Genomic DNA, 55,968 nt, shown 5'->3' on the forward strand with positions numbered 1-55,968 from the left:
CCGCGGCAGTGTCACCGTCTTCGGCTACGAGCCCAACTTCCGCGCGGTCGCCGACGGCTCGGCGTGGCTGCTCCGCAAGGCGATCCTGGGTACGCCGACCGGCTCGCTCCGGACCTCGTCCACGGTCTCGGCCCGGGTGTCGGCACGCGTCGTGAATCCGGAGGACGTGCTGAGCCTCGGCCGCACGCGGGCCTGGCGCTTGGGCCACGAGCTCTAGGCGGACCTCGCCCGAGACACTCGGGTGCCCGGCGGCCGCCGCACACCGACTGGCATCGCTGGCCGGGCGCCGGTCAGTGAGGCAACGCGTCGCCACCTCGTTCGGTGCGTCGGGGCCGTCGCGCGACCGCGTCGGGACGCCCGGAGCGGCGCCGCGACGTCGGCATACTCGGAGATCGTCGGGAACCTGGACCGCCAGCAGTGCGTGTGATTGGTGAGAGGAGGTCTCGATGGTCGACGACGTCAGCTTCGACGAGTTCTATCTCGCGAGTCGAAGGGACCTGCTGCGTCAGCTCACCGCCATGACGGGCGAACCGGAGATGGCGCAGGAGCCGACCTCGTTCACGGTCGGCCAGGTAAGTGACGACGCCGCTGACAGCATGAACGCTTCGCATGACCGTGGGCCGGAAGACGCATGGCACGACCTCTCACACCTCATCGGCGTTCTCCGCGCCTCGAGTTTGCACGCGTCGTCCTGACGTCGCCCCATCGGCCACCTGTGCGGACGCTCGGGTCGCGGCCTGCCCGGAGCGCCGCAGCGCAAGCTTTCCGCGGGTTGCGGACGGCAACGGTGAATCAGTGGGTTTGTTCGGTCCACGTGTCGTCGTCGCGAATCCACGTTCGCTCGGGTGCGGAAGCCAGCACGACGTCGGTCAGCCAGTACGTCTGGTCGGGGTCCCAGCCGGCAAGGACGGAGGCCGTGTCCTCGGTGACGGCAACGGCTCTACCAGCGGTTGCCAGGTAGCCGGCGACGGTGAGGTGGATGGCGTCGAACTCCTCGGCGGCCTGGGACCAGTCGGGTATGACCCACCTTCCGGCCGCACCGGTGGTGCGGAACCAGTCGTGACGACGGGACGCGGTGACCTCCAGCGGAAAGCGGCCGCATAGCCGCGCCCACGCCTGCGGTCCGTCGACCTCGTACACGTTCAGGGTGTCTGGGACATCGACCGGATGGACGAAGGCACGGTCCCAGCCGTGGGCATCCTCGACCAAGCGCAAGCCGAGCGCGCCTTCTGTGCCACGACTCCGCGTGGTTCGGGTCAGGTGACGCGGCGGTGTCGACCACCACTCACCGCTCCAGTTGGCGTGCGGGTCAGGAGGCCGGTCCCGACGGGCGCGCGTCTCGCTGGTCACTGTCTCCGAGCGCCACCGTTCGAGGTGCTCGGTGGCCGTGCCTGGCAGCGTGGAGGCGGGTGAATCCCCGTCCTGGAACGCCACGCTGTACTGCGCTGTCCGGCTCAGCGGCTCCACCCACCACGCCGCAGCGTCGGATGATGCGATGGACGCCGCGATGCGCGTGAGCGAAGCCTGAACGCTGGGTTCGGCGGCGACTACGTCCTCGCCGTCGGGTTCCTGCCAGTACTGGGCGCTGTCCACGGCGGCGGTCAGCGCGTCCATCAGCAGACAATCGTCGATGTCCGTAAGCGGGAGGACGCCCACCAGCTCCGCCACATCCTCCGGCGTGAAGCTCGGCATTGCGGGGCTGGGTTCCTCACCCGACGCCGAGAGCATCACCCGGGAGACACCACAGCCAGGGTCAAGCTGATGCGCTGCGAAGAACACCGCCCGCAGCAGTTCCTCGGCCAGGGGCGTGGCAGCCTCACGCGCCAACGCCAAGACGAACTCCAAGCACAGGCGTCTCCCGCGGGGCCCGGCCAAGAGGTGGTCAGGATCGAGCATGGCCCAACCGTAGGGGCCTGTGGCTGAGGCGGGCACTCTAAACCTGGAGGGGACTCGGTAGTGCAGCCAACGCGGTCGTTGCCCGGCTGACTCGGCCCAAGCGCTGTGGTCGCGTGGGTCGGCGCTCATGGCCAGAGCGTCGAGCTGCGTTGACCAGATGAGCTTGCATTCGACGTCCTTCGCATGAAGTGGTGGCGTCGCGGTTCGTCGGCTGACACTGGACGCACCGGTAGAGGCGGGCCAGCGGTGCTTGGTGTGTCAACGGACGACGCGCTCATCGGCATGTGCGGCGCTCGGGTCGCGGGCTTGCGAGCGTGTCGCGTTGGTCGCGCCGGGACTGAGCACTGTCGAGTACCGTCCCCGCCCATGAGCACACCCCCGTTGCGGCAAGGTGCCGCCCGGATGCGGGGAATCTACGGCGAGAACTGGCGTTGCCGTCTGGTGGTCATCTGCGTTGTCGGTGTGCTGGTCGCGGGCATCTTCCTTGATCTCCTGCCCCTTGTCCTGATCGGCACGGTCCTCCTTGTGCCGATCGTTGTCGTGGCATTCCGCAACCGGTAGAGCACAAGCTCATCGGCAGATGCGGGCACTCAGCTACGCCGGCGGGCGGCGGATGCCCTAGGCGCATTGCGAGTGCGGCCAGGCAGATACGGCAAGCGAACTCTGGTCGAGATCGCATCCGTCAGCAAGCGAACCCGCCCGTCCCTAAGCGAGCGTCAACACCACGTCGCCGAGGACGGGGGCGCCGTCGCGGTCGCCGCCGGCGACGGTGGCGGAGGCGACGATGCGGTAGTCCTCGCGCCAGCCCTGCACGCGGATGGTCTCGCCGGGGAAGACGACGCCGGCGAACTTCACGCCGAAGCCGGCGACCTGGGAGGCGTCGGCGTCGAGGAGCTGCTCGGTGAGGGTGCGCAGGACGATGCCGTAGGAGCAGAGGCCGTGCAGGATCGGGGCGGGGAAGCCGGCGGCCTTGGCGAAGTCCGGGTCGGCGTGCAGGGGGTTGCGGTCACCGCAGAGGCGGTAGAGCAGGGCCTGCTGCGGCCAGACGTCGTACGTCGTGTCGGTGTCGGGTGCACGCTCGGGGAGCTCGACGGGGGAGGAGGTGCCGCGGTCGCCGCCCCAGCCGCCCTCGCCCTTGACGAAGATCGACGAGCGGGTGGTCCACAGCTCCTCGCCGGAGGCGGAGCGGGCGACGCCCTCCTGCCAGATCACGGCGGCCTTGCCCTTGTCCCAGATCTCGCTGATCCGGGTGGTGACCGTGGCCGAGCCGCACGGGGGTACGGGCCCGGCCACGGAGATCGACTGCGACCCGTGCACGACCTGGGCTAGGTTGATGTCGCACCCCGGCAGGTCGAGCGGCGGCGGGTCGCTCGCGTGGAACGTCGGCGCGACGACGCCGAACGACGGGAGCACCTGGAGGCCGGCCGTCTCCAGCGTGTAGGAGAGGTCGGTCGCGCCGAGCGCCAGGTGGTAGAGCAGGACGTCGCTCTCGGTCCACGAGAAGTCGACCGAGCCGAGCTCGGCGCCGATCGCGACGTCGGGATCGATGGGCATTCAGGTGGCTCCTTGGCTTTCAGGGGTTTCGAGGCTCAGGCGCTAGCGCGCCTTCGCACCTCAACCAGCGGTGGGCTCGGCGGCGATGGTCTCGGCGGCGAGGTAGCCGAAGGTCATGGCGGGGCCGATGGTGGCGCCGGGGCCGGCGTACGTGTGGCCCATGACGGCGGACGACGCGTTGCCGGCGGCGTACAGGCCGGGGATGACGGAGCCGTCGGGGCGGACCACGCGGGCCTTCTCGTCGGTGACCAGGCCACCCTTGGTGCCGAGGTCGCCGGGCACGATCTTGACGGCGTAGAACGGGCCGTCGTCGATGGTGTGCAGGGACGGGTTCGGCTTCACGGTCGGGTCGGAGTAGTACTTGTCGTACGCCGACTCGCCGCGGTGGAAGTCCTCGTCGACGCCGGTCCTCGCGAAGCCGTTGAAGCGGTCGACGGTCGCGCGCAGGGCGTCGGCCGGCACCTCGATCTCGGCGGCCAGCGCCTCGATCGAGTCGGCCTTCTTGATGGTGCCGTGCTTGTACCAACGGCCCGGGAAGGGCTGACGCGGGAAGAGCCCGGCGAAGATGTAGCGGTTGCGGTAGCGCTGGTCGATGATCATCCAGCTCGGCACGTGGCCGACGCCGGTCGCCTCGCCGTCGTACATCGCATGCACGGCCTCGACGTAGGGGAGCGCCTCGTTCATGTAGCGCTGCCCGGCCTGGTTGACGATCATCGAGCCCGGCAGGTTGCGCTCGGCCAGGCAGAACCACGGGCCGGACGGGAGCGGGATGGTCGGGCCCCACCAGGAGTCGTCCATCAGGTCGGTCTGGGCGCCCGCGGCGATGCCCGCGAGGATGCCACCGCCGGTGTTGAACTGCGAGCCGGTCGTCCAGTCGACCGAGGTCGGCTGCGGCTGGTACTTCTCGCGCATCTCGAGGTTGCGCTCGAAGCCGCCGCTGCCGAGGATCACGCCGCGGCGCGCGCGGATGACGTGCTCGGCGCCGTCGTGCTGGACGCGGACCCCGACGACGCGACCGTCCTCGAGCACGAGGTCGTGGAGCTCGGTGTCGTAGTGGACGGGTACGCCGGCGTCGATGAGCCCCTTGCGCAGGCCGATGACGATCGCGTTGCCCATCGCGAAGAGCTTCTGGCCGCGGACCAGCGAGACCATCCGGCGCAGGAAGACCTTCATCATCGTGATCGGGCCGCGGATGGTGCGCAGCCCGAGGCTGATCTTCCGGAAGTCGGCCTGGGTGACGATCATGTTGGCTGGCGCCTTGGTGTACTGCGGGTGCAGCCGGTCGAGCTCGTCGCCGAGGAAGCGGGCGTCCATCGGGATCGGCTCGCAGGAGCGGCCCGCGGGTCGGCCGCCCGGTGCCTCGGGGTGGTAGTCGGCGTACTGCGGCACCCACGTGAAGCGCAGCGGGGTCTTCTCCCGGACGAAGTCGAGCACCTCGGCGCCGCGCTCGAGGTAGGTGTCGCGGCGGATCTTCGGCACCACGTCGCCGACGATCGAGTCGAGGTAGAGCTTGGAGTTCTCCAGCGGGTCGTCCTGGCCGGCCTTCTTGAGCGCGTAGTTGCCGGGGATCCAGACCCCGCCGCCGCTGCGCGCGGTCGACCCGCCGAAGTAGGAGCTCTTCTCGATGAGCACCGTGTCGAGGCCGCGGGACCTCGCCGCGAGCGCGGCCGTCATGCCGGCTCCGCCGGCTCCGACCACGACGACGTCGACGGTCTCCGGAAGGGGGGTCGTCATGGCGAGAAACTGTAACAGGTTCTACTATCGTCTCGTGACGTCTCAGGAGTCGATCTCTGCCGCTGTGACGCGTCTCTCCGAGGCGCAGGCGACCCGGGTCCCGTGTGCTCCGGTCCGCGACCTGATCGGCACCGACGACCTCGACGCGGCGTACGCCGTGCAGCAGGGTCTCGTGAAGGCGCGGCTCGCCGGGGGAGCGACCGTGGTCGGCCGCAAGATCGGCGCGACCTCGGAGGCGGTGCAGAACCAGCTCGGCGTCGACCGGCCCGACTTCGGCTACCTGCTCGACGACATGGACGTCAGCAGCGGCGTCGACGGCGACCCGATCTCGATGCGCACGCTGCTGCAGCCGCGGGTCGAGGGCGAGGTCGCCTTCGTCCTCGCGAAGGACATCGACCCCGCGACCGAGGACGAGATCACCCTCGAGCTGGTCCGCGACGCGGTCGAGGTCGCGCTGCCGGCGCTGGAGATCGTCGACTCCCGGATCGCCGACTGGGCGATCACGTTCACCGACACCGTCGCGGACAACGCCTCCAGCGGCCTCTTCGTGGTCGGCCGCGAGGGCCGCTCGCTCGACGACCTCGAGCCCCGCGACGTGACGATGTCGCTGACCATCAACGGCGAGGAGCGCTCCTCCGGCAACGGCGCCGCCTGCCTGGGCGACCCGCTCGAGGCGCTGCGCTGGCTCGCCGTCCAGGCCCACCGGTACGGCGACCCGCTGCGCGCCGGCCACCTGATCCTGTCCGGGGCCCTGGGCCCGTTCGTGCCGTTCGTCCCGGGGGACCGGGTCGTCGCGACCATCAGCGGGTTCGAGCCGCTGAGCGTCACCTTCACCGAATGACCTGCGAGGAGTGAGATGGCCAAGCTGACTGCCGCGATCGTCGGGCCCGGCAACATCGGGACCGACCTCATGTACAAGCTGCTGCGCTCGGAGGTGATCGAGCCACGCTGGATGATCGGCGTCGACCCCTCCTCCGAGGGCCTCAAGCTCGCGGCCGCGAAGGGGCTCGAGTCGACCCACGAGGGCGTCGACTGGCTGCTCAAGCAGGACGAGCTGCCGGACCTGATCTTCGAGGCGACCTCGGCGTACGTGCACCGCGAGTACGCCCCGCGATACGAGGAGGCCGGCATCCGGGCGATCGACCTCACGCCCGCCGCGGTCGGCCCGGCCGTGATCCCGCCGGTCAACGGCCAGGAGCACGTGGCCAAGATGAACGTCAACATGATCACCTGCGGCGGCCAGGCCACGATCCCGATGGTCGCGGCGGTCTCGCGGGCCGCGACGGTGTCGTACGCCGAGATCGTCGCCTCGGTCTCGTCGGTCTCCGCCGGCCCGGGCACCCGCGCGAACATCGACGAGTTCACGCGGACGACGTCCAACGGCGTGACCGAGATCGGCGGCGCCGCCGAGGGCAAGGCGATCATCATCCTCAACCCGGCCGAGCCGCCGATGATCATGCGCGACACGATCTTCTGCGCCGTGCCGCCGGACGCCGACCGTGACGCGATCGTCCAGTCGATCGTGGCGATGGAGAAGGCCGTGCAGGAGTACGTCCCCGGCTACCGGCTGCTCCAGGAGCCGCAGATCGACGACCCGTCGCCCGCCACCCGCTGGCAGACGAAGGTGTCGATCTTCGTCGAGGTGGAGGGCGCGGGCGACTACCTGCCGCCGTACTCCGGCAACCTCGACATCATGACCGCCGCCGCCACCCAGGTGGGGGAGAACATCGCCCGCTCGATCCTCTCTGAGAGCTCGGAGGCCTGAGATGACCGACATCAACGCACTCGACCGCACCTGGTCCGGCACCCATGGCGACGACCCGTGGGGCACGCTGGACCTGCGCCTCACCGACACCTGCCTGCGCGACGGCTCGCACCACAAGCGGCACCAGTTCACCGCGCAGGAGTGCCACGACATCGTCGAGGCGCTGGACGGCTCCGGCGTACCGGTCATCGAGGTGACGCACGGCGACGGCCTCGGCGGCTCGTCCTTCAACTACGGCTTCTCCAAGACGTGGGAGCAGGAGCTGATCCGGATCGCGGCCGAGACCGCGAAGCGCGCCAAGATCGCCTTCCTCATGCTCCCGGGCGTCGGCACCAAAGACGACATCCGCGCGGCGCAGGACAACGGCGGCCAGATCTGCCGGATCGCCACCCACTGCACCGAGGCCGACGTCTCGATCCAGCACTTCGGCCTCGCCCGCGAGCTCGGCCTGGAGACCGTCGGCTTCCTGATGATGAGCCACACCCAGCCGCCCGAGGTGCTCGCCAAGCAGGCCCGGATCATGGTCGATGCCGGCTGCCAGTGCGTGTACGTCGTCGACTCGGCTGGCGCACTGATCATGGAGCAGACCGCCGACCGCGTCTCCGCGGTGGTCGCCGAGATCGGCGACGTCGCCGACGTGGGCTTCCACGGCCACGAGAACCTCGGCCTCGGCGTCGCCAACACCGTCATCGCGGCCCGCGCGGGCGCGACCCAGATCGACGGCTCGGTCCGCCGCTTCGGCGCCGGTGCCGGCAACACGCCGCTCGAGGCGTTCGTCGGCGTCTGCGACAAGCTCGGCTGGGTGACCGGCATCGACTTCCTGCAGATCGTCGACGCCTCCGAGGACGTCATCAAGCCGGCCATGCCCGAGGAGTGCCAGCTCGACCGGATGACCCTGATGATGGGGTACGCCGGGGTCTACTCGTCCTTCCTCAAGCACGCCGGCAACGCCGCCGACCGCTACGGCGTCTCCGGCGCGAAGATCCTGCTCGAGGCCGGTCGCCGCAAGCTGATCGGCGGCCAGGAGGACCAGCTCATCGACATCGCGCTGATGCTCAAGGCGGATCAGGAGAAGGAAGCCGCCAACTCCTGAGCGACCCCACCACTCGTGAGGGTGTAGCTGACCTCCGCGAAGTCGACCCGAAGGGTGAGATCGTCCTCGGTGGTGCGCCACCGCAGCGTGAGCACCGGACCGTCGAGCTCGGCGTCGAAGTCGCCGGCGAAGGCAGGATGCCGGGAGCGGAGCCGGATCGCGGCGAGCTGCTCCCGGACCACGTCCTGGCGCACCGCCTCCGCGATGTCGGCGCGGGTCAGCCGCGCCCGGTTGACGTCCCGACCGACGCCGGTGGCGGCGAGGAGCTCCATGTCGTTGTGGCCGGCGAGGAGCCCGACGTAGTAGACCTGCGGGATGCCGGGCAGGAAGAGCTGGACGAGGCGAGCGATCAGCAGGGCACGGTCGTCACCGGCCAGCGCGTCGTAGTAGGTGCAGTTGACCTGGTAGAGGTCGAGGTTCGACGCGGCGGCTCCGGTGGCCGACAGGCTGGTCCCGGCGCTGTTGGTGTGGATCGCGGCGACGAGCGTGTCGATCTGGGTGGCGTCGAGCAGCCCCGGGCGGCCCGGATCGGTCGCGGTCGGCTGCGACGGGCCGACGTCGATGATGCCGATGCCGTCGTGGGTGTCGAGCACGTTGATGGAGTTCGCCGGGCGCACCTCGAGCCAGCGCGCGAGCGGCGCCGGATCGCCCTGGATCAGCGCGTGCAGCAGGAGCGGCGGGAGCGCGAAGTCGTAGACGTAGTCGACCGACCGGGCGATCTCGACCTGGAGCTCGTGGTGCCCGTGGACCTCGAGCAGGACGTCGGCACCGCGCGCGTGCGCGTAGTCGCTGATGCGCTGCACCAGGGCGGACGACTCGGGCGTCATGAAGCAGTCCGTACCGGGCTGCTTGCCGGTGTAGCCCACCGCGTCGAGCCGCAGCAGGGAGACCCCGTTGCCGGTGAGCGCGTCGATGATCGACGTCAGGTAGCTCCAGAACTCCGGTGTCCGGATGTCCAGGTCGACCTGCTCCGAGGTGAAGGTCGTCCACACCAGCCGGCGTCGGCCGCCGAGGGTCATCGTCGTGAACGGCAGGCCGGGTCGGGGCCGGTAGATCCGCGCCAGGTCGTCCTCCGAGACTCCGTCGGGGAAGATCGACGAGAGCGTCAGGAAGAGCGGAGCGTGGCGCGACGCGTCGCCGTGCAGCTCGACGTCGCGGAACTGCGGCGATCTGGTCGACATGTGGTTGACGATCAGGTCGGCCATCACCCGGTGGTCGGCCGCCAGGGTCCGCAGGTCGTCCCAGGACCCCAGACGCGGATCGATCTCGGTGTGGTCCTCGGGGTCGAAGCCGGCATCCGCCCCGTCGAAGGGCCGGTAGAACGGCAGCACGTGGACGCCGTCGAAGACGCCGTCGAAGAGGTCCGTCATCACCTCGCGCAGCCCGGCGAGGTCTCCTCCCAGGCGGTCGGCGTAGGCGATGAGCTGTGGTCCACGCGACGGGATGCGGCTGCGGATGATCATGGTGCTCCTGGGGACGGCGTGGGCTGGCGAGGGAGGGAACTCAGCGCAGGCGCTCCGCGAGCCACCGGAGCTGGATCGCCTCCTGGTGGAACTGTCCACCCTCGTGGTCGTTGAACGGGTAGCTGTGGATCTCGGTCGGGCCGGCGTACGCGTTGTGGGCGGCGTAGACGGACGACGGCGGGCACACGGTGTCCATGAGCGCCACGGAGAAGAGGGCGGGGGCCGTCGCGCGCGGCGTCAGGAGGGCGCAGTCGAAGTACGCGAGGGTGCGCAGGACCTGGTCGACCTCGTCGCGGTGGCTGGCCAGGTAGCCGGCCAACTCCAGGTAGGGGCCTTCCGTGGCCAGCGTGATCGCGCGGGGGAAGTCGCAGAGGAAGGGGACGTCGGCCATGACGGCACTCGGCCGGTCGTGCAGCGATGCGACCGCGAGTGCGAGCCCACCTCCCTGGCTGACGCCGTGGACCGCGATCCGGTCGTCCGCCACGCCGGGGAGCGACGCCGCGGCGTCCACGGCGAGCACGGCGTCGGTGTAGAGGCGGCGGAAGTAGTAGTCGGCCGGGTCGAGCACGCCGCGGGTCATGAAGCCGCCGAGGAAGGACGGACCATGTCCGTGGGGGTCGGCGGTGTGGCCGACGTACCCGCCACCGGACCCCTGGCCCCGACTGTCGATCTCGAGGGTCGCGTAGCCCGCCAGCGGCAGGAAGCCGACCTGGTGGGGGAGACCGCGGCCGCCGGTGTAGCCCTGGTAGCGCACCACGACCGGGAGGTCCTCCGTGACGCCGGCGGGTCGCCGGTACCACCCCTTGATCGGCTCGCCCTGGAAGCCCGCGAAGGTGACGTCGTAGATGTCGACCAGGGTGACGTCGCTCTCGACCGGCTCGACCTTCGGCGACCACCATCCGGCGCGCGAGGAGGCCAGCGTGTCGTCCCAGAACGACGCCAGGTCCTCTGGTTCGGTCGCGCGCGTGCGATAGGTGAGCAGCTGGTCGTGGGGGAGGTCGTACTGCGGCATCGGGGTCCTGTCGACGAGGGTGGATCGCGCTCCGGAGGCGGAGCCGGGAGGAGGACGAGGCGGGCCTCAGCCCTTGACGGCGCCCTGGAGGAGCGCGCGGGAGAACTGGCGCTGGAAGATCACGAACACCACGATCGTGGGGGCCATGATCAGCAGCGCACCGGCCGAGAGCAGCACGATGTCGGTGCCGTACTGGCCCTGGAAGGCGCCGAGGGCGCCGGCCATCGTGCGCTTGAGCGGGTCGTCCACCATCACGATCGCGAGGACGAACTGGTTCCACGTCCAGAGGAAGAGCAGGATCGCGAGCGAGGAGAGCGCGGGCAGCGCCAGTGGGAGGTGGATGTGCCGGAAGGTGCGCCACGTCCCGGCCCCGTCGATGAAGGCGGCCTCGGAGAGCTCGGCCGGCACCGTGAGGAAGTGCGCCCTCATCCAGAAGACCCCGAAGGGCATGTAGAGCGCGATGAGCGGCAGCACCAGCGCCCAGCGGGTGTTGAGCAGCCCGAGGCTGTCCATCTGGTAGTAGAGCGGCGTGATGAGCGACTCGAACGGGATCGTGAGGCCTAGCAGGAACACCACGAAGATCAGGTTCGAGAACGGGATCTTGAGCGTGGCGAGGCCGTAGCCCGCGAGCGTCGCGAGCACCAGCGATGCCGGGACGACGCCGACCGCGATCAGCAGGCTGCTCTTGATCAGGGGCGCGAGGTGGGCGATCCGCCACGCCTCGGCGAAGTTGCCCCACTGGGGATCGGAGGGCCAGCTGAAACCGGTCGGGATCGACCCCGCCGGTTGCAGCGCCGTCGAGAGCAGCGTGGCGAACGGGATGAGCGTCAGCACCATGAAGAGGACGAGCAGCGCCTTGCCGGCCAGCTGGTCACGCCGGGGGGCCGTCATGCGTCGCTCCTCTGGGTGAGTCGTTGGATCGGGACGATGGTCACCAGCACGAGCACCATCAGGATCACCGCCATGGCCGAGGCCTGACCGATCTCGCGCTGGGTGAAGGCGAGCCGGTAGATCTCGACGCCGGGAACCATCGTCGAACGGCCCGGCCCGCCCTGCGTCGAGATGTAGATGATGTCGAAGCTGGCGAGCGCCGCGATCATCGTGACCGTGACGCACACGCCGATCTCGCGGCGCAGGCCGGGCAGGGTGATGTGCACGAACTCCCGGAACCGATTGGCACCGTCGATGCGCGCCGCCTCGTACAGCGAGGGGTCGATCTTGTTGATGCCCGTGAGGAGCAGGAGGGTGCAGAGTCCGAGCATCACCCACGAGCCGATCAGGCCAACGGCCGGCAGTGCGGCCGAGAAGTCGGCGAGCCAGGGGCGGGTCACGCCGCCGAGTCCGACGGCGGACAGCAGCTGGTTGGCGATGCCGTCGCTGGAGTAGACCCAATCCCAGACGATGCCGGCCGCGACCAGTGGGATCACCTGGGGGATGAAGAGCACGGTGCGGGCGACGGTCGAGAAGGAGCCCTGCGGCAGACCGTGCATCAGCGCTGCGGCGACGAGGCCGAGGAAGACCGGCACGGCGGTGAAGAAGATGATCAGCTCGAACGCATGGCCGACGATGGAGAGCTGGTCGGGGTCGGTCAGCACCCGGCGGTAGTTGTCGAGGCCCACCCAGGTGGCGGGGCCGATGCCGTTCCAGTCGTACAGCGAGTACTGCACCGACGTCACGAGCGGCTTGAGGACGAAGAAGCCGTACATGAGGAGCGCGGGCGCGACGTAGACGAGATGAGCCCAGCGACGGCGCGAGCGACGCCCTCGGCGGGCCCGGGGGGCGGAGGCGGGCCGCTCGGGGGTGCGGCCCGCCTCCTGGTGGGTGAGGGTCACGAGCCGAGTTCGGATTCGTACTCGTCCTGGATGCCCTTGACCGCGTCCTCCGGGCTGATCCGGCCGTCGAGCAGCGACTGCAGCTCGGGCCGGATGCCGTCGGCGTAGATGCCGGAGGTGGCGTTGGCGACGAAGTCGGTCAGGACGCCGGACTCGCCGATGGTGGCCGCGGCGGCGAGCGTCTGGTGGGTCAGCGAGGTCTCGGGGACCTCGGGCACCGGCAGCGAGGCAGGGCCGCCGGGTGCGGCTCCGCTGTCGTCGACGATGATCTGTCGCGCCTTCTCATCGGTGTGGAGCCAGTTGAGGAAGTACGCGATCTCGTCGGGATGGGCCGCCTTCGCGGGCACGACGTAGGTGTTCGGTGCGCCCATCGCCACGGGCTCTCCCCCCTCCTCCTCGGTGGGCATCAGGAAGAAGCCGACCTTGTCGCCCATCGACTTGTCCAGGTTGGCGGACTCCCAGTCGCCGTCGAACATGAACAGCCCTTCGCCCTTGGCGAAGCGACCCACCATGTTCGTGTAGTCGAGGCTGTTCACGTCGTCGGTGAAGTAGCCCTTGTCGGCCCAGTCGGCGAGGTGCGTGGCCGCCTCGACCGCAGCGTCGGTGTCGATGGTGGCGCCCGGCTTCTGGAAGATCCAGTCGGACACGTCCGCCGGGTCGGAGTACTGGTTGAGCAGGGCCTGGAAGGGGAACGCGGCGCCACCGATGTCGTTGAACTGCATGATCGGCTGCTCGCCGGCGGCCTTGGCCGCGGCCATGTCGTCCTCGAGCTCGTCGATGGTCGTCGGCGGCTCGTCCATGCCGATCTCGGCGGCGATCTCCTTGTTGTAGTAGACGCCGGTCACCGAGTAGCCCACGCCCAGGGCGTAGAGCGAGCCAGAGCCGCGGCTGCCCTCGTCGTCGACCCGCATCTGCTCGAGCTGGGAGGCGGGGAACTGGTCCCAGCCGTACGCCTCGTAGTAGGGGTCCAGGTTCAGCAGCAGGCCGTCGCTGGCGGAGTCGGCGATCGTCGGCAGGCGGATCAGGTCCGGCGCGTCGTCGCTGGCCATGACGCGGGGCGCGTTCTCGGTCAGGGCCGCGAACTGATCGCTGCGGATCTTGAACGTGATGTTCGGGTTCTGCCGGGTGAACTCCTTCGAGAGCTCCTCGACGATCGGGAAGCCGGTCTCGAGGTAGAGGTTGAGAGTCACGTCCTTGTCGGTCAGCTCGGTGCTGACGTCTCCGGCGGCCTGGTCCGAGGTCGTCGACTCATCGGCGCCCGGCGCGCTGCAGGCGGTCAGCGCCACGGTGGCCGTGACGGCGAGCGCAGCGAGGAACCTCCGGCTCGGGCGGGATGTCGTGATCACACAGATCTCCTTTGTCGAGGCGTACACGCCTGCGAGGTGGGTGGTGGGGACCCGAGAGGGCGCGTCAACGCGGAGCTCTGAGGTTAGTAACGGCCGTCACATCTCGTCAAGTACTTTGTGTAAAGCACTTTACAAACCGCGAAGGGCGGCCCGTCACGGGGTCCGCTCAGCCGGCGCAGCTGTCGTGGAGCGCGGGACCAGGGTGCAGTCGAGGACGGTCAGGTGACGCTCGGTCGGCCGCTCGAGGGCGTCGAGGAGCAGCCGGGCGGCGAGGGCCCCGGACTCCTCGAACGGCTGGCGGACGGTGGACAGGTCGGCCGACTCGGCCACCGGTCCGTCATCGAAGCCCAGCACCGAGAGCGACTCCGGGACCGAGATCCCCAGGTCCTTCGCCGCGTGCATGACGCCGACCGCGAGGTCGTCGAAGTGCGCCATCACGGCGGTCGGGCGGTGGTCGACGTCCAGCAGGCGCCGCCCGGCCTCCCGCGCGGCGGCGAGCGTGCCGACGGACTGGCTGACGGTGAGCTCGATCCCCGGGTGGAGCGCCAGCTCGGCCTGGAAGCCGCCCAGTCGACGCAGGGCCTGCGACTCGTAGTCGGCGACCTGTCCCTCGAGGAGGTAGCCGATGTGGCGGTGTCCGAGGTCGACGAGGTGCCGGGCCGCCAGTCGGCCGGCCCGGTAGTCGTCGATCTTGACGACGTGGAAGCTGTCGCTGTCGGCGTCGATGACCACGACCGGCATGTTGCGCGAGGCGAGGCGCTGCTCGACGGCCGTCTCGAGCGGCTCGCCCATCACGATGAGGCCGTCCACCGACCCACGGATCGGGATCGACTCGAGCACGGGCGACGCCGCCGTGGCGGCCGACTCCATGTCGAAGACCGAGATGTCGACGCCGCGACCCGCGGCCTCCGACAGCACGCCGCTGAGGCGCCGCATGAAGCTCGCGTAGGTGGTGAAGGGAGCGATGACCCCGATCCGACCGACGTGCTTGCGGGCCAGGCTCGCCGCCTTCGCCTTGGGCACGTAGCCGAAGCGGTCGGCCACCTCGAGCACGCGCTGCCGGGTCTGCTCGCCGACGCGATCGGGCTTGTTCATCACGTTGGAGACGGTGGCGATGCTCACGCCGGCCTCGCGCGCGACGTCGTAGATGGTCGCGTCCCCCGGTGCTCCCTCGTCCTTCACCTTAAGCACTTTAGTGGCCCGTGACCGCTGGTTGCGCGACCAGCGCGCCCACGGGTCAGTCCACGATCGCGCCGTCGGCGTCGAGGGTGCAGGCGACCACGCCGTCCTCGTCGACGTGCGGCGGGCGACGGACCCGCATGGTCAGGTCGACCTCGGTGTCGACGCGACCGTCGACGCCGACCTCGCGGGTCTCGGACCCGACCTGGTGCCGGGTGTTCTCGTCGGCGTACGACGCCACGGTGATCGTCACGGAGTCCTGGCCGGCGGCGTCGCCGGTGACGGACACGGTGGCGGTGACGGTCTTGCGCTTGCGCTGGTAGACGCAGGCCGGGTGGCCGTCGTCGCCGCCCCAGCTGACCGTGAGCGGGTCGCGGGTGTCGACGTCGGCCCGGTAGAGCACCACGCCCGCGATCACGCCGGCCACGAGGAGCAGGATGCCCAGGCCGATCGCGATGGCGGTGCGTGAGGGGTTCACGCGGTCAGTACTCGCCCTTGATCACGAAGAACGAGCCCCGGATCGTGCCCGCGAGCTTGGACTTCTGGCGCGCGAACTTGAAGCGGTCCGCCAGCTCCTCCGGCACCTCCATGCCGTCGGAGAGCTTGAAGCCCACCGCTCGCTTGCCGCCGTCCTCGAGCGTGTAGAGGACGTTGATCGAGAGGCCGGACTCGTAGAACACGTAGGACCAGCGGACCCCGTCGACCACGAAGTCCGTGGCCTCGAGCGGCGTCGAGGCGATGTGCAGGTCGCGCTCCTCGGCGAGGATCCGGTGCACGTGGTCGACGGTGTCGCTCGCCTCGGCGGCGGGCTCGACGGTGAAGGTGTGGTCGAACTTGTTCTTGAAGTAGCGGGCCTCGTTGGCGCGCAGGCCGGCGAGCGCCTCGGCCACCGGCGAGGACTCCAGCCCGGTCGTGGAGACGTCCACGAAGTCGACGACGTAGGACATGTCGTCACCGTAGCGTCAGCGCGCGGCGCCACCCGCGAGTCGCCGCGCGAGGTACGGCGCGGTGCGACTGTCCCTCGCCCGGGCCAGGTCGGCCGGCGTGCCGGTGGCGACCACCCGGCCGCCCGCGTCGCCGCCGCCGGGGCCGAGGTCGATCACCCAGTCGGCGCTGGCGATCGCGTCCAGGTCGTGCTCGACCAGCACGATGGTGTTGCCCGCGTCGACGAGCCGGTGCAGCTGCCGCAGGAGCAGGTCGGTGTCGGCCGGGTGCAGGCCGGACGTCGGCTCGTCGAGCAGGTAGAGGGTGTGCCCGCGGTGCGCCCGCTGGAGCTCGGTCGCGAGCTTGATCCGCTGCGCCTCACCACCGCTGAGCTCGGTCGCTGGCTGCCCGAGCCGCAGGTAGCCGAGCCCGACGTCGCGCAGCGTGCGAAGGCTGCGCGCGGCGGCCGGCACGTCGGCGAGGAAGTCCGCCGCCTGGTCGACGGACAGACCGAGGACCTCCGCCACGTTGCGGCCGCGGTAGGTGATCTCCAGCGTCTCGTCGTCGTAGCGGGCCCCGTGGCAGGTCGGGCACGGCGCGTAGCTGCCGGGCAGGAACAGGAGCTCGACGGCCACGAATCCCTCGCCCTGGCAGGTCTCGCACCGGCCCTCGGCCACGTTGAAGGAGAAGCGGCCGGCGCCGTAGCCCCGCTCCTGCGCCTCATCGGTCGCGGCGAAGACCTTGCGGACCGCGTCGAAGAGGCCCGTGTACGTCGCGAGGTTCGACCGCGGCGTCCGTCCGATCGGTCGCTGGTCGACCACGACGACCCGGTCGAAGGAGGCGGCCGCCTCCGCGTCCTCGGCCAGCACCTGGCTGACCAGCGTCGACTTCCCGGACCCGCTGACCCCGGTGACTGCGGTCAGCACGCAGAGCGGCACGTCGACCGACAGGTCGCGCAGGTTGTGCCGGGTGACGCCCTCGAGCCGCAACCAGCCCTGCGGTCGGCGCACGTCGTGCTCGACGCGCTCGGCGCGGCCGAAGAGATGGGCGCTGGTCGCCGACTCCGCGACGTCCTCGAGACCCGCGACCGGTCCGCTGTAGAGGACCCTGCCGCCCGACTCGCCGGCGCCGGGACCGATGTCGACCACCCAGTCGGAGCGGCGCACGACGTCGATGTCGTGCTCGACGACGAAGAGCGAGTTGCCGGCCTCCTTCAAGCGGTCGAGCACGTCGAGCAGCGGCTCGGCATCGGCGGGGTGCAGTCCGGCCGACGGCTCGTCGAGCACGTAGACGACCCCGAAGAGCCCGGAGCGCAGCTGGGTGGCGATCCGCAGGCGCTGCGCCTCGCCGGGGGAGAGCGTGGTCGAGCTGCGGCCGAGGCCGAGGTAGCCGAGGCCGAGGTCGAGGAGCACCTCGATGCGGGCGACCAGGTCGGCGCAGAGCCGGACCGCGACCTCGTCGGAGTCCTGCGGGCGCTCGGCGACCGGGCGCAGCACCTCGACGACGCCGGTGAGGGGGAGGTCGTTGAGCTCGGCGATCGACCGGCCCTCGAAGGTCACGGCCAGCGCCTCCGGACGCAGCCCGCTGCCGCCGCAGTCCGGGCACGGCGCGTCGACGACGAACCGGAGTGCACGCTCGCGCATCCGCTCGCTCGTCGAGTCGGCCAGCACGTGCATGACGTGCTTGCGGGCGCTCCAGAACTGGCCGTGGTAGCCGTAGTCGACGCGGTCGCGCTCCGGCTTGATCAGGACCGACGGCTGCTCGTCGGTGAAGAGCAGCCAGTCGCGGTCGCTCTTGCGCAGTCGCCGCCACGGCTTGTCGATGTCGATGCCGAGCCCGGTCACGATGCTGCGCAGGTTGGCGCCCTGCCAGGCGCCCGGCCACGCCGCGATCGCGCCGTCCCGGATGCTCAGCGACGGGTCCGGGACCAGGAGCTCCTCGGTCACGTCGTGCACCACCCCCAGCCCGCTGCACCGCGGGCACGCCCCGGCGACCGTGTTGGGGGAGAAGGCCTCGGCGGCCAGGCGGTCCGCGCCGCGCGGGTAGTCGCCGGAGCGGGAGTAGAGCATCCGCAGCAGGTTGGACAGCGTGGTGATCGTGCCGACCGACGACCGGGACGTCGGCGCCCCGCGACGTTGCTGGAGCGCGACCGCGGGCGGGAGCCCGGTCACCTCCTGCACGTGTGGCGCCCCGACCTGCTGCAGTAGCCGCCGGGCGTACGGCGCGACCGACTCGAAGTAGCGGCGCTGGGCCTCGGCGTAGAGGGTGCCGAAGGCCAGCGAGGACTTGCCCGAGCCGGACACTCCGGTGAACGCGACCATCGCGTGGCGTGGGATGTCGACGTCGACGTTCCGCAGGTTGTGCTCGGAGGCCCCGCGGACGTGGACGTAGGGGTCGAGAGGGTCGGCAGTCACCCGTCCGACGTACCCACACCCGGTGGGTTAACGCGCGGCGCGCCGGTACTGCACCGGCCAGAGGTCGGGGAGCTCGACGCCGAGCTCGTACGCCGCACGCAGCGGCCAGTGCGGGTCGCGCAGCAGCTCGCGGCCGAGCAGCACCACGTCGGCCGAGCCCTCGGCGATGATCTCCTCGGCCTGCTTGGGCTCGGTGATCAGCCCGACCGCACCCGACGGGATGCCGGCCTCGGTGCGCACCCGGCGGGCGAAGGGGACCTGGTAGCCCGGGCCGACCGGGATGTCGGCGCCCACGTTGCCGCCGGACGAGGTGTCGACGAGGTCGACGCCCTCCTCGCGGAGCAGCCCGGCGAGCCGCACGGTCTCGTCGTCGCTCCAGCCGCCCTCGACCCAGTCGGTCGCGGAGAGGCGGACGACGACCGGCACGCCGGAGTCGACGCGGCCACGGATCTCGCGGACCACCTCGAGGACGAGGCGGACCCGGTTGTCGAAGGCGCCGCCGTACTCGTCCTCGCGGTGGTTCGAGAGCGGCGAGAGGAACTCGTGCAGCAGGTAGCCGTGCGCCGCGTGCACCTCGAGCACGTCGAACCCGGCGGCCAGCGCGCGCTCCGCGGCGTCGCCGAAGGCCGTCACCACCCGGGCGATGCCCGCGGCGTCGAGCGGCTCCGGGTCCTCGCGGAGGCCGGGGAAGGGGTCGGGAGAGGGCCCGACCGGGCGCCAGCCGCCGTCGGCGTCCGGGACGCCGCCGCGCTGCCCGCTGAAGCCGGAGTACGTCGAGGCCTTGCGGCCGGCGTGCGCCAGCTGGATGCCGGCGGTCGCGCCCTGGGCGTGCACGAAGTCGACGATCCGGGCCCAGGCGGCCTGCTGCTCGTCGTTCCAGAGCCCGGTGTCCTCGGGCGAGATCCGACCCTCGGGGCTCACCGCGGTCGCCTCGGTGAAGACCAGGCCGGCGCCGCCGCGGGCGAAGGAGCCGAGGTGCACGAGGTGCCACTCGTCCGGCAGGCCGTCGACGGCGGAGTACTGGCACATCGGGGCCACCCAGGCCCGGTTGCGGATGGTCACGTCGCGGAGGGTGATGGGGGAGAAGAGGGCGGTCACGACCGTGCCAACCGGAAGCGGCGCCCGAGGATTCCGAGGATGGGGTAGCCGGTGGGGGTGATGGCGGGGCCGCGGTGAACAGGATGTTTAGATGCACGACATGAGCCTGGACAGAGTGTCGAACTCGGGACTGAGCATCGGCGAGCTGGCCGAGCGCACCCAGGTGAGCGTCGCGACCCTGCGGGCCTGGGAGCGCCGCTACGGCTTCCCCGTCCCGATGCGGCTGCCGAGCGGCCACCGGCGGTACGCCGCAGGTGACATCGCCCGGATCCGCGAGGTCGTCCGCCGCCGCGCGGAGGGGGCGCGCCTGGACGCCGCGATCGAGCGGGTCCGCGACATCGGCCGCCCGACCGACGGCTCGGTCTTCGCCTCGCTGCGTCGCGAGTACCCCTACCTCCCGGTCGAGCGCCTCCACAAGTCGACGCTCGTCGCGCTGTCGTGGGCGATCGAGGACGAGTTCTGCGCGAAGGCCGACCGGGCGCGGATCTTCGGCGGGTTCCAGCACGCCCGCCACTACCGCTCCTCGCAGCGCAGGTGGGAGGACCTCGGCCGGCTCGCGGCCTCGGCCTTCGTCTTCGCGGACTTCGACGACGACGACCTCGTCGGTGGCGCCCGTGGGGAGGTGATTCGGGTCGGGCTCGGACCCGAGTCGCCCCTGCGGCGTGAGTGGCTGGTCACCTGCGACAGCGACGACTCGCCGGTGACCCTGGTGGCGTGGGAGCTGCCCGGCCAGGAGAGCGTCCCGGACCCGCAGCGCCTTTTCGAGGCGATCTGGACGATCGAGCCCGGCCCGGTCCGGACCGCCGCCCGGATCTGTGCCGCCGTCGCCGCGGGGGCCCACCCCGACGAGGCTGCCCACGTGCTCGCGACGGTCGCGGCCGCGCCCGAGGCCGGCGAGCCCGACCTGGCCTCGCTCAACACGATGTTCACCCGTGTGCTCCGCTACGTCGACCGGCACGGCGCCCACGCCGACCGCCTGTGACCGGCTGGACGCGACGGGCGGTCCTCGGCGCCGGTGCGCTCGGTGCGCTGGCCGCCTGCTCCTCCTCCGACGGCGGCAGTCCCGCGCCCACCCCGAGCTCCGGCGGTGCGAGCAGCGCCAGCGGGCCGGTGCCGTGGGACCGGCTGCGCCGCCACGTCCAGGGCACGCTCGCCCGGCCCGGCGACCCGACGTACGACCAGGTCCGGCTGCTCGCCAACCCGCGGTACGACGGGGAGCACCCGCTCGCCGTCCTCTCGGTCGGCTCGGAGCAGGACGTCGCCACCGGCCTCACCTTCGCCCGGGACCACGACCTGCCGGTCGCGCTGCGCTCCGGCGGGCACTCCTACCCCGGCTGGTCCGGCGGCGGATCGCCGCGCGCGCTGGTGCTCGACTGCCGCCCGCTGGACGACGTCTCCGTCTCCGGCAGCACCGCCACAGTCGGCGCCGGCGCGGCGCTCGCACACGTCTACGAGGGCATCGGCGGCCAGGGCCGGGCGATCGCGGGTGGGTCCTGCCCGACCGTCGGCATCGCCGGCCTGACGCTCGGCGGGGGAGTCGGGGTGCTCACCCGCGCGCTCGGTCTCACCTGCGACGCCGTCACCTCGATGCGCGTCGTGACCGCGGACGGCCGGCTGCGCACCGCCAGCGCCGACGACGAGCCCGACCTCTACTGGGCGCTGCGCGGTGGCGGCGGCGGCCACCTCGGCATGGTGACGTCCTTCGTGATGGAGACGACGGCCGCGCCGACGATCAGCTCGACCTACCTGGAGTGGCCCTTCGACGCGGCCGAGCAGGTGATCGAGGCCTGGCAGCAGTGGGCGCCGGCCGCCGACGCGCGGCTCTGGTCGACGCTCAAGGCGCTCGGCGGCACGACCCACACCTCCGGCCCGACGCTGCTCCTCTCCGGCACCTGGACCGGCCCGTCGGCCGGCCTCGACGCCCAGCTGGCGGGGCTCCTCGACCACGTGCCCACGCCGAGCGTGCGGTCCGACCACGTCCGCGGCTACCTCGAGGCGATGCAGGCCTACGCCGGCTCCGGCGGTCGCGAGTCCTTCGCGGCCACCTCGCACGTGGCGTACGACGCCCTCGACCCCGCTGGTATCGGCGACCTCCTCGACCGGGTCCAGGCGGCGCAGGACTCCGGCTTGAAGGAGGCCGGCATCTCCATCGACGCGCTCGGTGGCACGGTCGGCGACCTCGCACCCGGCGACACGGCGTTCGTGCACCGGGACGCGCTCGCGACCGTGCAGTACACCGCGACCTTCCCGCCCGGAGACGCCCGCACCGCCGACGCCTTCGTGCACGACTTCCGGTCGGCGATGACGCCGCACTGGGGCGACCACGCCTACGTCAACTACGCCGACCCGACGATCGAGGACTACCGCTCGGCCTACTTCGGCGCCAACGCCGACCGGCTCGCCCAGGCGCGTGCGACGTACGACCCGGACGGCTTCTTCGACCAGCCCCAGGACTACTGAGCCAGCGACTCCACGTGGTCGAGCATCGTGTCGAGCGCAGCCGCGAGCGGCGCTGTCGAGCGGTGCATCTGGCAGAGCAGCAGCCCGCCCTGCAGCGCCGCCAGCGTCGCGGTGGCGAGGGTCTCGACGTCGACCTCGGCCGGCAGGGTCCCGCGGCTCTGCATCGCCTCGAAGCCGTGCCGGATCGCGGCCTGCCAGCGGTGGAAGCCGATCGCGACCCCTTCGCGGGCGTCGAGGTCCAGCTCACCCAGCTCGCTGCCGAGGGCGGCGATCGGACAGCCGCCCTGGCACTGCATCCGCTCCTGGTGGGCGACGATCTGGTCGCGCCAGGCCCGAAGCGCCGGGACCGAGTCGAGGGTCGCGAACGACCGCTCGTGCTGGCCGACGATCGCGTCGTTCTGGAACGCGACGACCGCCCTGACCAGCGCGTCCTTGTCGGAGAAGTAGTGGTAGATCTGCGAGCTGCTGACGCCGGCCTCGGCGCGGACGTGGTCGAGCGTGGTGCCGGCGACCCCGCGCACGAACATCAGGTCGGCGGCGGCCTCGACGATGCGGGCACGGGTCTGCTCGCCCTTGCGGGTCAGGCGACGGGCGGGGGTGGTGGTCATGGGCTCACTTTCTGGAGTTGCTGATCCATTTTTATCCACGCAATCTGGATCGCACAACCCACTCACCTGGAGGAATCCATGAACACCACCCGCACCGCCCTCGTCACCGGCTCCACCGCCGGGATCGGCGCGGCGACCGCCGCGCTCCTCGCCGCCGAGGGGTACGCCGTCGTCGTCACCGGCCGGGACGAGGCCCGTGGCGCCGCCGTCGTCGACGCGATCCGGGCCGACGGCGGCACGGCCCGCTTCGTCCGCTCGGACCTCGCCGACCTCGGCTCCGTGCGCGACCTGGCCGCCGCGGTCGGCCCGGTCGACGTGCTCGTCAACAACGCCGGGATCTTCCCCGGCGGCCCGCTGGTCAGCCAGGACGTCGAGAGCTTCCAGGCGACGTTCGACGTCAACGTCCGCGGCCTCTACTTCCTGACCCAGGCCGTGGTGTCCGGCATGGTCGAGCGGGGGAGCGGGAGCATCGTCAACGTCAGCACGATGGCGGCCCGCGTGGCGATGCCCGGACTGTCGGTCTACTCGGCGTCCAAGGCGGCCGTCGAGTCGCTGACCCGGACCTGGGCCGCGGAGCTCGCGGGCTCCGGGGTGCGGGTCAACGCCGTGGCGCCCGGGCCCACGCGGACCGAGACCTTCGTCGGCATGGGCGAGGAGAACACCTCCGCGATCGCGGCCTCGACCATCCTGGGCCGGGCCGCCGAGCCCGACGAGATCGCCCGCGTGATCGTCTTCGTGGCGACCGAGGCCGGCAGCTACCTGACGGGGGCGACGATCGCCGCGGACGCCGGGCGCACGGCGGCCTGACCGGCCGCGAGCGGGCACCCCGGGCCCGAAATGGAACGTTTACCGTTGGCCCGGGGTGCCCTTCTCGACCAAAACAAGAACGTGTTCTAGTATCGCTCCTGTAGTTCGACGTGACAGGAGATGCGATGTCCCAGGCTGTTCTCGACGGCGTCCGCGACCTGCTTCCCGGGATCCGGGAGCGGGCCGACGAGGCCGAGCGACTTCGCGTGGTGCCCGAGGCCTCGATCAAGGAGCTGGAGGAGGTCGGGTTCTTCCGGCTGCTCCAGCCGAAGCGCTTCGACGGCCACGAAGCTGACCCGGTGGACTTCTACACGGCGGTGCGCGACATCGCCAGCGCGTGCGGCTCGACCGGCTGGGTGTCCAGCGTGGTCGGCGTGCACCCGTGGCAGGTCGCGCTCTTCCCGGACGAGGCCCAGCAGGCCGTCTGGGGGACCGACTCGACGACCCGGTTGAGCTCGTCGTACGCCCCCACGGGCAAGGCGCAGCTGACCGAGGGCGGCTACCTCCTCTCCGGCAAGTGGAGCTTCTCCTCCGGCTGCGACCACTGCGCGTGGGTGCTGCTCGGCGGCCTCGTCTTCAACGACGAGGGCAACGTCGTCGACTTCAAGACCTTCATGGTGCCGCGCGAGAACTACACGATCCTCGACGTCTGGCACATGGTCGGTCTCTCCGGCACCGGCTCCAACGACATCGTGGTCGAGGATGTCTTCGTGCCCGACGCGTTCACCCTGTCGATGGGCGACACCGGACGCTGCTTCGGGCCGGGTCAGGAGCAGAACACCTCCGACCTCTACAAGCTGCCCTTCCACTCGATCTTCACCGGCACCATCACCACGCCGATCATCGGCATGGCGCGGGGCGCCTACGCCGAGCACGTCGACATGCAGCAGAAGCGCGTGCGGGCGGCGTACCTCGGTGAGAAGGCCTCGCTCGACCCCTTCGCGGCGGTCCGCATCGCCAAGGCGTCCTCGGAGATCGACGCCGCGTGGGCGCTGCTGGTCAACAACATCCGCGAGGAGCAGGACCACGTGGCCAAGGGGGAGAAGATCCCACTCGAGCTGCGCCTGCGCGTGCGCCGCGACCAGGTGCTCGGCAGCCAGCGCGCCATCGACGCGATCGACGCGCTCTTCGAGGCGTCCGGCGGCCGGGCGCTCGCCAACGGCACCTACCTCCAGCGCGCCTGGCGCGACGCCCACGCGGGCCGCGTCCACGCCGCCAATGACCCCGAGCGGGCGCTGCAGATGTACGGCGCGCACGAGTTCGGGCACAAGGTCGACCCGGGGATGTACTGAGTGAGTCTCGACAAGGCGAGCGTCCAGCGGTCCGCGAAAGCGGGCGACATCACGCTCAACTACTACGAGGCCGGCGAGCCCACCGACGTCGGCGGCGGGCTGCCCCTCGTCATGCTGCACGGCGGGGGCCCGGGGGCGTCGGCGTGGTCGAACTTCGGCAGCGCGCTGCCGGGCTTCGCCGCGTCGTTCCGGACCCTGCTGGTCGACCAGCCCGGCTTCGGCGGGTCCGACAAGCCGCCGGTCGTCGGCAACTACTACCGGCACGCCGCCGACCACGTCGTCAAGCTGCTCGACGAGCTCGGCATCGACCGCGTCCACCTGCTCGGCAACAGCCTCGGCGGCGGTACGGCGATGCGCCTGGCGCTCAGCTACCCCGACCGGGTCGGGCGGCTGATCCTCATGGGTCCCGGTGGCCTGTCGCTCAACCTCTTCCACGCCGACCCGACCGAGGGCGTGCAGCGGCTGATGAACTTCGGTGCCGAGCCGACGCGGGAGAACCTCCGGGCCTTCATCTCCACGATGGTGGTCAACCAGGACCTCGTCACCGACGAGCTGGTCGAGGAGCGCTTCGCCGACGCGACCGCGCCGGGCGCCCAGGACGCGATGCGGTCGATGGGGATGTCCTTCTGGAACCCCGAGACCGCCGAGGACGGCATGCTCTGGCGCGAGGCCCACCACCTCCGCAAGCACACCCTGCTCACCTGGGGCCGCGAAGACCGCGTCAACCCGCTCGACGGCGCGTTCACCGCGCTCAAGCTGATCCCCAAGGCGCAGCTGCACGTCTTCCCCAACTGCGGCCACTGGGCGCAGATCGAGGCGGCCGAGGAGTTCGCCGAGATCTCCACCTCGTTCCTGGCCCGGCACGTCGAGAGGAGCCGCTGATGACCATCGACATCAAGTCCATGGGCTACGTCCGCGTCGACAGCACCGACCTGTCGCAGTGGGAGACGTTCGCCGGCAAGGTGCTCGGCCTCGCGGCCGGCCGCGGGCCCAACCCGGACCACCAGTACTGGCGGATCGACGAGGTCTCGGCCCGGTTGGTCGTCGTACCCGCCGAGGTCAACCAGCTCTCCTGCGTCGGCTGGGAGGTCGCCGACCACCGGGCGCTGCAGGAGGCTCGTGAGCACCTGCAGAAGGCCGGCGTGGAGTTCGAGGAGGGCACCCGGGAGGAGCTCGACGAGCGCCGCGTGCAGGAGCTGATCCGCTTCTCCGACCCGTTCGACAACGTCTTCGAGCTCTTCCACGGGATCACCTACGAGTCGCGGCCGATCGTCACGCCGTACGCCGCCACCTTCGTGACCGGAGACCAGGGGATGGGCCACATCGTGCTGCCGGTGCTCGACGACGTGGAGGCGCTGCGCTTCTACGCCGACGTGCTCGGCTTCCGCCTGCGCGACTCGATGAGCATGCCGGGGGAGTTCGTCGGCAAGGAGCCGGGCTCGAAGGTGTGGCTGCGCTTCCTGGGTGTCAACCCGCGCCACCACTCGCTGGCGTTCCTGCCGATGCCCAACCCGTCGAAGTGCGTGCACATCATGCTCGAGGTCGACGAGCTCGACCACGTGGGCCGCGCGCTGGAGCGGGTGCGCAAGCACAAGGCGCCGCTGTCGGCGACGCTCGGGCGGCACATGAACGACGAGATGGTGTCGTTCTACGTGAAGTCGCCGGGTGGGTTCGACGTCGAGTTCGGCACCGACGGCCTCACCGTCGACGACCAGCGCTGGGTCGCCCGCGAGTCGACCGCGGTGTCCTACTGGGGCCATGACTTCGGTGGCGGCGCGTAGTGGTCCGACCCGGAATGGGAACATCGACCTCATGACCTCGGACCCCAGCCGCGAGATCCCCGACGGGATGAGCCTCGACGCGCGGGAGACCTGGCCCAGTCCGGAGCTGATCAGCTCGTGGCTCGGCGACCAGGACGTCGACTTCGAGTTCCGGCCCGGCGAGGACGTCGCCGTCCACGACGACCCCGAGACGGTCTACGCCGCCCGGCGCTTCCGCGACGTCCTCGGCCGCTTCGCCTCCGGCGTGACCGTGGTGACGTCGGTGAGCAACGACGAGCCGGTCGGCCTGACCTGCCAGTCCTTCTCCAGCGTCTCCCTCGACCCGCCGCTCGTGCTCTTCATCCCGGCGAAGACCTCCCGCGCCTGGCCGCTGATCCAGCGCTCCGGACGCTTCTGCGTCAACTTCCTCGCCGCCGAGCAGGCCGAGCTGTCCAACACGATGGCCAGCCGCGGCGTCGACAAGTTCGCCGAGGTGAAGTGGACGCCCTCGCCGCAGGGCGGCGTCCCCATGCTCGACGGCGCGCTCGCCCACCTCGACTGCGCGATCCACGCCGTCCACGAGGCCGGCGACCACTACGTCGTGATCGGCCGCGTCCTCGACCTGATCACCGACGACGGCGTCGAGGGCGCCGAGGACTTCGCCGGCGAGCCGCTGCTGTTCTACCGGGGGCAGTACCGCACGACCGATCCGCGCTGAGCGTGAGCTGATGCTGCTGCCGCCCGTCCGCAGGTTCACCAAGGGATGAAGGTGAAGCGACACTTCCCTGGCTGAACTCGCCATGGGAAGTGCGGGTTCGACTTCATCCCTTGGTGAACCGTCACCCCGCCGCGCCGCGGGCCCCGACGTCGGATCGGCATAGGGTCGGACACCGTGCCGACCCACCCGCTCTGGCGACCCTTCGAGATCCCGTCCGACGAGGAGATCGCGGCCGCGCGGGTGAATGCGCCGCAGCGCGGCATCCCGGTCGAGGTCGTCGAGCCGGACCCGGCCTGGCCGCAGGTGTACGGCGAGCTGGCGGCCCGGGTGAGAGCGGCGCTGGGTGACCGGGTGATCCAGATCGAGCACGTCGGGTCGACCGCCGTGCCGGGGCTGGCGGCGAAGCCGGTGATCGACATCGACCTGACCGTGGCCGACTCGGCCGACGAGGCGGCGTACGTGCCCGCGCTCGAGGCAGATGGGTGGGTGCTGCGGATCCGGGAGCCGGACTGGGAGGAGCACCGGCTGCTGCGGCTCGAGGAGCCCGAGTGCAACCTCCACGTCTGGTCGCCGGGCTCGGCGGAGCCGCGGCGGCACCGGATGTTCCGCGACTGGCTGCGCGGCCACGAGGACGACCGTGCGCGCTACGCCGCGGCCAAGCGGGCCGCAGCGGCCGAGGGGTTCACCGACGGGATGCACTACAACAACCACAAGTCGCCGGTCGTCTACGACCTCTACGAGCGCATCTTCGCCGCCGACCCCGACCACCCGCACGACCCTCGGCCGCGCGGGTGATCGGGGATCCGCTCCTGCTTGGGGTCAGGAGACGGTCAGCTCCAGGTCGCCGGTGTAGGTCTGGCCCGGCTCGATCGCGGTCTCGACACCGTCGACGGTCAGCGTGACCGTCTTGCCGGACGGCGCGACGACGCTCGCGTCGTCGCCCACCGTGAGCGAGGAGAGGTAGGACGTGCCGGCGACCGTCCAGGTCGAGTCGCCGGTCAGCGACACGATGACGCCGTTGTTGACGACGTTGCCGACCGTGTTGGAGACGACGCCGAGCTGCTGGTAGTCGGCGGCGGTGATGGTGTCCTGGGCGTGCTGCGTCGTCGACGCGGAGATGACGCCGTCGACGTCGGAGCCGTCGAAGGTCAGGACCATGTTCTTGCCGTTGCGCATGCCGTTGTAGAAGTCACCATCGAGGTCGATGTCGGAGAAGTCGGCGATCGCGTCGGCGTCCTCGTGCACGGCGGTGACGTCGAATGAGTCGTCCTTCGTCGGTGCGTCGGTCGGCTCGGTGTAGACGCCCTCGTTGACGAGGTTGCCGTCGACCATGACCGGCCCCGGGTCGTCGTTCTGCATCATCTGGAGCAGCACGCCGTTGCCCGGGTCCAGGCTCGCGCCCTGCGACCCGTCGACGTCGATGTCGACGTGCTGGCCCTTGTCGAGGAAGGTCGAGCGCGCGGTCTCGAAGCTGGTCCGGCCCGAGATGTCGGCGCTGCCCTGGCCGTGCCACATCACGCCCCACCCGTCGGACTGCACGGTCGTGCGCCGGACCGCCAGCGCGCGCTTCTCCTTCGCGGACAGCCGCAGGTCGAGGTCGGAGTCGAGCTGGGCGACGGCGGCCTTGGTGCTGTCGCCGTAGACGACCGAGCCGCCGGTCACGATCGCGGCGTACGTGCCGACGTCGATCGAGGTGCCGAGGAAGCGGTCGGTCGCGTTGCCGATGGCGTAGGCGCCATAGCCCTCGTCGCCGGTGGTGCGCACCTTGCTGTTGATCGACGTGAGCTGGCCGTCGGACCCGCTGTCGGTCGACAGCACGCCCCAGCCCTCGGAGGAGATGTCCGAGCCGATGTACGTCGCCTTCGTGTCGTCGCCGGTCAGGTTGGTGGCCCGGACGTTGCCCACGATCCCCAGCATCCACGGGGCCTGGCGCATCTGGGTGAGGTCGACGGTCGAGACGTAGTCGGAGGGGAGAGTGCCGTCCTTCGTCGCGATCTTGGAGTCCTTGACGATGAGGTTGGCGCCGTTGGCGGCGAGGATGCCGACCCGGGCTGCTCCCTTGTTGGCGATGGTGGAGTCCTCGACGACGACCCGCTGGCCGTCGGCGACCACGCCGGCGCCGTATCCGGCGAAGTCGGAGCGGCCGTTGCCGGTCTCCGTGATCCGGCTGTCGGCGATCCGGTAGGAGCGGCCCTGCACGTAGAAGCCGGTGAAGTTCTCGCCGGTCGAGGTGATCGAGACGTTGCGGGCGCCGTTGGCACCGAGCTTGCCCTTCTTGCCGGTGCGGGCGGCGGCCACGACCGACTTGTCGCCGTCCACGCCGTCGGTGCCCACGTAGACGGCCTGCCGCTCGGGGAAGGTGAGTGTCTGCCAGGCCACGGAGTTGGCCTCGACGACGTGCACGATCACGGTGCCGCGGTAGGTGCCGGGCCCGATCACGGTCTCGGTGCCGGCAGTCGAGGTGAGGGTGCCGCCGGTCTCGACGCCGTTGACGGTCAGGACGGCGACGTACCCGTCGGGGGCGGTGACCTCCGCGCCCTGCGAGACGATCAGCGAGCTCAGCCGGGTGGTCGCGGTGGCGACCCAGGTCTGGCCCTGGGCGAGGAAGACCGAGGACTGACCGCGGTGGTAGGTGTACTCCGACGCCGGACGGGCGCTGGCCGCCGTCGGTGCGGCGACGAGCACCAGCGGGACGAGTGCGGCGAGCGCTCGGGAGGTACGACGGTGGTTCATGGGGGCTCCTGCTTCGATGGACCTGCGTGGTGGACATGACCCCCCGAGAGACGTCGGGGCCCGCCGGGGCGGTGTCGCACACTGAATCCCGCGGACCCCGTGTGACGGAAGTCACCGAGCGGCATGCCTCGCATAGCCGTTCGCGATGGTTGCCGGACCACGCACAGTCAGGTCACAGGAGGCTCAAACCCGCTCAACAGAGCGGGTACAGGCTTCCCGCTCAGGAGCGCGTCAGGCGAGCATCAGGAGAGGCCGACGATCTCCAGCGACCGATCCCAGAGGCCGTCGATGATCGCCTGGTCGTGGGCCTGCTTGTTCTCGCGGCCGTCGGGAGAGAAGCGGCTGAAGTAGCGGCCGTTGAGCTCCGGGTCGGGGCCGCGCTCGGCCAGTGCGACCAGGGGGGCGGCGCCGTCCGGCACGCTGATCGTCGCGAAGCGCTTCAGCGGGGTGCGGTAGAGGAGCCCGACCAGCCAGGAGTCGCGCCCGAAGGAGCTGCCGACCGGTCCGGGGTGCACGGCGACCGAGACGATCCCGTCGTCGGACCAGCGCTGCGCGATGCCGCGGGTGAAGACGATGTTCATCAGCTTGCCGGTGCCGTACGCCGGGAACTCGATCGCTCGACGGTGGTGGTAGTCGAGGTCGTCGAGGACGATCTTGCCCATCAGGTTGCCGACGCTCGAGGTGTTGACCACCAGCGACGACCCGGCCGCGGCGAGCCGTGGGCGCAGGAGGTGGGTGAGCAGGAACGGCGCCAGGTGGTTGACCTGGAAGTTCGGCTCGTGACCGTCCACGGTCGTGTTCTTCGGGACGAAGGTGCCGCCGGCGTTGTTCATGAGCACGTCGATCCGGCCGACCCGCTGGTTGACCTCGTCGGCGAGGCGGCGTACGTCGTCGAGCCGGGAGAAGTCGGCGACGAGCGGCTCGGTGCCGACCGCCTCCGCGACCGGCCGCAGCTTGTCGGCCGAGCGTCCGGTCACGTGCACGGTCGCGCCGCGGGAGGCCAGCACCTTCGCGGCCTCGGCCCCGATCCCGTCGCTCGCGCCGGTCACCAGGATCGTCCTGCCGGCCATCGACTCCTCGCTCATGCGGTGAGCCTAGGCAGGTCAGAGGCGCCAGAGAAGCAGGGCGACCAGCGACAGCAGGGGGATCAGCCCCTGCACCACCGCGGCACGGGCCTTGGAGGAGTCGCTGGTGATCAGGACCAGGGCGGCGGCCAGCATCGAGCCGGGGCCGGCCGCGAGCAGTGCGGTGGCGGCCTCGGGCTGCGAACCTGCGAGCACGATGCCCGCGGCCGTCACGACGGCCAGGAAGAGGTTGTAGAAGCCCTGGTTGTAGGCGAGCGGCTTGGTGGCCGTCGCGAGCTCGGCGCTGAGGCCGAAGACCCGGCGGGTCGCCGGCTCCTCCCAGCGCAGCGACTCGAGCACGAAGATGTAGACGTGGAGCAGGGCGGCGAGCCCTGCGAGCACGAGGGTCACGGCCTGCATGGCCGCAACGTATCGCAGGATCAGACGAGCGACCGGAGTCGCGCCACGAGCGAGTCCCGGACGGCCTGGGTGACCGCGGCCTCGACCTGGGCGTTGAGCTCGTCGGGATCGGAGAGGTTGGCCATCAGGGCCTCCATGTCGAGGTCCTCGATCGCTCGGGTCAGCACGTCGTCGGTCTGCAGCGCGGCGTCGATCACCGAGTCGGGTACGGCGCGGATCAGCGACTCGACGATCGGGTTGAGGTCAGCCTGGTCCAGGGCGTCGTCGACCAGGTCCGAGGCCGGTGGCAGGGTCCCGTCGGCCTTCATCTCGGCGACCGCGTCGAGCAGGCCCTGACGCAGTGCCTCGACCTCCGCGTCGGTCCGGGTGCTCGGCTGGGCGAGCTCGAGCGTGAAGGCCTCGCGACTGGTGCCCAGGCTGCAGGCGGCGTCGTCGAGGGCGCGCAGGACGAGCTCCTCGGTGAGGGCGTCGATGCCGTCGGACTGCGACGTCACCGCGCGCGGTGCGCACGGATCGGCCGTCGCGAGGGGCTCGAACGTGCCGCCGCCGTACGCGACCTGGATGACGAGCACGACCCCGACGAGGGCGGCGGCGAGGGCGGGGAGGCCGAGGAGGCGGGGGTTCACGGTCGCCTCCGCCACGGCGGTGCGACCACGGTGAGCAGCGCGAGGACCGCCAGGCCGGCCCCGACGAGGAAGGAGTCGCGGAAGGCCCGGGTGGCTGCCCGTTCGAGCTGCTCACCGAGGTCGGCCTCCAGCTGGTCCGCGGCCGCCTGGTCGTCGGGCGCGAACGTCGTCGCGGCGAAGGCGTCGTGCAGGTCCGGCACCTGCCCCTGCTGGTCGACCAGCGCGTCGCCGAGGGAGCGCGCGAGCTCGACCTTGTCCTGCGCCGGCAGCGGAGCGTCGAGCACCAGCGCGGTGATCGCCTCCTGAGCCGGCACCTGGGCGTCCTGCAGGTCGGCGGTGAAGACGGGAGTCAGGATGGCCAGCCCCACGACGACGCCGAGGTGCCGGGCGCCGATGGTCCAGCCCGCGTGCTCGACCCGTGGGAGTCGCAGGTGCATGGCCTGCGAGGTGAGCTGGTCGACGGTCAGCCCGAGGCCGAGGCCCACGAGCGCCTGGGGCGCGACGGTCCAGGCCAGGTGTGCGGAGGGCAGCAGCGCCAGTCCGACGAGACCGCCGGCGACCAGGAAGCACCCGACCGCGACCTCGACGGCGTGCGGCGGCCGGAAGAGCCGGGCGATCGGCCGGGCGGCCAGCGCCGCGAGCGGCACCACCGACACCGTGATCGCCGCGGTGGCGGGCGAGCGCTGCCAGCCGTCGACGAGCAGCAGCACCAGCAGGAAGAGCGCGGCGGTCAGGGCCGCCGAGAGCAGCGCGAGCGTGAGGTTGGGCCGCAGCGCCGGACGGTGCCGGTCCGGTGGCGGCAGGGGTACGTCGGGCACGGCGAGGGCGGCCGGCACCGCCAGCACGGCGACCGGGACCTGGACGACGAAGATCGCCTGCCAGGAGATGGCCTCGGTGAGCAGGCCGCCCGCGACCGGGCCGGTGGCGGTGCCGATGACGCCGGCGGTCACCCAGGTGGCCAGTCCGCGGCGCTCGCCGTACAGCGCCACGAGCAGCTCCAGGCAGCCGACCAGGGCCAGCGCGCCGCCGACCGCCTGGACGCAGCGGGCGCCGATCAGCACCCCGATCGACGGCGCCACCGCGCAGAGCGCCGACGACGCGGCGAAGACCGCGATGCCGACCGCGCTCAGCAGCTGCGGCCGGGCCCGGGAGAAGCCCAGGGCGGTGGGGACGGCGACGAGCGCGAGCACCAGGTTGAAGGAGATGAGCACCCAGGCCACGCCGGTGACGGTGGTGTCGAGGTGCCGCAGGATGTCCGGCAGGGCGAGCGTCACGACCGCCGAGTCCGCGAGGACCATCGCGACCGTCACCGCGAGGAGGGGAGCCACGGCACGACGCACCCGCCCATCCTCGCAGTCCTGCGGTTGACTGGGGCCGTGGCGACACGGCAGCGCTGGGGCAGCGCGCACCTCGAGGACGGCACCTCCGTCGCCTACGCCCTCAGCGGCTCAGGTCCGCCGCTCGTCGTGGTGCCGGGCTGGCTGAGCCACCTCGAGCTCGGCTGGTCGATCCCGGCCGAGCGGATGTTCCACGAGGCGCTCTCCTCGGGCCGCACGCTGGTCCGCTTCGACCGGCCGGGCTGCGGCCTCTCCGGTCCGTACGACGGGCCGCGCACGATGGGCCTCGAGCTCGCCACCCTCCGCGCGGTGACCGACGACCTCGGCCTCGACTCCTTCGACCTCCTCGGCTGGTCGCTCGGGGCGGCCGTGGCCGCGCAGTGGGCCGCCGACCACCCCTCGACCGTCGAGCGGCTCGTGCTCTACGGCGGCTGGGCGACCGGATCGTCGATCGGTGACGCCGACAGCCGCCGGCACGTGCTCGGCCTGCTCGCCACCCACTGGGGCTTCGGGTCGGACCTGCTCACCGAGCTCTTCGCGCCCGACGCCGACCCGGGCACTCGGCGCGCACAGGCGGCCTACCAGCGCGCCGCCTCCTCCGCCGAGACCGCGGTCGCGCTGCTCCAGTTGGCGTACGACCTCGACGTCACCGCAGCACTCCCGCGCGTCGCGGCGCCCACGCTGGTGCTCCACCGCCGCGAGGACCGAGCGGCGCCGATCGCCCAGGGACGGGCGCTGGCCTCCGGCATCCCCGGCGCCCGCCTGGTGGAGCTCGAGGGCCGCTCCCACCTGCCGGCGCTGGGCGACGCGGACGCGGTCGTCGCGGAGGTCCGCCGCTTCCTCGGCCTGCCCCCGCTGCGCCGCGACGTCCCGACCGGGCTGACCCCGCGCCAGTCCGAGGTGGCCGCGCTGGTCGCCGAGGGATTGACCAACCGCGAGATCGCCGAGCGGCTCGGCATCACCGAGCGGTCGGCGGAGTCGCACGTGGAGCGGATCCGGCTGCGCCTCGACTTCCGGTCCCGCGCCCAGGTCGCCGCCTGGTGGACCGCGCAGGTGCGGTAGTTCCACGGCTGCGCCGGCCCCGCCGTACGCCGGAGCATCGGGGGATGACCAGATCCCTGCGTGTCCTCGGCTGGCTCGGCTTCAACGCCGTCATGGTGTGGGCGGTGCTCTTCCTCGCCGACGTCGTCGTGCCGCGCACCGTCGACGGGCCGCACCGCACGTCCACCGCCGTGGCGGTGACCACCGATCTCGCCCTGCTGCTGCTCTTCGCGCTGCAGCACTCCCTGATGGCGCGAGCGTCGGTGAAGGCGGCGCTCGGCCGTTGGATCCCGGCGTCGCTCGAACGCACCGTCTTCGTGCTGGCGACCGACGTCTGCCTCGCGCTGCTGCTCCTGCTCTGGCAGCCCTTCGGCGGCGACGTGTGGCGCGTCGGCGGGGTGGCCGCGGTCGTGCTGTGGGCGCTCTGCGGGGCCGGCTGGATCCTGGCCGTCGCGGCGACGTACGCCGTCGACCACCTCGAGCTCACCGGTCTGCGCCAGCCGGGCCCGGCGGGGGAGCTGGAGGTCGGTGGCATGTACGCCGTCGTGCGGCATCCGCTGATGACCGGGCTGCTGCTGGCCTTCTGGGCGACGCCGCACCTCGGCGCCTCGCACCTGCTCTTCGCGGCGGCGGCCACCGGCTACATCGCGATCGGGGTGCGCTTCGAGGAGCGCGACCTGCGCCGGACGTTCGGGCCGGCGTACGACGCCTACGCGGCCCGCGTGCCGGCGGTGGTGCCCTGGCCGCGCTAAGGGGTCGGGGTCCAGTCCCGCCCGAACCAGCGCCGCACCCGCTCGGCCCCGAAGGCCGTCTTGTCGCGGGACAGCTCGGTGGACGGACCCTGCAGGGTGCCGTGCGGCGCCTGCCCGCTGACGAAGGTGACGTCGACCTTGGCGACCTGGTGCTGGCCGAACTCCAGGTAGCAGATGCCGCGTCCGTCGTACGTCGACCCGCTGGCCTCGCCCCGGGCCCGCGCGACCAGCTGGTCGGCCACGACGCCGGCCTGGCCCTCGGCGAAGACACCGGCCTTGGGGGTGCCGACGCTGGTGACGTCGCCGACGGCGTAGACGTCGTCGAAGCGGGTGCGCAGGGTCTGCGGGTCGACCGGGATCCAGCCGTCCTCGGCCAGCCCGGACTCGACCACGACGGCCGGGGCACGGTGCACGGGCACCGCCAGCAGCAGGTCGAAGGGCAGCGGGTCGCCCTCGGAGAGCACGGCGCGGCCGGCCTCGACCGAGCGCACCAGGGTGCCGGGATGCCACGCGATGCCGCGGCGCTCGAACTCGGCGAGCAGCGCGGCGGACGCCTCCGGCGACGGCGGGATCGGCACGCCGAGCGGCATCACCAGGGAGACCGAGGACCGCTCCAGCAGCCCGCGCTCGCGGAGGTGGTCGTGGACCAGCAGCGCGGTCTCGCTCGGCGCGGGCGGGCACTTGAACGGCGTGGACGTCACGGCGACGACGACGCGGCCGCCGTCGAAGGAGTCGAGCACGTCGCGCAGCGCGAACGCGCCGGCGACGGTGTAGAACTCGTGCCCGTGCTCGACCAGGCCGGGCGTCGCGTCCGGGTGCAGGTCCGCACCGAGCGCGACCACGAGCACGTCGGTCTGGAAGGTGCCGGCGTCGGTCTCGACGCGGCGGGCGACCGGATCGATCGCGGTCACGGTGGCGGCGACGAAGCGCACGCCGGCCGGTGCCAGGTCGGCGTACCGGTGGAGGACGTGGTCGGCGCTGCTGCGCCCGAACATCACGTCGAGCTTGGAGAAGCCGAAGACGAAGCCCTCGGACCGGTCGACCAGGGTCACCTCGACCAGGTCGCCGGCCTCGTCGGCGAGCCGGGCGGCGAGCTCGAGCCCGCCGAAGCCGGCGCCCAGGATCAGTACGCGCACCTCCGCAACCTAGCGGTTGTGGAGGGGGCGCTGGTCAGACCGACGGCAGCCGGTCCGTGGCGTTCTTGGCGTAGCCGGTCCAGGTCGTGCGACGCGGGTTCGCGACCGAGGTGAGCGACGGCGTGGTCTCGTCGCGACGGTCGTGCTGCACGTCGGTGTCCGCGTGGTCGAGCGCGATGGTCGTCATGGTCCGAACCTAGGGGGACCCGGGTGACAACCGGTCAACGGCTCGGTGACGATCCATCCACAGAACGTCAACGTCCGTCGGGCGGGTCCACGTTGACGGTCGGCACCCCGCCGCCGACCCGCGCGATGACGGCGAGCGACGGCTCACCGCTCGGGTTGGACTCGCGGTGCACCGTCCACGACGGCACGTGCACGAAGTCGCCCGGGCCCGCGTCGATCCAGCCCTCGTGACCTTCGAACTCCAGGCGGAGCACGCCGCGCACGACGTACAGGCTCGACTCGTTGCGGTCGTGGTGGTGCCACCCGGAGACGGCGCCGGGCTCGGTGACGACCTGTCCGGCCCACAGCAGCGGCAGCTCGAAGGCGCGCTCGCGAAGCATCCCGGACGTCGGGTCGGCGGCGGCGAGGTCGGCCGGCGTGAAGACCCGGACGGGCCGGGGCAGCTCGGTGCTCATGCCTCGTCGTCCCAGGCCACGGCGCTGATCCGCCAGCCGGCGCCGGTGCGCACGAGCTGCAGCGACTTCTGGCCCCGGCCGGTGACCGGGGCGCCGGCCTCGACCCACTCCTTGGCGTAGGAGCACCAGCGCTGGGCGATGTCGCCCCACACCTGGGTCGTCCCCTCGACCTCCCACTCCCGGAAGTCGGTCAGGCGCCCGCTCGTGAGGAGCTTCCGGCGGGGCTCGATGAAGCCGTCCACGTCGTACGCCACGGGACCGCCCCGCGCCGAGACGACGACCGCGTCGGGGTGCAGGGCGTCGCGGAGCGCGCTGAGGCGGGCGTCGACCTCGGCCTCGGCCCCGGAGGTGAAGGCGTCGAAGAAGGTGGCGACGACGGCGTCGATGTCGGCGGCATCCTGGGCGTCCTGGGTGTCCCGGGTCATGCGCTCAGAGTGTCACGGCCGCCCGGTGCTCGGTCGCGCTGCCGAAGAGCTGGCCCAGCGCGTGGGCGCGCTTGAAGACGAGGTGGGCGTCGTGCTCCCAGGTGATCGCGATGCCGCCGTGCAGCTGCACGGTCTCCGCCGCGAGCCGGGCGACGGCGTCGGCGCAGTAGGCCTTCGCGACGTGGGTGAGCTGCTCGGCGTCGTCGGCGTGGGTCGCGACGGCGTACGACGCCGCCCAGGACGCGGAGCGGCACATCTCACTGAGCACGAGCATGTCGGCCATCCGGTGCTTGAGGGCCTGGAAGGAGCCGATCGGGCGCCCGAACTGCACCCGCTCCTTGCTGTAGGACACCGTCATGTCGAGGGCACGTGCAGCGAGGCCCGAGGCGAGCGCCGCGCAGCCGGCGGCGCCGACCAGGCGGGCACGGTCGCGGGCGGACGGCCCGTCGCCGATGCGCGTACGCGTGCCGCCCTCGACGGTGGCCAGGCGGATCGTCTGGTCCATGGACGGGGTCCAGGTGACCTCGGCGCCCTCGACCTCGTAGAGGCCGTCGTCGTCGGCCGCGGCGATCACGATCGTCGCGAGGTCGCCGTCGAGGACCGGGGCGTCGCCGTCGACGAACGCCCCCACCTCGCCGGCCGCGAGGCGCGGCAGCAGGCGCGCCCGCGCGTCGTCGTCCGCGCCGGCCAGCAGCGCCTCGGAGGTGACCAGTGAGGAGAGCAGGGGAGAGGGGACGATCGACCGGCCGACCTCCTCGAGCGCGACCAGCGCCTCGAAGAGCGTGAAGCCGGCGCCGTCGTGCTCCTCGGGGATCCCCAGCGCCGGCAGGCCGATCTGCTCGCACATCGTCTGCCAGAGCGCCTCGTCGTACGTCGTGACACGGGCATCGCCACGCTTGTCGAGCAGCGAGCGGACCATCGAGGCCAGCTCCTCCTGCTCCTCGGTGAGGGCGAACTCCATCAGACCAGCCCCTCCAGCACCCGCTGCCGGTGGAAGGCCGGCGTGCCCCACGCGGTGAGGAGTGCGCGGATCTTGGTGATCCAGACGCTCAGGTCGAACTCCTGGGTGTAGCCGATCGCACCGTGCACCTGGAGGCCGGTGCGCGAGGCGAGGTACGCCGCGTCGCCGGTCGCGACCTTGGCCGCCGACACCGGGACCTCGCCGAGCGCGGCGCCGTAGACGAGGGGCCGGGCGAAGTCGAGCGCGATGCGGACGTCGGCCAGCGCGTGCTTGATCGCCTGGTAGGAGCCGATCTCGCGCCCGAACTGCTTGCGCTGCTTCACATAGGTCACCGAGTCGGCGAGCACGCGCTCGCCCGCGCCGAGCAGCTGGGCTGAGACGGCGAGCACCGCACGGTCGAAGGCGGCCTCGTCGATCGGGTCCGGTGCCTCGACCTCGAACAGTCGCCGGGTCCGGTCCACCGACACACGCATCGGTCCGTGGGGGACGTCGGTGACGTCGGCGTCGAGCGCGTAGGGGACGTGCGGCGGGACGGCGACGGTGGCGATGCCCTCGTCACGGGCCAGGTAGGCGATGGACTCGACGTACGGCCCGGGCACGGCGTGGAAGCCGAGCCGCTCGAACGCCAGCGCCAGGAAGACCGGCTCGTCCGCGAGCGAGGTGACGCCCATCTCGGCGAGGCGACCCCAGAGCTTCAGGCCCGGCTCGTGGTCGCCCTCGGCCCAGGCGCGAGCCACGGCCACCGTGTCGGCGTTGACCAGGAGGGAGTCCAGGGCGGAGGCGAAGTCCTTCTCGTCGCCGTCGAGCTCGAACCTCACTTGGCCCCCTTGGGCTCGCGCGGGAGACCGAGGATCCGCTCGGCCACGATGTTGCGCTGGATCTCGTTGGTGCCGGCGTAGATCGGCCCGGAGAGCGAGAACGTGTAGCCGTCCAACCAGCGCGACTCGACCTCGGCCTCGGGGCCGAGCAGGTCGAGCGCGGTCTCGTGCAGCGCGACGTCGAGCTCGGACCAGAAGACCTTGTTGACCGAGCCCGCGGCGCCCATGTCGCCGCCGGCCGCGAGCCGGGTGACCGTGCCCCACGTGTAGAGCCGGTAGGCCTGCGCCTTGATCCAGGCGTCGACCACGCCGCCCGCGAACGTCGGGTCGGGGCGCTCGCCGTACAGCCCGACGAGGCGGTCGGCGGCCGCGCAGAAGCGGCCGGGGGAGCGCAGCGAAAGGCCGCGCTCGTTGCCGGCCGTCGACATCGCGACCCGCCAGCCGTCACCGGGCTCTCCGAGCACATCGGAGTCGGGGACGAAGACGTCCTCGAAGAAGATCTCGGCGAAGCCGGCCTCGCCGTCGAGCTGGGCGATCGGGCGCACGGTGATGCCGTCGGCGTCGAGCGGGAAGAGGAAGTAGGTCAGGCCGTGGTGGCGCGCTGCCTCCGGGTCGGAGCGGAAGAGCCCGAAGCCCATGTGGGCCAGGGCTGCCCGCGATGACCAGGTCTTCTGGCCGTTGAGCACCCAGCCGCCGCGCTCGTCGTCTCGACGTGCGGTGGACCGGAGCGAGGCGAGGTCGGAGCCGGCCTCCGGCTCGGACCAGCACTGCGCCCAGATCTTCTCGCCGGTCGCCATCGAGGGCAGGTAGCGGTCCTGCTGCTCCTTCGTCCCGTGGTCGAAGATGATCGGGGACAGCAGGAAGATGCCGTTCTGGGAGACCCGGCCGGGGGCGCCGGCGCGGTAGTACTCCTCCTCGAAGATCACCCACTCGACCAGCGAGGCGCCGCGGCCGTGGTACTCCTCGGGCCAGGACACGACGGCGTACCGAGCGTCGGCGAGCCTCTGCTCCCACTCCTGGTGGGCGACGAAGCCCTCCGCGGTGTCCATGGACGGCAGCGGCTCGGCCGGCACGTTGGCCGCCAGCCACTCCCGGGCCTCGGCCTGGAAGGCCAGCTCGGAGTCACTCAGCTCGAGATCCATTCCTAGGACTCCTCGGTTCCTGAGGTGCGAGCCTGCGAGCCTCGAAGGGCGTTCTTCAGCACCTTGCCGGACAGGTTGCGGGGGAGGCCGTCGATCACCTCGACGTACCGCGGCACCTTGAAGTTGGCGAGCCGCTCCTTGGCGAAGGCGATCACGTCGTCGGGCGACGCCGAGCCGACGACGTACGCCTTGCCGACCTCGCCCATCCGCTCGTCGGGGACGCCGACGACGGCCACGTCGGCGACGCCGTCCATCCGGGCGAGGGCCTGCTCGACCTCGGCGGGATAGACGTTGAAGCCGCCGGAGATGTACATGTCCTTGAGCCGGTCGGTGATCGAGAGGTTGCCCGCGTCGTCGAGCACGCCGATGTCACCCGTGTGCAGCCAGCCCTCGTCGTCGATCGCCTCCGCGGTGGCGGCCGGGTCGTCGAGGTAGCCGAGCATCACGAAGTCGCCGCGGACCAGCAGCTCGCCCGCCCCCGAATCCGACTGGGTGTCGGCGATCGCGATCTCCATGCCGGGAACAGCGCGGCCGCAGGTGGTCGCAACGGTCTCGGCCGAGTCGCCCTCGCGGCACATGGTGACCACGACCGCCTCGGTCATCCCGAAGGCCGTGACGACCTGGTCGATCTCCAGGTCGTCGCGCATCCGCTCGATCAGCACCACGGGTACGACGGCCGCGCCGGTCACCGCCAGCCGCAGCGACGAGAGGTCGTGGTCGGCGCGGCCGGGAGCGTTGAGCAGCGAGGTGAAGATGGTCGGCGCGCCGGGCAGCACCGAGATCCGCTCGGTCTCGATGAGCGACATCGTCGCCTCGAGGTCGAAGGTCGCGACCGGGTAGAGCGTGGCCCCGGTCAGCAGCCCGGTGACGATGCCGACCTTGTAGCCGAAGGAGTGGAAGAACGGGTTGACGACGAGGTAGCGGTCCTGACCGGTGACCCCGCCGAGCTCGCCCCATGCCCGGGCGACCCCGATCGTCTGGCGGTGCGCGGACATCGCGCCCTTGGGCTTCCCGGTGGTGCCGGAGGTGAAGAGGATGTCGGCGACGTCGTCGGGGGAGACCGACTCGGCCAGGAGGTCGACGTCCGCCACCGTCACGGATCCCATGTCGAGGTCGGCCAGGTCCTTCAGGTCCAGGACCAGGGCCACCGACGCGAGGTCGCTCGAGGCACGCAGGTCCGCGATCTGGGTGCGACCGAGGAAGCCGTCCTCGACCACCACGATCCGCGCCGAGGTGCGGTCGACGATCTCGGCGACCTCGTGGCCGGTGTAGCGGGAGTTGGCCGGCACCAGCGTGCCGCCGGCGTACGACGTCGCGAGCGCGGCCACCACCCAGCTGATGCTGTTGGGCGCCCAGACGACGACCCGGTCGCCCGGCCGCAGCCCGGCGGCGACGTACCCGCGCGCGGCGCGGCGGACCCGGCGCAGCAGCTCGAGGTAGGAGACGGTCTCGTCGCCCTCGACGTACGCCGGGTGCTCGCCGAAGCGGTCCGCCGCGTCGCCGAGCGCGGCCGGGATCGTGCTCCTCACATCGCCTCCTTCTCGCAACCAAGCAAGTGCTTGGTAGGGTAGCACCCGTGGACCTGACCTACTCCGCCGAGGACCAGGCGTTCCGCGCCGAGGTGCGCGACTGGCTGGCCGAGCACCTGACCGGCGAGTGGGCCGCGCTGCGCGGCCTCGGCGGCGCCGGGCGGGACCACGAGGCGCACGACGAGCGGGTCGCCTGGAACCGTCTCCTCGCCGAGCACGGATGGACCTGCGTCGGCTGGCCGACCGAGCACGGCGGCCGCGGGCTGAGCCTGACCCAGCAGGTGATCTTCCACGAGGAGTACGCCAAGGCCGACGCGCCGGTCCGGGTCAACCACCTCGGCGAGGAGCTGCTCGGTCCGACGCTGATGGCCTTCGGGACCGACGAGCAGAAGGCGCGCTTCCTGCCGCGGATCGTCGCCGTCGAGGAGCTGTGGGCGCAGGGCTACTCCGAGCCGAACGCCGGCTCCGACCTCGCCAACGTGCAGACCAAGGCGCGCCTCGACGGCACCGCCGAGAGTGGGCAGTGGGTGGTCGACGGCCAGAAGGTGTGGACCTCCAACGCCCACTTCAGCTCGTGGGCGTTCGTCGTCTGCCGCACCGAGCCGGGCTCCCAGCGACACCAGGGCCTCTCCTTCCTGCTGGTGCCGCTCGACCAGGACGGCATCGACATCCGCCCGATCGAGCAGCTCACCGGTGGCTCGGAGTTCAACGAGGTCTTCTTCACCGGCGCCCGCACCGACGCCGACCTCGTCGTCGGCGAGGTCGGCCAGGGCTGGAAGGTCGCGATGGCGCTGCTCGGCTTCGAGCGCGGCGTCTCGGTCCTCGCCCAGGTCGTCGGCTTCTCCCGCGAGCTCGACGGCGTCGTCGAGCTGGCGAAGGACAACGGCACGATCGACGACCCGCTGGTCCGCGACCGACTCGCCGCGCTCAAGGTCGAGCTCGAGGTGATGCGTCGCCAGGCGATGCGCGGCCTCTCGACCGACACTGAGTCGCATTCCGGGGTCGCTGGGCCGTCGGTCTTCAAGCTGGTCTGGGCGACCTGGCACAAGAAGCTCGGCGAGGTCGCCATGGACGTGCTCGGCGCCGCCGGGCTCACCACCGCCTCCGACAGCGGCTACGAGCTGTCGCGCTGGCAGCGGCTCTTCCTCTTCGCCCGTGCCGACACGATCTACGGCGGCAGCGACGAGGTGCAGCGCAACATCCTCGCCGAGCGGGTGCTCGGCCTACCCCGAGAGGCACGCGGATGACGACCCAGCGACCGGAGCAGCCCGCCCCCGACTACGTCCCGGGCCACGACCTGCTCGCCGGCAAGGTGGTCGTGGTGACCGCGGCCGCCGGCGCGGGCATCGGCGCCGCCGTCGTACGCCGTGCGCTCGAGGAGGGCGCGAAGGCCGTGGTCTTCAGCGACACCCACGAGCGCCGGCTCGCGGAGGCGGAGGCGGCGCTGGGCGAGGAGTTCGGCGCCGACCGGGTCCGCCAGATGGTCTGCGACGTCACCGACGAGGCGCAGGTCCAGGCGCTGCTCGACCTCGCCGACGAGGTGGGCGGCGTCGACGTGATGATCAACAACGCCGGCCTCGGCGGCACCGCGTCGATCCTGGAGATGACCGACGAGCAGTGGTCGAAGGTCCTCGACATCACGCTGACCGGGACGATGCGCTGCATCCGGGCCGCCGGGGCACGGATGTCGGCCGCCGGCCGCAAGGGCGTGATCGTCAACAACGCCTCGGTGATCGGGTGGCGCGCGCAGGAGGGCCAGGCCCACTACGCCGCCGCGAAGGCGGGCGTGATGGCGTTGACCCGCTGCGCCGCGATCGACCTCGCGCCGTACACGATCCGCGTCAACGCGGTCTCGCCGAGCCTGGCGATGCACCCCTTCCTGGCCAAGGTCACCTCCGACGACCTGCTCGCCGAGCTCAAGCAGCGCGAGGCCTTCGGGCGCGCGGCCGAGCCGTGGGAGGTCGCCAACGTGATGGTCTTCCTCGCGAGCGACTACGCGTCGTACATGACCGGCGAGGTCGTCGCCGTGAGCAGCCAGCAGGCATAGAGGATTGGTCCCATGACCGCGCCGGCCACCGAGCCCACCAACTCCCGTCGCAGCGAGCTGCTCGCCATCGCCGCGGGCCTCTTCGCCGAGAAGGGCTTCAAGAACACCACCGTCCGCGACATCGCGGACGCCGCCGGCATCCTCTCGGGCAGCCTCTACCACCACTTCGACTCCAAGGAGTCGATGGTCGACGAGATCCTCCGGACCTTCCAGGAGGAGCTCTTCGGGCAGTACGACGAGATCCTCGCCGGCGGCCTCGACCCGGCCGCCAAGCTGGAGCAGGCGGTGCTGGTGTCGTTCGAGGCGATCGACAAGCACCGCGACGAGGTGGCGATCTTCCAGAACGACGCGGCCTACCTGCTCACCTTCGACCGCTTCTCCTACCTCGCCGACCGCAACCAGCAGTCCCGCGAGGTGTGGCTGACGCTGCTCCAGAACGGCATCGACGCCGGCGTCCTGCGCGCCGACCTCGACCTCGAGCTCACCTACCGCTTCATCCGCGACACCGTCTGGGTGGCCGTGTCCTGGTACCGCCCCGGCGGCCGCCGCACCCACACCGAGATCGCGCGCCAGTACCTGTCCATCCTGTTCGAAGGAATCGCCACCCCCGCTGGTTGAGGTGCGAGGCGCGCCAGCGCCGAGCCTCGAAACCCGGGGAGCAAAGGAGCACGCCATGCCCGAGGCCTATATCGTCGACGCCGTCCGCACCCCGGTCGGCAAGCGCGGGGGAGCGCTGGCCGGCGTCCACTCCGCCGACCTCGGCGCGCACACGCTGGCCGCGCTGGTGCGGCGTACCGGCGTCGACCCGGGCGCCGTGGACGACGTCATCCTCGGCTGCTGCGACACCATCGGCTCCCAGGCCGGCGACGTCGCGCGGACGGCGTGGCTGGTCGCCGGGCTGCCCGACCACGTGCCGGGCGTGACGATCGACCGCCAGTGCGGTTCGTCCCAGCAGGCGGTGCACTTCGCGGCCCAGGGCGTCATGTCCGGGACCCAGGACCTGGTCGTGGCCGGCGGCGTGCAGAACATGAGCGCGATCCCGATCTCCGCGGCGATGCTGGTCGGCCAGCAGTACGGCTTCTCGACGCCCTTCGCCGAGTCGCCCGGCTGGCAGGCGCGCTACGGCGACCAGGAGGTCAGCCAGTTCAACTCCGCCGAGATGATCGCGGCGAAGTGGGACATCTCCCGCGAGGAGATGGAGGCCTTCGCGCTCGCCTCGCACGACCGCGCGCGGACCGCGATCGCGGAGGGCCGCTTCAAGGACGAGATCGAGCCGGTCACCCTGCCCGACGGGTCCGTCTTCGACACCGACCAGTGCCCGCGCGAGACCTCGATGGAGAAGATGGCCGGCCTCGAGCCGCTGGCTCCCGGCGGCCGGATCACCGCCGCCGTCTCCTCACAGATCTGCGACGCCTCCGCCGCGATGCTGATCGCCTCGGAGGCCGCCGTCCAGACGCACGGTCTGAAGCCGCGCGCCCGCATCCACCACCTCTCGGTCCGCGGCGACGACCCGGTCTGGATGCTCACCGGCCCGATCCGTGCGACCAGGCACGCGCTGGAGAAGACGGGGCTGTCGGTCGACGACATCGACCTCTTCGAGTGCAACGAGGCCTTCGCCTCCGTCGTCCTGGCGTGGATGAAGGAGACCGGCGCCCCGAACGAGAAGGTCAACGTCAACGGCGGCGGCATCGCCCTCGGTCACCCGATCGGCGCCACCGGCGTCCGGCTGATGACCACGATGCTCGCCGAGCTCGAGCGGACCGGTGGCCGCTACGGCTTGCAGACCATGTGCGAGGGCGGCGGCCAGGCCAACGTGACCATCATCGAGAGGCTCTGACCCCGCTAGTCTCCAGGAGTGCGAGCTCTGGGCGAGTGGGTGCTGCGGCACCGCAGGCTGGTCATGGTCGGCTGGCTGCTGATCACCGTCGTCGGCATGTCGGTGACCAGCACCGTCAACAACCGCCTCACGGTCGACTTCTCGCTGCCCGGTCAGCCCGGCACCGAGACGGCCGCGAAGATCGTCCAGGCCTACGGCAACGGCGGCAGCACGGTGCCGCTGCTGGTGACCGTGACGATGCCGGAGGGGCAGACCGTCACCGGCAACGAGCAGGCGATCGGTGACGCGTTCGCCTCGGTGACCAAGGCCGATGTCCCGCTGCGGGTGGTCGACGAGGCCAACACCGGCGACGACGCCTTCCGGACCGACGACGACCGCACGGCGTACGCGATGGTCTTCTACCCCTTCCCGGACAGCTTCTCGAGCGTGCTGCCCACCGACGTCGTCTCGAAGGCGGTGACCGCCCAGGCTCCGGACGGCGCGACCGTCGGGGTGACCGGCATGGACGCGCTGGCGGTCGGCGACGAGTCGGGTGGCAACAGCGTGCTCGTCGAGACCCTGCTGGGCGGGCTGGGCGCACTGGCCGTGCTGCTCTTCGTCTTCGCCTCCCTGCTCGCCTTCCTGCCGCTGCTCGTCGCAGCGGTCTCGATCCTGACGACCTTCCTGCTGCTGCTCCCGATCACGCTCTTCACCGACGTCTCCTTCATCGTCGAGTTCCTGATCGCGCTGGTCGGACTCGGTGTCGCGATCGACTACTCCCTGCTCTTCGTGACCCGCTGGCGCGAGGAGCGGGACCGTGGCCGGAGCAACCACGAGGCGGTCGTGACCGCCATGGAGACGGCCGGCCACGCCGTGCTCTTCAGCGGCATCACCGTCGCGATCGGCCTGCTCGCGCTCGTCGTCCTGCCGGTGCCCTTCCTCCGGAGCATCGGGTACGGCGGCGCCCTCATCCCGCTCGCGAGCGTGTTGGTGACGCTGACGCTGACCCCCGCGATCCTGGGCGGCATCGGTCCGAGGGTGGACTGGCCGAAGATCCGCCACGAGCAGGAGTCGAGCCGCGGCTGGACCAGGTGGGCGACCCTGGTCGTCCGGCACCGTTGGGTGGCGGCCGGATCCGCCCTCGCGGTGCTCGCCCTCCTCGCCGCCGCCTTCGCCGGCATCAAGATCGGCGCCGCCGACTCCGACTCGCTGGCCAAGAACGGCCCGGCGTACGACGCCTTCCAGGTGCTCCGCTCCGGCGGCGTCCCCACCGGCGTGCTGACGCCGATCGAGGTGCTGACCGACGCCGACCAGGCCGACTCCGTCGCGCAGACGCTGGGCGAGGTCGACGGCATCGACGCGGCGCTCGTGCCGACGGGCGACGGCGCGGAGGTCGACGGTCAGAAGGTCGTCGTGCTGGTGCCGCACGAGGAGACCGTCAACTCGCAGAGCGTGGCGGTGGTCCGGGACGTCCAGGACGTCGCCGACCACACCGACGGCGTGATCGGCGTGGCCGGCCTGGGCGCCGACCAGGTCGACTTCCTGCACGCCGTCTACGGCAACCTGCCCCTGATGCTCGGCCTGATCTGCCTGCTGACCTTCGTCCTGCTGGTGCGCGCCTTCCGGTCGCTGCTGCTGCCGCTGAAGGCGGTCGTGCTCAACCTGGCCTCGCTGATGGCGGTCTTCGGGACGATGGTGCTCTTCTGGCAGGAGGGCTACGGGTCCAACGCCGTCTTCGGCATCGCCGCGACCGGCGCGGTGACCTTCTGGATCCCGATCATGGTCTTCGCGTTCCTCTACGGGCTGTCGATGGACTACGAGGTCTTCATCCTCAGCCGGATCCGCGAGGAGTACGACGCCGGCGCGTCCACCGACGAGGCCGTGATCCGCGGCATCGGCCGCACCGGTCGGCTGGTGAGCAGCGCGGCGCTGATCCTCTTCCTGGCCTTTGCGGCGCTGGCTTCCGGGCCCGGCACCGACATCAAGGTCCTGGCGACCGGCCTGGGCATCGGCATCCTCCTCGACGCCACCGTGATCCGCTCGGTCCTGGTGCCGTCGCTGGTCTCGCTCTTCGGCTCCTGGAACTGGAAGCTCCCGGACTCGGTCGCGCGCGCCCTGCGCGTGGAGCCGTCGGTCGTGCACGCCGAGCCGCCGAGGCGCCGCGACTGACGTGACGCCGTGGGTCGGGCTCGGGCTACCGCATCGCCTTCCAGCCGACCGACCAGGCCATCGCGACGGCGCTGACCTGGGAGTGGACCTCCAGCTTGCTCAGGATCGACTTGACCTGGGTGCGCACCGTGTCCTCGGTGACGAGCCGGGTCGTCGCGATCTCGCGCACGGTGCGGCCACGCATCATGTGCCGCAGCACCTCCGCCTCGTGCCGGGTCAGGCGGGTGAGCCGGCGCTGCGCCTCCACGAGCTCGGCGGCCTGGCGGGCGCTCAGCCGGATCAGCCGGTCGCGCTCCTCCTGGTCGAGGACGCAGCGCCCCTCCGTCATGTTCCGGACCACCGAGACCATCGTCGAGAGCGACGCCGTCTTCGGCACGACCATCCGCGCTCCCGACGCGAGGAAGTGGCCCCACCGCGGCTCGTCCTCCGTCTCGAAGACCGCGACCACCGGGATCCCCGCCCGCGACACGTCCTCGACGACCGCGACCCCGCTGCAGCTCGGGCCGAGGTCGGCGTTGACCAGGGCGAGGTCCGGTCGGAGGTCGAGCAGCTGACCGCTGACCTCGTCGCGGCTCGTCGCGGGCGCGAGTGGCACCTCGCGGTAGTCGTAGTGCCGCGTCCTGAGCACGATGCCCAGGCACTCCACGAAGAGGCCGTGCCGGTCCACGACGGCCACCCTTGCTCGTATCGAGCGATTCATCGTCCCCCCGAACGATCCCCGCTTGGCCCTACGGGCCAGCTTCCCCAGTCCTGCACTCCATCCACCTTGACCTCATCACCCGAGCGGGCACTGGTCCAGTTGGACATCGGTCCTAGTACCTCCGAACTTGAGGGCGGCCGTGCTCATGGGCCGAAGTCCAGCTGAGCGACCACCCGGTCGTGCTCCGTCGCGCGGAGCGTGGTCGACCAGCCATCGGAACCGGGTCGCCCGCACGGCTCGAGCTCCGTGCCGGCCTCGGAGCCGCACGCGAGGTTGAGGACGTGCGTGCCGGTCACCTCGACGGTCCGCGGTCCCCGCGCCCCGGTGCTCGGGTCCACCTCGAGCGAGACGGGGTCGGCGAGCGCGCGACCGGGGGCGGAGGGGGAGACGGTGACGGTCCCGGTCAGGACGTAGCTCAGCCGGACCACGTGGACGGGCACGAGGAAGGAGACGACCGCCGGGCTCGAGCCGACGGGGCCGACGGGCCGCTGGTCGCCGCCCGTCCCGTCGACGAGCCGGAGGTCGCTCGCGGCGGGGGAGGTGCCCGACGACGCGATCGGGAGCGCGATGGTCAAGCCGTGGATCCCGCGGCGGCTCCGGATCCACTGCGTCACGTGGATCGTCCCGTCGGCGTCGATCCCGCTGCGGACGTAGCTCCCGTTCCTCGGCACCGGCGGTGCGTCCCGCAAGACGGCCACCCGCTCGCTCGCGGGGTCGCCCGGGGCGCGGTGCAGGTCGCCGACATCCACCGTGGCCCGGTCGGCCCACAGATAGATGGTCGAGAGCAGCGCGACCGACCCGACGAGGATGAGCGCCTCCTGCCTCATGGTGCTCTCCGCGTGGCCGCGGCGAGGGGACGGGCCGTCACGACTGCCAGCCGCTGGTAGCCACCGCGCCCCGCGTCGTACGGCGGCGCACAGGTCACCAGGGTCAGCCGCCTCCCGCCGCTCGCGGCGCTGAGCCGTCGGACGTCGGCGGTGTCGCGCTTCGCGACGAGGTCGAGCGACACGATGGAGAAGGTCTGCCGGAGGTGGGGCGAGGACAGGACGACGCGTTGCCGCGGCCGGACGCTCAGGAGCTCCGCGTAGGCGCCGAGCCCCTGGTCGACGGAGTCCACGTGGCCGGCGATGAGGGTCGAGCCGAAGGGGTCGCCGAGACGCGATCCGCCGCTCCACCAGCCGGCGGAGCGCACGTCGGCGGGGACGTCGAGGACGCCGTTGTGCCGACTCCCGACCGCCACCACCGGCACGCTCCTCCCACTGGGCAGTCGGACGGCGGTCGGTGCCTCGGCGGCGACGATGCCGGCCCGCTCCGCTCGGCCGGCGGGCACGGTGACGGTCGGGGTCGCCGGTCCCGACCCGTCGGCCGCGTCCGCACCCGCGGGTGCGGGCGGGTCATTCCGGGCGACGAGGACGACCGTCAGCACCGCGCCGGCCGCCGCGACGATCGCCGCGACCGCCACCGCCACACCGAGGACGCCGGGCCGCATGGTCGATGCCTCAGCCGGAGAAGGTCCGGACGCGGACGAACGCGGCGAGCCCGGCCGAGCCCGTCTCGATCCGTGACGGTGCGACGCTGCCGTCCGAGGCGAGTCGCTCGCGGTGGGAGACGACGTCCATCGAGCCGTCCCGCGGCGAACCCACGGCGTAGACCAGGGTGATCGTGCCGGCCGGGAGCCGGACGTCGAGCGGCCCGAGGATCGGGTCGTGCCGGCTGCCGGTGGGCAGCAGCGCGACCGTGTGGGTGCCCGCCGGGAGGTCGGCCTCGGCGTACTCGCCGTTGGCGATGTTGGTGAAGACGACCTCGCCGTCGACCCGCACGTCGGCCGGGGGCACCGTCGCCGTGTGCGCGAGCAGCACGCGCGCCTTGCCCGGCCCGATCGGCTTCATCGGTGCGACATAGGTGTCCACGACCGGATCGCCGTCGCGGGCCGCGGGCTGGTGAAGCACCACGTCGGTGCTGGACCCCGCACCGGTCCGGACCGAGGTGGCGATCGGTGCGCCGTCGCCGGTCGGCGTGAAGACCAGGTCGTGACCACCGGCGTCCACGGCGTACGGCCCGGCCACCCCGGTCGCGAGCCCGTCCGCGACGTCCTTGCCGTCGATCGAGACGTCGTACGACGCCCCCGGCAGCGCCTGCACCACGAAGACCTCGGCGCCGTCGGTGCGGCCGACGCTCGCCGGCGGGGCGGTCAGGGTGACGCCCAGCGCCCCCAGCGCTCCGGCCAGCGCGACGGCAACGGTGCGACGGCTGAGACGACGACGACTCGACCCCATGACTCCCCCCGAGCCCGCCTCCTCGTCGAGGCGGTGCCCCATGTGAACACCAGGTGCCGTGAGCCCCTCCGGCAGGCACCGAGGATCCCCAAAATCGGGGGAGCGGCGTCCTCGGCGGGGTCGTCCGCAGTCGAACGACTCAAGCCCTGGCACGGGGCGGCTCCTAGCGTCGCGAGCACACCAGCAACCGAGACGAAAGGTCCACGTCATGTCCTCCCTCAGCTCCCCGTCACGACGGCCCAGCCGGCTCGCGGCCGCCCTCGCCGCTCTCGTCGCGACGCTGTCCCTCGGGCTCGGCTCCCTCACCGTGGCCGCCGCGCCGGCGACCGCCGAGCGCGCCCACGCGAAGCCCACCATCGTCCTCGTGCACGGCGCGTTCGCCGACGCGTCGGGCTTCAGCAAGGAGGTCGGACTCCTCGAGGCCGCCGGCTACCCGGTCATCGCGCCCGCCGACCCGCTGCGTGGTCTCACCGCCGACGCCGACTACATCCGCTCGGTCCTCGCGACGATCGACGGCCCCGTCGTCCTGGTCGGCCACTCCTACGGCGGCGCCGTGATCACCAACGCCGCGCGCGGCGCCGACAACGTGGTCGCCCTGGTCTACCTCGCGGCCTTCATCCCCGACGAGGGCACCAGTGTGGCGACGTCGTACGACCCCGCGACCTACCCGGGCTCGCTGCTGAGCCCCGACGCGCTGGTGGTCCGGCCGGTCGCGAACCCGGCCGCGCCCGGCGGGTCGGACGCCGACCTCTACATCCGGCCGGACCTCTTCCGGAAGATCTTCGCGGGTGACCAGGACAAGGCCACGGCGGCCGCGATGGCGGCGACCCAGAGGCCGCTGTCCGCGTTCGCCTACACCGAGCCGTCGGGGGAGCCGGCCTGGGCGACGCTCCCGAGCTGGGACCTGCTGACCACGAAGGACAAGGCGATCTCACCCGGTGGCCAGCGGTTCATGGCCGAGCGCGCCGGCGCGCACATCCGCGCGATCCGGTCCGCGCACGACGTGATGGTGTCGCACCCCAAGGCCGTCGTCTCGCTCATCGTCAAGGCCGCGACGACCGTCGGCTGAGGCACACCGCACCACCGTCGTACCTGACGAAATGGTCGCTCGTCGGCCAGATCCACGACCGTTTCGTCAGGTACGACGCGGATGAGGCGACCGAAACTGTCCGGCCACCGACCCAGCCGGACGGAAACCGTCCCGTGCCTCAACATCTCGCAGTGCACATTTGCGCAGGACTTCGTCGTTGACCGGATGTCTGCCAGCGGGTGAGGGTTCGGCAGGTTCGTGTCTCGGGCGACACCACACCACGTCACTCCTGACGTCGAGCCATCTCTCATCCGCCGGGCCCCACCACGGGCCCGTACTCAAGGAGTGTCAGTGAAACGACTCGTCGCGGGGGGCTTCACCGCAGCCCTCGTCTCGGCGTTGGCGATCGTCTCGGTGCCGCAGGGCGCCGATGCCGCAGGAGCCAACTCGGGCACGAAGAGTGCCCCAGCAGTGAAGTCCACGGGCAGCCAGGGTCACACCTCGGCCCGGCAGCAGGCCAAGCAGTCCGCGCGGAAGCTGGTGGCGTCGCCACCGGCCTACCTGCACGCCTCGTCGCACGACGCGTTCCGCCGTGCGGGCGTCGTGTCGTCGCACGGGCTGCAGTACGTGCCCTACCAGCGCACCTACCGCGGTCTCCCGGTCGTCGGCGGTGACTTCGTCGTCGTGACGGACTCCGCCGGCCGGCTGCTGAGCACCAGCGTGGCGCAGGACCAGGCGGTCTCGCTGGCGTCGACGTCGGCCTCGGTCACCAAGTCCGCGGCGCGGCGTACGGCGCTCCGCCAGCTCAGCAAGGGCTCGTACGACGGGGCCTCGCGCCTGGTGGTCCTGCAGCAGCGGACCTCCAGCCTGGCGTGGGAGACCACCGTGGCCGGGACGAAGAACGGTGCGGCGTCGAGGCTCACCGTCTACGTCGACGCGGCGACCGGCAAGGTCCTCAGGACCGTCGAGCACGTCGCCGAGGGCTCCGGCACCGGCGCCTGGGAGGGCTCGGTCACGATCCCGACCTCCGGTTCGGGCACGTCGTACTCCATGACCAACTCCAACGCCACGACGATGAAGTGCCAGAACGCCAGCGGCAACGCGACCTTCACCGGCACCGACGACGTGTGGGGCAACGGCGACGCCACCAACCGGGAGACCGGCTGCGTCGACGCGTTCTACAGCGCGGAGAAGGAGCGCCAGATGCTGACGGCCCGGCTCGGCCGCAACGGCATGGACGGCTCCGGCGGCTGGGTCCCGATCCGCGTCGGCCTCAACGACGTCAACGCCTACTACGACGGCACCCAGGTCCAGATCGGCCACACCCAGACCGGCGGCAAGTGGATCGGCTCGATCGACGTCGTCGCCCACGAGTTCGGCCACGGCATCGACGACCACACCCCGGGCGGCATCTCGGGCAACGGCACCCAGGAGTTCGTCGCCGACACGTTCGGCGCGGCGACCGAGTGGTACGCCAACAACCCCGCCGACGCGCCCGACTACACCGTCGGCGAGGAGGTCAACCTGGTCGGCAACGGCCCGATCCGCTACATGTACAACCCCGCGCTCGCCGGTGACGACAACTGCTACTCGTCGTCCACCCCGACCGACGAGGTGCACGCGGCGGCCGGCCCCGGCAACCACTGGTTCTACCTGCTCGCGGAGGGCACCAGCCCGTCCGACGGCCAGCCGACCAGCCCGACCTGCAACAGCAGCTCGGTGACCGGTCTGGGCATCCAGAAGGCCATCACGATCATGTACAACGCGATGCTGATGAAGACGTCGACCTCGTCGTACCTGAAGTACCGCACCTGGACGCTCACCGCGGCCAAGAACCTCTACCCGGGCTCGTGCACGGAGTTCAACGCGGTCAAGGCGGCGTGGAACGCCGTCAGCGTCCCGGCCCAGAGCGGTGACCCGACGTGCTCGACCAGCGGCACCAACACGGTGACCGTCACCAACCCGGGCAGCCAGACCGGCACCGTCGGGACGGCGAAGAGCCTGCAGATCAGCGCCAGCGACTCGGCCTCGGGCCAGACGCTGACCTACTCGGCCACCGGCCTGCCGGCCGGCCTGTCGATCAACAGCTCCACCGGTCTCGTCTCCGGTACGCCGACCACGGCGGGCACCTACTCGTCCACGGTGACCGCCAAGGACACCACCAACGCCTCCGGCTCGGCCACGTTCACGTGGACGATCTCCGGCAGTGGCGGTGGCGGCAGCTGCTCGGGCCAGAAGCTCACCAACCCGGGCTTCGAGTCGGGCTCGACGGGCTGGACCGCGACCTCCGGCGTGATCACGACGGACAGCGGCCAGGCCGCCCACGCGGGCAGCTACAAGGCGTGGCTCGACGGCTACGGCCAGACCCACACCGACACGCTGAGCCAGTCGGTCACCATCCCGTCCGGCTGCACCGCGACGCTGTCGTTCTACCTGCACATCGACAGCGCGGAGACGACGACCAGCACGGCGTACGACAAGCTCACCGTGAAGGCGGGCTCGACCACGCTGGCGACGTACTCCAACCTCAACAAGGCCTCGGGCTACGTCCTGAAGTCGTTCAACGTGTCGTCGCTGGCGGGCCAGACGGTCTCGATCAGCTTCTCCGGCACGGAGGACAGCTCGCTGCAGACCAGCTTCGTCATCGACGACACGGCGCTGACGCTGAGCTGACCTGCTGAAGCACGATGGCGAGGTCGGCCTCGTCCTCAGCGCAGGACGAGGACGAGGCCGACCACGCCGGGCACGATCCCGATCAGCAGCCACCAGGAGAAGAGCGCCTTCTGGTGGATCGCGCGGGCGGCGGCGACGGCCAGGACCCCGAACGCCGCGGCGATCACGTTGAGGCCGACCCGGGCGTCCATCCGGTCCTCGGAGATGAACATCGCGCCGATCACCAGGCCCACCGACAGGTGGATGATCGTGGTGAAGGCCAGCGCCGAGAGCACCCACTTCTGCACGGGCTCGAGGTGCATCGGCCCGTTGTCCCGCGAGCGGATCGTCTCCCGCTGCAGGTTGTTGGGGTCCATCAGGTGCCGCGGCCGCTTCTTCGGCGCGGGCTGGGCGGGCAGCTGGTCGGGCACGCGACCATTGTCCTCGGTGGCGGTACGGCGCCCGTGGCAGGGTGCTCCCCGTGCCCGACCTCGTCATCACGAACGCGACCGTGTGGACCTCCCCGGACGACGAGCCGCTGCCCGACCATGCGGTTGTCGTCCACGCCGGCGTCGTGGAGCGCGTGGTGCCGACGGCGGCGCTGGACGGCGCCGTCGCCGACCTGCCCGTCTGGGACGCGGTGGGCCGGGTCGTCACGGCGGGCTTCTGGAACTGCCACGTCCACCTCAGCGAGCCGGTGTGGCGCGGCGCCGGTCGCGCACCGGTCGCGCGCCTCCAGGCGGCCCTCGACGACATGCTCCTCAGCCGCGGCTTCACCACGGCCGTCGACCTCGCCTCGAACTCGCGCGACACCCTGCCGCTGGTCGCTCGGATCGCGTCGGGCGAGCTCGCCGGACCGACGATCCTCTCCGCCACCGAGGCGATCCGTCCGGCCCGCGGCCTGCCGTTCTACACGCGCGAGGAGGTGCCGTGGTTCCTCTGGTGGGCGCTGCCGACGCCGTGGACCGCGGCGGGTGCGCGCCGGGTCGCGAGGCGGCAGCTGCGCAAGGGCGCGCGGGTGATCAAGCTCTTCACGGGCTCGTACGTCGAGCGCGACCGGATCAAGCCGATGGGCATCCCGCACGCGCGGGCCGCCGTGGAGGTCGCCCACGAGCACGGCGTCCTGGTCTTCGCGCACACCTCCAACCGCGAGGGTCTGCAGGTCGCGCTCGATGCGGGTGTCGACGTGATCGCGCACGTGCCCGACGAGACCGACGGGACCGAGCCGCTGCTGCGCGAGGCCGCGAACCGCGGAGTGTGGCTGGTGCCGACGCTGCTGATGTTCGCCGAGACCGTGACCACGTCGCCGGCCTACCTCGACCCGATCGACGACGCCCTGCGCGTCTTCCGCGACGCCGGCGGGCGGGTCCTCTTCGGGACCGACGTGGGCTACCTGCAGGAGTACGCGATCGACGGGGAGCTCGCCGCGCTCGAGCGCTGCGGCCTCGACGGCCCGGCGGTGCTGCGCGCGCTGACGACGGAGCCGGCGGCGGCGTTCGGCCGGCCCGACGAGGGGACCGTCGCGCCCGGGATGCGGGCCGACCTGACCGTGCTCGAGACCCGCGCGTCCGTGGTGCGGCCCGGAGACCTGGGGCGGGTCGCGGCCGTGGTCAAGGACGGCCGCGTGGTCCTCACCCGGTGACGGTCGCCCCGCGCCGACCGAAGACCAGCGCGCCGAGCAGCACGGCGTACGCGACG

General features: G+C 71.5%; 57 protein-coding genes (2 of these 57 running past the window's edge). 24 read left to right on the top strand and 33 right to left on the bottom strand.

The window, feature by feature from the left end:
• Together K8U61_RS11695 and K8U61_RS11700 are read left to right on the top strand one after the other, a co-directional pair.
• Window positions 1-217, top strand: the end of a protein-coding gene (locus K8U61_RS11695) for a M14 family zinc carboxypeptidase (RefSeq protein WP_224123198.1). The gene continues 2,084 nt to the left of window position 1, outside the view; the window shows 217 of its 2,301 coding nt (coding positions 2,085-2,301); its start codon lies off the left edge, out of view; the stop codon is at window positions 215-217.
• Window positions 218-446: 229 nt separating this feature from the next.
• Window positions 447-695, top strand: a complete 249-nt coding sequence (locus K8U61_RS11700) for a hypothetical protein (RefSeq protein WP_224123199.1) — start codon at window positions 447-449, stop codon at window positions 693-695.
• A 97-nt stretch (window positions 696-792) separates the two neighbouring features.
• Here the strand turns inward: K8U61_RS11700 and K8U61_RS11705 are convergent, their stop codons facing one another.
• Window positions 793-1,896 (bottom strand): hypothetical protein, encoded by a 1,104-nt coding sequence (locus K8U61_RS11705; protein WP_224123200.1) that lies wholly within the window; start codon window positions 1,894-1,896, stop codon window positions 793-795.
• Between the two features lie 366 nt (window positions 1,897-2,262).
• Here K8U61_RS11705 and K8U61_RS11710 point away from each other — a divergent pair, with 366 nt between their 5' ends.
• The gene (locus K8U61_RS11710) at window positions 2,263-2,457 is read left to right on the top strand and encodes a hypothetical protein (RefSeq protein ID WP_224123201.1); all 195 of its coding nucleotides are present in this window, start codon (window positions 2,263-2,265) and stop codon (window positions 2,455-2,457) included.
• Window positions 2,458-2,601: 144 nt separating this feature from the next.
• Here the strand turns inward: K8U61_RS11710 and chsH3 are convergent, their stop codons facing one another.
• Window positions 2,602-3,450, bottom strand: coding sequence for an enoyl-CoA hydratase ChsH3 (gene chsH3, locus K8U61_RS11715; RefSeq protein WP_224123202.1), 849 nt, complete (start codon window positions 3,448-3,450; stop codon window positions 2,602-2,604).
• Between the two features lie 60 nt (window positions 3,451-3,510).
• Window positions 3,511-5,184 carry a 3-oxosteroid 1-dehydrogenase gene (gene kstD / locus K8U61_RS11720; RefSeq protein WP_224123203.1) on the bottom strand — a complete coding sequence of 558 codons (1,674 nt, stop codon included), beginning with the start codon at window positions 5,182-5,184 and terminating at the stop codon, window positions 3,511-3,513.
• Window positions 5,185-5,218: 34 nt separating this feature from the next.
• Here kstD and K8U61_RS11725 point away from each other — a divergent pair, with 34 nt between their 5' ends.
• From K8U61_RS11725 to dmpG, 3 genes are read left to right on the top strand one after another with little or no spacing between them, the layout of a single operon-like run.
• Window positions 5,219-6,025, top strand: a complete 807-nt coding sequence (locus tag K8U61_RS11725) for a 2-keto-4-pentenoate hydratase (protein WP_224123204.1) — start codon at window positions 5,219-5,221, stop codon at window positions 6,023-6,025.
• Window positions 6,026-6,040: 15 nt separating this feature from the next.
• Window positions 6,041-6,949 (top strand): acetaldehyde dehydrogenase (acetylating), encoded by a 909-nt coding sequence (locus tag K8U61_RS11730; RefSeq protein ID WP_224123205.1) that lies wholly within the window; start codon window positions 6,041-6,043, stop codon window positions 6,947-6,949.
• Window position 6,950: 1 nt separating this feature from the next.
• Window positions 6,951-8,042 (top strand): 4-hydroxy-2-oxovalerate aldolase, encoded by a 1,092-nt coding sequence (gene dmpG / locus K8U61_RS11735; protein WP_224123206.1) that lies wholly within the window; start codon window positions 6,951-6,953, stop codon window positions 8,040-8,042.
• On the opposite strand, the gene gtfA is transcribed toward dmpG, so the two are convergent.
• From gtfA to K8U61_RS11785, 10 genes are all read right to left on the bottom strand, one after another.
• Window positions 8,015-9,505 carry a sucrose phosphorylase gene (gtfA, locus tag K8U61_RS11740; RefSeq protein ID WP_224123207.1) on the bottom strand — a complete coding sequence of 497 codons (1,491 nt, stop codon included), beginning with the start codon at window positions 9,503-9,505 and terminating at the stop codon, window positions 8,015-8,017. The genes dmpG and gtfA overlap by 28 nt on opposite strands.
• Window positions 9,506-9,545: 40 nt before the next feature.
• Window positions 9,546-10,517 carry an acetylxylan esterase gene (locus K8U61_RS11745; RefSeq protein WP_224123208.1) on the bottom strand — a complete coding sequence of 324 codons (972 nt, stop codon included), beginning with the start codon at window positions 10,515-10,517 and terminating at the stop codon, window positions 9,546-9,548.
• 66 nt (window positions 10,518-10,583) lie between these two features.
• Window positions 10,584-11,408, bottom strand: a complete 825-nt coding sequence (locus K8U61_RS11750) for a carbohydrate ABC transporter permease (RefSeq protein ID WP_224123209.1) — start codon at window positions 11,406-11,408, stop codon at window positions 10,584-10,586.
• A complete protein-coding gene (locus K8U61_RS11755; RefSeq protein WP_224123210.1) occupies window positions 11,405-12,349 on the bottom strand; it encodes a carbohydrate ABC transporter permease in 945 nt (314 codons plus the stop codon). Before K8U61_RS11755 ends, K8U61_RS11750 begins: the two co-directional genes overlap by 4 nt.
• A complete protein-coding gene (locus K8U61_RS11760; RefSeq protein WP_224123211.1) occupies window positions 12,346-13,695 on the bottom strand; it encodes an ABC transporter substrate-binding protein in 1,350 nt (449 codons plus the stop codon). Before K8U61_RS11760 ends, K8U61_RS11755 begins: the two co-directional genes overlap by 4 nt.
• Before the next feature lie 153 nt (window positions 13,696-13,848).
• The gene (locus tag K8U61_RS11765; RefSeq protein WP_224123212.1) at window positions 13,849-14,877 is read right to left on the bottom strand and encodes a LacI family DNA-binding transcriptional regulator; all 1,029 of its coding nucleotides are present in this window, start codon (window positions 14,875-14,877) and stop codon (window positions 13,849-13,851) included.
• A gap of 55 nt (window positions 14,878-14,932) precedes the next feature.
• On the bottom strand, window positions 14,933-15,352 hold the full coding sequence (locus K8U61_RS11770) for a hypothetical protein (RefSeq protein WP_224123213.1): 420 nt from the start codon (window positions 15,350-15,352) through the stop codon (window positions 14,933-14,935).
• A 4-nt stretch (window positions 15,353-15,356) separates the two neighbouring features.
• The gene (locus tag K8U61_RS11775) at window positions 15,357-15,821 is read right to left on the bottom strand and encodes a DUF8821 family protein (RefSeq protein WP_224123214.1); all 465 of its coding nucleotides are present in this window, start codon (window positions 15,819-15,821) and stop codon (window positions 15,357-15,359) included.
• 15 nt (window positions 15,822-15,836) lie between these two features.
• Window positions 15,837-18,212 (bottom strand): ATP-binding cassette domain-containing protein, encoded by a 2,376-nt coding sequence (locus tag K8U61_RS11780; RefSeq protein WP_224123215.1) that lies wholly within the window; start codon window positions 18,210-18,212, stop codon window positions 15,837-15,839.
• Window positions 18,213-18,239: 27 nt separating this feature from the next.
• Window positions 18,240-19,310, bottom strand: a complete 1,071-nt coding sequence (locus K8U61_RS11785; RefSeq protein ID WP_224123216.1) for an NADH:flavin oxidoreductase/NADH oxidase — start codon at window positions 19,308-19,310, stop codon at window positions 18,240-18,242.
• 100 nt (window positions 19,311-19,410) lie between these two features.
• Between K8U61_RS11785 and K8U61_RS11790 the strand changes: the two genes are divergently transcribed.
• Together K8U61_RS11790 and K8U61_RS11795 are read left to right on the top strand one after the other, a co-directional pair.
• Window positions 19,411-20,292 carry a DICT sensory domain-containing protein gene (locus K8U61_RS11790; RefSeq protein ID WP_224123217.1) on the top strand — a complete coding sequence of 294 codons (882 nt, stop codon included), beginning with the start codon at window positions 19,411-19,413 and terminating at the stop codon, window positions 20,290-20,292.
• Window positions 20,289-21,770 carry an FAD-binding oxidoreductase gene (locus K8U61_RS11795; protein WP_224123218.1) on the top strand — a complete coding sequence of 494 codons (1,482 nt, stop codon included), beginning with the start codon at window positions 20,289-20,291 and terminating at the stop codon, window positions 21,768-21,770. The genes K8U61_RS11790 and K8U61_RS11795 overlap by 4 nt, the downstream gene beginning before the upstream one ends.
• On the opposite strand, the gene K8U61_RS11800 is transcribed toward K8U61_RS11795, so the two are convergent.
• Window positions 21,764-22,378 carry a TetR/AcrR family transcriptional regulator gene (locus K8U61_RS11800; RefSeq protein ID WP_224123219.1) on the bottom strand — a complete coding sequence of 205 codons (615 nt, stop codon included), beginning with the start codon at window positions 22,376-22,378 and terminating at the stop codon, window positions 21,764-21,766. The genes K8U61_RS11795 and K8U61_RS11800 overlap by 7 nt on opposite strands.
• 78 nt (window positions 22,379-22,456) lie before the next feature.
• Here K8U61_RS11800 and K8U61_RS11805 point away from each other — a divergent pair, with 78 nt between their 5' ends.
• The 6 genes from K8U61_RS11805 to K8U61_RS11830 all read left to right on the top strand — a co-directional run bounded on the left by K8U61_RS11805 (window position 22,457) and on the right by K8U61_RS11830 (window position 27,750).
• Window positions 22,457-23,185 carry an SDR family NAD(P)-dependent oxidoreductase gene (locus K8U61_RS11805; protein ID WP_224123220.1) on the top strand — a complete coding sequence of 243 codons (729 nt, stop codon included), beginning with the start codon at window positions 22,457-22,459 and terminating at the stop codon, window positions 23,183-23,185.
• 125 nt (window positions 23,186-23,310) lie between these two features.
• The gene (hsaA, locus tag K8U61_RS11810) at window positions 23,311-24,477 is read left to right on the top strand and encodes a 3-hydroxy-9,10-secoandrosta-1,3,5(10)-triene-9,17-dione monooxygenase oxygenase subunit (protein ID WP_224123221.1); all 1,167 of its coding nucleotides are present in this window, start codon (window positions 23,311-23,313) and stop codon (window positions 24,475-24,477) included.
• The gene (gene hsaD, locus K8U61_RS11815) at window positions 24,478-25,359 is read left to right on the top strand and encodes a 4,5:9,10-diseco-3-hydroxy-5,9,17-trioxoandrosta-1(10),2-diene-4-oate hydrolase (protein WP_224123222.1); all 882 of its coding nucleotides are present in this window, start codon (window positions 24,478-24,480) and stop codon (window positions 25,357-25,359) included.
• Window positions 25,359-26,258, top strand: coding sequence for an iron-dependent extradiol dioxygenase HsaC (gene hsaC / locus K8U61_RS11820; protein ID WP_224123223.1), 900 nt, complete (start codon window positions 25,359-25,361; stop codon window positions 26,256-26,258). Before hsaD ends, hsaC begins: the two co-directional genes overlap by 1 nt.
• Before the next feature lie 31 nt (window positions 26,259-26,289).
• On the top strand, window positions 26,290-26,955 hold the full coding sequence (locus tag K8U61_RS11825; RefSeq protein WP_224123224.1) for a flavin reductase family protein: 666 nt from the start codon (window positions 26,290-26,292) through the stop codon (window positions 26,953-26,955).
• A gap of 174 nt (window positions 26,956-27,129) precedes the next feature.
• The gene (locus K8U61_RS11830; protein WP_224123225.1) at window positions 27,130-27,750 is read left to right on the top strand and encodes a GrpB family protein; all 621 of its coding nucleotides are present in this window, start codon (window positions 27,130-27,132) and stop codon (window positions 27,748-27,750) included.
• A gap of 24 nt (window positions 27,751-27,774) precedes the next feature.
• Here the strand turns inward: K8U61_RS11830 and K8U61_RS11835 are convergent, their stop codons facing one another.
• The 5 genes from K8U61_RS11835 to K8U61_RS11855 form a co-directional block, all read right to left on the bottom strand.
• Window positions 27,775-29,688 (bottom strand): autotransporter outer membrane beta-barrel domain-containing protein, encoded by a 1,914-nt coding sequence (locus tag K8U61_RS11835; protein ID WP_224123226.1) that lies wholly within the window; start codon window positions 29,686-29,688, stop codon window positions 27,775-27,777.
• Between the two features lie 242 nt (window positions 29,689-29,930).
• A complete protein-coding gene (locus tag K8U61_RS11840; protein WP_224123227.1) occupies window positions 29,931-30,773 on the bottom strand; it encodes an SDR family NAD(P)-dependent oxidoreductase in 843 nt (280 codons plus the stop codon).
• Window positions 30,774-30,791: 18 nt separating this feature from the next.
• Window positions 30,792-31,172, bottom strand: coding sequence for a DUF1304 domain-containing protein (locus K8U61_RS11845; protein WP_224123228.1), 381 nt, complete (start codon window positions 31,170-31,172; stop codon window positions 30,792-30,794).
• Between the two features lie 20 nt (window positions 31,173-31,192).
• Window positions 31,193-31,798, bottom strand: coding sequence for a hypothetical protein (locus tag K8U61_RS11850; RefSeq protein ID WP_224123229.1), 606 nt, complete (start codon window positions 31,796-31,798; stop codon window positions 31,193-31,195).
• Window positions 31,795-33,138 carry an MFS transporter gene (locus K8U61_RS11855; protein ID WP_224123230.1) on the bottom strand — a complete coding sequence of 448 codons (1,344 nt, stop codon included), beginning with the start codon at window positions 33,136-33,138 and terminating at the stop codon, window positions 31,795-31,797. The genes K8U61_RS11850 and K8U61_RS11855 overlap by 4 nt, the downstream gene beginning before the upstream one ends.
• 36 nt (window positions 33,139-33,174) lie before the next feature.
• Between K8U61_RS11855 and K8U61_RS11860 the strand changes: the two genes are divergently transcribed.
• Together K8U61_RS11860 and K8U61_RS11865 are read left to right on the top strand one after the other, a co-directional pair.
• Window positions 33,175-34,197, top strand: a complete 1,023-nt coding sequence (locus tag K8U61_RS11860) for an alpha/beta fold hydrolase (RefSeq protein WP_224123231.1) — start codon at window positions 33,175-33,177, stop codon at window positions 34,195-34,197.
• A gap of 44 nt (window positions 34,198-34,241) precedes the next feature.
• Complete coding sequence (locus K8U61_RS11865; RefSeq protein WP_224123232.1) at window positions 34,242-34,928, top strand: methyltransferase family protein; 687 nt, start codon at window positions 34,242-34,244, stop codon at window positions 34,926-34,928.
• On the opposite strand, the gene K8U61_RS11870 is transcribed toward K8U61_RS11865, so the two are convergent.
• From K8U61_RS11870 to K8U61_RS11905, 8 genes are all read right to left on the bottom strand, one after another.
• On the bottom strand, window positions 34,925-36,064 hold the full coding sequence (locus K8U61_RS11870; RefSeq protein WP_224123233.1) for an NAD(P)/FAD-dependent oxidoreductase: 1,140 nt from the start codon (window positions 36,062-36,064) through the stop codon (window positions 34,925-34,927). The two genes, K8U61_RS11865 and K8U61_RS11870, sit on opposite strands and share 4 nt — an antisense overlap.
• A gap of 34 nt (window positions 36,065-36,098) precedes the next feature.
• Entirely contained in the window at window positions 36,099-36,251 is a 153-nt protein-coding gene (locus tag K8U61_RS11875) for a hypothetical protein (RefSeq protein ID WP_224123234.1), read from the bottom strand.
• A 67-nt stretch (window positions 36,252-36,318) separates the two neighbouring features.
• A complete protein-coding gene (locus tag K8U61_RS11880; RefSeq protein WP_224123235.1) occupies window positions 36,319-36,705 on the bottom strand; it encodes a cupin domain-containing protein in 387 nt (128 codons plus the stop codon).
• Window positions 36,702-37,130: a DUF4440 domain-containing protein gene (locus tag K8U61_RS11885; protein ID WP_224123236.1), complete on the bottom strand. Its 429-nt coding sequence runs from the start codon at window positions 37,128-37,130 to the stop codon at window positions 36,702-36,704. The genes K8U61_RS11880 and K8U61_RS11885 overlap by 4 nt, the downstream gene beginning before the upstream one ends.
• Window positions 37,131-37,134: 4 nt before the next feature.
• The gene (locus K8U61_RS11890; RefSeq protein WP_224123237.1) at window positions 37,135-38,091 is read right to left on the bottom strand and encodes an acyl-CoA dehydrogenase family protein; all 957 of its coding nucleotides are present in this window, start codon (window positions 38,089-38,091) and stop codon (window positions 37,135-37,137) included.
• Complete coding sequence (locus tag K8U61_RS11895; RefSeq protein ID WP_224123238.1) at window positions 38,091-38,909, bottom strand: acyl-CoA dehydrogenase family protein; 819 nt, start codon at window positions 38,907-38,909, stop codon at window positions 38,091-38,093. The genes K8U61_RS11890 and K8U61_RS11895 overlap by 1 nt, the downstream gene beginning before the upstream one ends.
• On the bottom strand, window positions 38,906-40,051 hold the full coding sequence (locus K8U61_RS11900) for an acyl-CoA dehydrogenase family protein (RefSeq protein WP_224123239.1): 1,146 nt from the start codon (window positions 40,049-40,051) through the stop codon (window positions 38,906-38,908). Before K8U61_RS11900 ends, K8U61_RS11895 begins: the two co-directional genes overlap by 4 nt.
• A gap of 2 nt (window positions 40,052-40,053) precedes the next feature.
• Window positions 40,054-41,580 carry a FadD3 family acyl-CoA ligase gene (locus K8U61_RS11905; RefSeq protein ID WP_224123240.1) on the bottom strand — a complete coding sequence of 509 codons (1,527 nt, stop codon included), beginning with the start codon at window positions 41,578-41,580 and terminating at the stop codon, window positions 40,054-40,056.
• Window positions 41,581-41,627: 47 nt separating this feature from the next.
• Here K8U61_RS11905 and K8U61_RS11910 point away from each other — a divergent pair, with 47 nt between their 5' ends.
• From K8U61_RS11910 to K8U61_RS11930, 5 genes are read left to right on the top strand one after another with little or no spacing between them, the layout of a single operon-like run.
• The gene (locus K8U61_RS11910) at window positions 41,628-42,827 is read left to right on the top strand and encodes an acyl-CoA dehydrogenase family protein (RefSeq protein WP_224123241.1); all 1,200 of its coding nucleotides are present in this window, start codon (window positions 41,628-41,630) and stop codon (window positions 42,825-42,827) included.
• The gene (locus K8U61_RS11915) at window positions 42,824-43,627 is read left to right on the top strand and encodes an SDR family oxidoreductase (protein ID WP_224123242.1); all 804 of its coding nucleotides are present in this window, start codon (window positions 42,824-42,826) and stop codon (window positions 43,625-43,627) included. Before K8U61_RS11910 ends, K8U61_RS11915 begins: the two co-directional genes overlap by 4 nt.
• Window positions 43,628-43,639: 12 nt before the next feature.
• Window positions 43,640-44,245 (top strand): TetR/AcrR family transcriptional regulator, encoded by a 606-nt coding sequence (locus K8U61_RS11920; RefSeq protein ID WP_224123243.1) that lies wholly within the window; start codon window positions 43,640-43,642, stop codon window positions 44,243-44,245.
• Between the two features lie 55 nt (window positions 44,246-44,300).
• A complete protein-coding gene (locus K8U61_RS11925; protein WP_224123244.1) occupies window positions 44,301-45,464 on the top strand; it encodes an acetyl-CoA C-acetyltransferase in 1,164 nt (387 codons plus the stop codon).
• 18 nt (window positions 45,465-45,482) lie between these two features.
• Window positions 45,483-47,612 (top strand): MMPL family transporter, encoded by a 2,130-nt coding sequence (locus tag K8U61_RS11930; RefSeq protein ID WP_224123245.1) that lies wholly within the window; start codon window positions 45,483-45,485, stop codon window positions 47,610-47,612.
• Between the two features lie 25 nt (window positions 47,613-47,637).
• Here K8U61_RS11930 and K8U61_RS25465 read toward each other — a convergent pair whose 3' ends face one another.
• From K8U61_RS25465 to K8U61_RS11950, 4 genes are all read right to left on the bottom strand, one after another.
• Window positions 47,638-48,279 (bottom strand): helix-turn-helix transcriptional regulator, encoded by a 642-nt coding sequence (locus tag K8U61_RS25465; protein ID WP_224123246.1) that lies wholly within the window; start codon window positions 48,277-48,279, stop codon window positions 47,638-47,640.
• A gap of 176 nt (window positions 48,280-48,455) precedes the next feature.
• Window positions 48,456-49,139, bottom strand: coding sequence for a hypothetical protein (locus K8U61_RS11940; RefSeq protein ID WP_224123247.1), 684 nt, complete (start codon window positions 49,137-49,139; stop codon window positions 48,456-48,458).
• Window positions 49,136-49,801: a class F sortase gene (locus tag K8U61_RS11945; protein WP_224123248.1), complete on the bottom strand. Its 666-nt coding sequence runs from the start codon at window positions 49,799-49,801 to the stop codon at window positions 49,136-49,138. The genes K8U61_RS11940 and K8U61_RS11945 overlap by 4 nt, the downstream gene beginning before the upstream one ends.
• Window positions 49,802-49,811: 10 nt before the next feature.
• Entirely contained in the window at window positions 49,812-50,588 is a 777-nt protein-coding gene (locus K8U61_RS11950; RefSeq protein WP_224123249.1) for a DUF4397 domain-containing protein, read from the bottom strand.
• A 208-nt stretch (window positions 50,589-50,796) separates the two neighbouring features.
• Here K8U61_RS11950 and K8U61_RS11955 point away from each other — a divergent pair, with 208 nt between their 5' ends.
• Both K8U61_RS11955 and K8U61_RS11960 read left to right on the top strand, forming a co-directional pair.
• Complete coding sequence (locus K8U61_RS11955) at window positions 50,797-51,657, top strand: alpha/beta hydrolase (protein ID WP_224123250.1); 861 nt, start codon at window positions 50,797-50,799, stop codon at window positions 51,655-51,657.
• A 312-nt stretch (window positions 51,658-51,969) separates the two neighbouring features.
• The gene (locus tag K8U61_RS11960) at window positions 51,970-54,291 is read left to right on the top strand and encodes a M4 family metallopeptidase (protein ID WP_224123251.1); all 2,322 of its coding nucleotides are present in this window, start codon (window positions 51,970-51,972) and stop codon (window positions 54,289-54,291) included.
• Between the two features lie 35 nt (window positions 54,292-54,326).
• Here K8U61_RS11960 and K8U61_RS11965 read toward each other — a convergent pair whose 3' ends face one another.
• Window positions 54,327-54,701, bottom strand: a complete 375-nt coding sequence (locus tag K8U61_RS11965; protein ID WP_224123252.1) for a hypothetical protein — start codon at window positions 54,699-54,701, stop codon at window positions 54,327-54,329.
• Window positions 54,702-54,751: 50 nt separating this feature from the next.
• Here K8U61_RS11965 and K8U61_RS11970 point away from each other — a divergent pair, with 50 nt between their 5' ends.
• The gene (locus K8U61_RS11970; protein ID WP_224123253.1) at window positions 54,752-55,912 is read left to right on the top strand and encodes an amidohydrolase family protein; all 1,161 of its coding nucleotides are present in this window, start codon (window positions 54,752-54,754) and stop codon (window positions 55,910-55,912) included.
• Here K8U61_RS11970 and K8U61_RS11975 read toward each other — a convergent pair.
• Window positions 55,902-55,968: the 3' end of a hypothetical protein gene (locus K8U61_RS11975; protein WP_224123254.1), read on the bottom strand. The gene runs 392 nt beyond the window's last position; the window shows 67 of its 459 coding nt (coding positions 393-459); the start codon falls outside the window, past its right edge — the gene reads right to left on this strand; its stop codon occupies window positions 55,902-55,904. The genes K8U61_RS11970 and K8U61_RS11975 overlap by 11 nt on opposite strands.

Origin of the sequence: Nocardioides mangrovi (assembly GCF_020073815.1) — a bacterium.
GTDB classification, from domain to species: Bacteria; Actinomycetota; Actinomycetes; order Propionibacteriales; family Nocardioidaceae; genus Nocardioides; species Nocardioides mangrovi.

Coding starts and splice junctions, on each gene's coding strand:
- K8U61_RS11700 (WP_224123199.1), top strand. CDS start 447: ATGGTCGACGACGTCAGCTTCGACGAGTTCTATCTCGCGAGTCGAAGG.
- K8U61_RS11705 (WP_224123200.1), bottom strand. CDS start 1,896: ATGCTCGATCCTGACCACCTCTTGGCCGGGCCCCGCGGGAGACGCCTG.
- K8U61_RS11710 (WP_224123201.1), top strand. CDS start 2,263: ATGAGCACACCCCCGTTGCGGCAAGGTGCCGCCCGGATGCGGGGAATC.
- chsH3 (WP_224123202.1), bottom strand. CDS start 3,450: ATGCCCATCGATCCCGACGTCGCGATCGGCGCCGAGCTCGGCTCGGTC.
- kstD (WP_224123203.1), bottom strand. CDS start 5,184: ATGACGACCCCCCTTCCGGAGACCGTCGACGTCGTCGTGGTCGGAGCC.
- K8U61_RS11730 (WP_224123205.1), top strand. CDS start 6,041: ATGGCCAAGCTGACTGCCGCGATCGTCGGGCCCGGCAACATCGGGACC.
- dmpG (WP_224123206.1), top strand. CDS start 6,951: ATGACCGACATCAACGCACTCGACCGCACCTGGTCCGGCACCCATGGC.
- gtfA (WP_224123207.1), bottom strand. CDS start 9,505: ATGATCATCCGCAGCCGCATCCCGTCGCGTGGACCACAGCTCATCGCC.
- K8U61_RS11745 (WP_224123208.1), bottom strand. CDS start 10,517: ATGCCGCAGTACGACCTCCCCCACGACCAGCTGCTCACCTATCGCACG.
- K8U61_RS11750 (WP_224123209.1), bottom strand. CDS start 11,408: ATGACGGCCCCCCGGCGTGACCAGCTGGCCGGCAAGGCGCTGCTCGTC.
- K8U61_RS11775 (WP_224123214.1), bottom strand. CDS start 15,821: ATGTCCTACGTCGTCGACTTCGTGGACGTCTCCACGACCGGGCTGGAG.
- K8U61_RS11790 (WP_224123217.1), top strand. CDS start 19,411: ATGAGCCTGGACAGAGTGTCGAACTCGGGACTGAGCATCGGCGAGCTG.
- K8U61_RS11800 (WP_224123219.1), bottom strand. CDS start 22,378: ATGACCACCACCCCCGCCCGTCGCCTGACCCGCAAGGGCGAGCAGACC.
- K8U61_RS11805 (WP_224123220.1), top strand. CDS start 22,457: ATGAACACCACCCGCACCGCCCTCGTCACCGGCTCCACCGCCGGGATC.
- hsaA (WP_224123221.1), top strand. CDS start 23,311: ATGTCCCAGGCTGTTCTCGACGGCGTCCGCGACCTGCTTCCCGGGATC.
- hsaC (WP_224123223.1), top strand. CDS start 25,359: ATGACCATCGACATCAAGTCCATGGGCTACGTCCGCGTCGACAGCACC.
- K8U61_RS11825 (WP_224123224.1), top strand. CDS start 26,290: ATGACCTCGGACCCCAGCCGCGAGATCCCCGACGGGATGAGCCTCGAC.
- K8U61_RS11835 (WP_224123226.1), bottom strand. CDS start 29,688: ATGAACCACCGTCGTACCTCCCGAGCGCTCGCCGCACTCGTCCCGCTG.
- K8U61_RS11840 (WP_224123227.1), bottom strand. CDS start 30,773: ATGAGCGAGGAGTCGATGGCCGGCAGGACGATCCTGGTGACCGGCGCG.
- K8U61_RS11845 (WP_224123228.1), bottom strand. CDS start 31,172: ATGCAGGCCGTGACCCTCGTGCTCGCAGGGCTCGCCGCCCTGCTCCAC.
- K8U61_RS11865 (WP_224123232.1), top strand. CDS start 34,242: ATGACCAGATCCCTGCGTGTCCTCGGCTGGCTCGGCTTCAACGCCGTC.
- K8U61_RS11875 (WP_224123234.1), bottom strand. CDS start 36,251: ATGACGACCATCGCGCTCGACCACGCGGACACCGACGTGCAGCACGAC.
- K8U61_RS11880 (WP_224123235.1), bottom strand. CDS start 36,705: ATGAGCACCGAGCTGCCCCGGCCCGTCCGGGTCTTCACGCCGGCCGAC.
- K8U61_RS11885 (WP_224123236.1), bottom strand. CDS start 37,130: ATGACCCGGGACACCCAGGACGCCCAGGATGCCGCCGACATCGACGCC.
- K8U61_RS11890 (WP_224123237.1), bottom strand. CDS start 38,091: ATGGAGTTCGCCCTCACCGAGGAGCAGGAGGAGCTGGCCTCGATGGTC.
- K8U61_RS11900 (WP_224123239.1), bottom strand. CDS start 40,051: ATGGATCTCGAGCTGAGTGACTCCGAGCTGGCCTTCCAGGCCGAGGCC.
- K8U61_RS11915 (WP_224123242.1), top strand. CDS start 42,824: ATGACGACCCAGCGACCGGAGCAGCCCGCCCCCGACTACGTCCCGGGC.
- K8U61_RS11920 (WP_224123243.1), top strand. CDS start 43,640: ATGACCGCGCCGGCCACCGAGCCCACCAACTCCCGTCGCAGCGAGCTG.
- K8U61_RS11925 (WP_224123244.1), top strand. CDS start 44,301: ATGCCCGAGGCCTATATCGTCGACGCCGTCCGCACCCCGGTCGGCAAG.
- K8U61_RS11940 (WP_224123247.1), bottom strand. CDS start 49,139: ATGAGGCAGGAGGCGCTCATCCTCGTCGGGTCGGTCGCGCTGCTCTCG.
- K8U61_RS11945 (WP_224123248.1), bottom strand. CDS start 49,801: ATGCGGCCCGGCGTCCTCGGTGTGGCGGTGGCGGTCGCGGCGATCGTC.
- K8U61_RS11950 (WP_224123249.1), bottom strand. CDS start 50,588: ATGGGGTCGAGTCGTCGTCGTCTCAGCCGTCGCACCGTTGCCGTCGCG.
- K8U61_RS11955 (WP_224123250.1), top strand. CDS start 50,797: ATGTCCTCCCTCAGCTCCCCGTCACGACGGCCCAGCCGGCTCGCGGCC.